Source organism: Clostridium aceticum, assembly GCF_001042715.1.
Taxonomy (GTDB): Bacteria; Bacillota; Clostridia; order Peptostreptococcales; family Natronincolaceae; genus Andreesenella; species Andreesenella acetica.
Genome location: NZ_CP009687.1, coordinates 3,689,147 through 3,746,817, shown reverse-complemented (window position 1 = coordinate 3,746,817; position 57,671 = coordinate 3,689,147). Strand labels below are relative to the sequence as shown.

Annotated in this window: 45 protein-coding genes, 9 tRNA genes, 3 rRNA genes, 1 pseudogene and 1 riboswitch (1 of these 59 cut by a window edge); of the genes and pseudogenes, 47 read left to right on the top strand and 11 right to left on the bottom strand. The window is 37.2% G+C overall.

Features of this window, described 5'->3' with window-relative positions; genetic code table 11:
* Nucleotides 1-1,106: the 3' portion of a LysM peptidoglycan-binding domain-containing protein gene (locus tag CACET_RS19645; RefSeq protein WP_052661328.1), read on the top strand. Its footprint begins 127 nt before the window's first position; the window shows 1,106 of its 1,233 coding nt (coding positions 128-1,233); the start codon falls outside the window, past its left edge; the stop codon is at nt 1,104-1,106.
* 42 nt (nt 1,107-1,148) lie between these two features.
* Here CACET_RS19645 and CACET_RS17195 read toward each other — a convergent pair whose 3' ends face one another.
* Complete coding sequence (locus CACET_RS17195; protein WP_044824378.1) at nt 1,149-2,330, bottom strand: FprA family A-type flavoprotein; 1,182 nt, start codon at nt 2,328-2,330, stop codon at nt 1,149-1,151.
* Nucleotides 2,331-2,546: 216 nt separating this feature from the next.
* On the opposite strand from CACET_RS17195, the gene CACET_RS17190 reads away from it, so the two are divergent.
* The 4 genes from CACET_RS17190 (at nt 2,547) to CACET_RS17175 (ending at nt 6,276) form a co-directional block, all read left to right on the top strand.
* Nucleotides 2,547-2,741 carry an H-type small acid-soluble spore protein gene (locus CACET_RS17190; RefSeq protein WP_044824377.1) on the top strand — a complete coding sequence of 65 codons (195 nt, stop codon included), beginning with the start codon at nt 2,547-2,549 and terminating at the stop codon, nt 2,739-2,741.
* A gap of 216 nt (nt 2,742-2,957) precedes the next feature.
* Entirely contained in the window at nt 2,958-3,317 is a 360-nt protein-coding gene (locus tag CACET_RS17185) for an ArsR/SmtB family transcription factor (protein WP_044824376.1), read from the top strand.
* A 43-nt stretch (nt 3,318-3,360) separates the two neighbouring features.
* Nucleotides 3,361-5,514, top strand: coding sequence for a heavy metal translocating P-type ATPase (locus tag CACET_RS17180; RefSeq protein ID WP_144414800.1), 2,154 nt, complete (start codon nt 3,361-3,363; stop codon nt 5,512-5,514).
* Nucleotides 5,515-5,730: 216 nt separating this feature from the next.
* A complete protein-coding gene (locus CACET_RS17175; protein WP_044824375.1) occupies nt 5,731-6,276 on the top strand; it encodes a peroxiredoxin in 546 nt (181 codons plus the stop codon).
* A gap of 58 nt (nt 6,277-6,334) precedes the next feature.
* On the opposite strand, the gene CACET_RS17170 is transcribed toward CACET_RS17175, so the two are convergent.
* Entirely contained in the window at nt 6,335-6,931 is a 597-nt protein-coding gene (locus CACET_RS17170) for a flavodoxin family protein (RefSeq protein WP_044824374.1), read from the bottom strand.
* Between the two features lie 214 nt (nt 6,932-7,145).
* On the opposite strand from CACET_RS17170, the gene CACET_RS17165 reads away from it, so the two are divergent.
* Entirely contained in the window at nt 7,146-7,889 is a 744-nt protein-coding gene (locus tag CACET_RS17165) for a TIGR03943 family putative permease subunit (protein ID WP_044824373.1), read from the top strand.
* Between the two features lie 131 nt (nt 7,890-8,020).
* Here CACET_RS17165 and CACET_RS17160 read toward each other — a convergent pair whose 3' ends face one another.
* The 3 genes from CACET_RS17160 to ytaF form a co-directional block, all read right to left on the bottom strand.
* Nucleotides 8,021-9,301 (bottom strand): putative manganese transporter, encoded by a 1,281-nt coding sequence (locus CACET_RS17160; RefSeq protein WP_044824372.1) that lies wholly within the window; start codon nt 9,299-9,301, stop codon nt 8,021-8,023.
* Nucleotides 9,302-9,366: 65 nt separating this feature from the next.
* A complete protein-coding gene (locus CACET_RS17155; protein WP_044824371.1) occupies nt 9,367-9,732 on the bottom strand; it encodes a DUF1622 domain-containing protein in 366 nt (121 codons plus the stop codon).
* A 253-nt stretch (nt 9,733-9,985) separates the two neighbouring features.
* On the bottom strand, nt 9,986-10,624 hold the full coding sequence (ytaF, locus tag CACET_RS17150; RefSeq protein ID WP_044824370.1) for a sporulation membrane protein YtaF: 639 nt from the start codon (nt 10,622-10,624) through the stop codon (nt 9,986-9,988).
* Between the two features lie 143 nt (nt 10,625-10,767).
* Nucleotides 10,768-10,894, top strand: a riboswitch (FMN riboswitch).
* Between the two features lie 299 nt (nt 10,895-11,193).
* On the opposite strand from ytaF, the gene ribD reads away from it, so the two are divergent.
* The 20 genes from ribD to CACET_RS17050 all read left to right on the top strand — a co-directional run bounded on the left by ribD (nt 11,194) and on the right by CACET_RS17050 (nt 25,479).
* Nucleotides 11,194-12,291, top strand: coding sequence for a bifunctional diaminohydroxyphosphoribosylaminopyrimidine deaminase/5-amino-6-(5-phosphoribosylamino)uracil reductase RibD (gene ribD / locus CACET_RS17145; protein WP_044824369.1), 1,098 nt, complete (start codon nt 11,194-11,196; stop codon nt 12,289-12,291).
* A gap of 5 nt (nt 12,292-12,296) precedes the next feature.
* The gene (gene ribE, locus CACET_RS17140; protein WP_044824368.1) at nt 12,297-12,950 is read left to right on the top strand and encodes a riboflavin synthase; all 654 of its coding nucleotides are present in this window, start codon (nt 12,297-12,299) and stop codon (nt 12,948-12,950) included.
* Between the two features lie 15 nt (nt 12,951-12,965).
* A complete protein-coding gene (locus CACET_RS17135) occupies nt 12,966-14,180 on the top strand; it encodes a bifunctional 3,4-dihydroxy-2-butanone-4-phosphate synthase/GTP cyclohydrolase II (RefSeq protein WP_044824367.1) in 1,215 nt (404 codons plus the stop codon).
* Between the two features lie 3 nt (nt 14,181-14,183).
* A complete protein-coding gene (ribH, locus tag CACET_RS17130) occupies nt 14,184-14,648 on the top strand; it encodes a 6,7-dimethyl-8-ribityllumazine synthase (RefSeq protein WP_044824366.1) in 465 nt (154 codons plus the stop codon).
* A 327-nt stretch (nt 14,649-14,975) separates the two neighbouring features.
* Entirely contained in the window at nt 14,976-16,289 is a 1,314-nt protein-coding gene (locus tag CACET_RS17125; protein WP_082058159.1) for a DUF1576 domain-containing protein, read from the top strand.
* A 3-nt stretch (nt 16,290-16,292) separates the two neighbouring features.
* The gene (locus CACET_RS17120) at nt 16,293-16,637 is read left to right on the top strand and encodes a hypothetical protein (RefSeq protein WP_044824365.1); all 345 of its coding nucleotides are present in this window, start codon (nt 16,293-16,295) and stop codon (nt 16,635-16,637) included.
* A 623-nt stretch (nt 16,638-17,260) separates the two neighbouring features.
* Nucleotides 17,261-18,788: ribosomal RNA gene (locus CACET_RS17115) — 16S ribosomal RNA — on the top strand.
* 129 nt (nt 18,789-18,917) lie between these two features.
* Nucleotides 18,918-21,854: ribosomal RNA gene (locus CACET_RS17110) — 23S ribosomal RNA — on the top strand.
* Between the two features lie 49 nt (nt 21,855-21,903).
* Nucleotides 21,904-22,020, top strand: a 5S ribosomal RNA gene (gene rrf, locus CACET_RS17105).
* The 16S, 23S and 5S rRNA genes sit together here with 9 tRNA genes alongside, the layout of an rRNA operon.
* A gap of 6 nt (nt 22,021-22,026) precedes the next feature.
* Nucleotides 22,027-22,101 (top strand) — tRNA-Asn (locus tag CACET_RS17100).
* A 9-nt stretch (nt 22,102-22,110) separates the two neighbouring features.
* A tRNA-Leu gene (locus tag CACET_RS17095) sits at nt 22,111-22,199 on the top strand.
* A gap of 13 nt (nt 22,200-22,212) precedes the next feature.
* Nucleotides 22,213-22,288, top strand: a tRNA-Met gene (locus tag CACET_RS17090).
* Nucleotides 22,289-22,292: 4 nt separating this feature from the next.
* Nucleotides 22,293-22,367: transfer RNA gene (locus CACET_RS17085), tRNA-Glu, on the top strand.
* 6 nt (nt 22,368-22,373) lie between these two features.
* Nucleotides 22,374-22,449, top strand: a tRNA-Val gene (locus CACET_RS17080).
* Between the two features lie 14 nt (nt 22,450-22,463).
* A tRNA-Asp gene (locus CACET_RS17075) sits at nt 22,464-22,540 on the top strand.
* Nucleotides 22,541-22,561: 21 nt separating this feature from the next.
* Nucleotides 22,562-22,638, top strand: a tRNA-Thr gene (locus CACET_RS17070).
* Between the two features lie 15 nt (nt 22,639-22,653).
* A tRNA-Tyr gene (locus CACET_RS17065) sits at nt 22,654-22,738 on the top strand.
* Nucleotides 22,739-22,755: 17 nt separating this feature from the next.
* Nucleotides 22,756-22,838: transfer RNA gene (locus CACET_RS17060), tRNA-Leu, on the top strand.
* 149 nt (nt 22,839-22,987) lie between these two features.
* Nucleotides 22,988-24,391 (top strand): aspartate aminotransferase family protein, encoded by a 1,404-nt coding sequence (locus tag CACET_RS17055; RefSeq protein ID WP_044826449.1) that lies wholly within the window; start codon nt 22,988-22,990, stop codon nt 24,389-24,391.
* A gap of 5 nt (nt 24,392-24,396) precedes the next feature.
* Entirely contained in the window at nt 24,397-25,479 is a 1,083-nt protein-coding gene (locus tag CACET_RS17050; RefSeq protein WP_044826450.1) for a shikimate dehydrogenase, read from the top strand.
* A 39-nt stretch (nt 25,480-25,518) separates the two neighbouring features.
* Here the strand turns inward: CACET_RS17050 and CACET_RS17045 are convergent, their stop codons facing one another.
* Together CACET_RS17045 and CACET_RS17040 are read right to left on the bottom strand one after the other, a co-directional pair.
* Entirely contained in the window at nt 25,519-26,754 is a 1,236-nt protein-coding gene (locus CACET_RS17045; RefSeq protein WP_044826451.1) for an argininosuccinate synthase, read from the bottom strand.
* 138 nt (nt 26,755-26,892) lie between these two features.
* Nucleotides 26,893-27,594, bottom strand: a complete 702-nt coding sequence (locus tag CACET_RS17040; protein WP_044826452.1) for a BON domain-containing protein — start codon at nt 27,592-27,594, stop codon at nt 26,893-26,895.
* A 427-nt stretch (nt 27,595-28,021) separates the two neighbouring features.
* On the opposite strand from CACET_RS17040, the gene cdaA reads away from it, so the two are divergent.
* The 18 genes from cdaA (at nt 28,022) to CACET_RS16950 (ending at nt 46,868) form a co-directional block, all read left to right on the top strand.
* On the top strand, nt 28,022-28,846 hold the full coding sequence (gene cdaA / locus CACET_RS17035) for a diadenylate cyclase CdaA (protein ID WP_044826453.1): 825 nt from the start codon (nt 28,022-28,024) through the stop codon (nt 28,844-28,846).
* Nucleotides 28,843-30,069 (top strand): CdaR family protein, encoded by a 1,227-nt coding sequence (locus CACET_RS17030; protein WP_044826454.1) that lies wholly within the window; start codon nt 28,843-28,845, stop codon nt 30,067-30,069. The genes cdaA and CACET_RS17030 overlap by 4 nt, the downstream gene beginning before the upstream one ends.
* A gap of 69 nt (nt 30,070-30,138) precedes the next feature.
* Nucleotides 30,139-31,854, top strand: a complete 1,716-nt coding sequence (locus tag CACET_RS17025; protein WP_052661597.1) for a sigma-54 interaction domain-containing protein — start codon at nt 30,139-30,141, stop codon at nt 31,852-31,854.
* 258 nt (nt 31,855-32,112) lie between these two features.
* The gene (gene buk, locus CACET_RS17020; RefSeq protein ID WP_044826456.1) at nt 32,113-33,201 is read left to right on the top strand and encodes a butyrate kinase; all 1,089 of its coding nucleotides are present in this window, start codon (nt 32,113-32,115) and stop codon (nt 33,199-33,201) included.
* Nucleotides 33,194-34,102, top strand: a complete 909-nt coding sequence (locus CACET_RS17015; protein WP_044826457.1) for a phosphate butyryltransferase — start codon at nt 33,194-33,196, stop codon at nt 34,100-34,102. Before buk (CACET_RS17020) ends, CACET_RS17015 begins: the two co-directional genes overlap by 8 nt.
* A 19-nt stretch (nt 34,103-34,121) precedes the next feature.
* A complete protein-coding gene (gene buk / locus CACET_RS17010; protein WP_044826458.1) occupies nt 34,122-35,198 on the top strand; it encodes a butyrate kinase in 1,077 nt (358 codons plus the stop codon).
* Between the two features lie 50 nt (nt 35,199-35,248).
* The gene (locus CACET_RS17005; RefSeq protein ID WP_082058325.1) at nt 35,249-35,920 is read left to right on the top strand and encodes a nucleotide-binding protein; all 672 of its coding nucleotides are present in this window, start codon (nt 35,249-35,251) and stop codon (nt 35,918-35,920) included.
* A gap of 28 nt (nt 35,921-35,948) precedes the next feature.
* Nucleotides 35,949-36,173, top strand: coding sequence for a 4Fe-4S dicluster domain-containing protein (locus CACET_RS17000; RefSeq protein ID WP_044826459.1), 225 nt, complete (start codon nt 35,949-35,951; stop codon nt 36,171-36,173).
* A 27-nt stretch (nt 36,174-36,200) separates the two neighbouring features.
* A complete protein-coding gene (locus tag CACET_RS16995) occupies nt 36,201-37,265 on the top strand; it encodes a 3-methyl-2-oxobutanoate dehydrogenase subunit VorB (RefSeq protein ID WP_044826460.1) in 1,065 nt (354 codons plus the stop codon).
* A complete protein-coding gene (locus CACET_RS16990) occupies nt 37,265-38,011 on the top strand; it encodes a thiamine pyrophosphate-dependent enzyme (protein ID WP_044826461.1) in 747 nt (248 codons plus the stop codon). The genes CACET_RS16995 and CACET_RS16990 overlap by 1 nt, the downstream gene beginning before the upstream one ends.
* Nucleotide 38,012: 1 nt before the next feature.
* Nucleotides 38,013-38,558, top strand: coding sequence for a 2-oxoacid:acceptor oxidoreductase family protein (locus tag CACET_RS16985; protein ID WP_044826462.1), 546 nt, complete (start codon nt 38,013-38,015; stop codon nt 38,556-38,558).
* A gap of 132 nt (nt 38,559-38,690) precedes the next feature.
* Nucleotides 38,691-39,218 (top strand): DUF8052 family protein, encoded by a 528-nt coding sequence (locus CACET_RS16980; protein ID WP_044826463.1) that lies wholly within the window; start codon nt 38,691-38,693, stop codon nt 39,216-39,218.
* Nucleotides 39,219-39,220: 2 nt separating this feature from the next.
* The gene (locus tag CACET_RS16975; protein ID WP_044826464.1) at nt 39,221-40,840 is read left to right on the top strand and encodes a carbon starvation CstA family protein; all 1,620 of its coding nucleotides are present in this window, start codon (nt 39,221-39,223) and stop codon (nt 40,838-40,840) included.
* A 175-nt stretch (nt 40,841-41,015) separates the two neighbouring features.
* Nucleotides 41,016-42,362 carry a phosphoglucosamine mutase gene (glmM, locus tag CACET_RS16970; RefSeq protein WP_044826465.1) on the top strand — a complete coding sequence of 449 codons (1,347 nt, stop codon included), beginning with the start codon at nt 41,016-41,018 and terminating at the stop codon, nt 42,360-42,362.
* Nucleotides 42,363-42,771: 409 nt separating this feature from the next.
* A complete protein-coding gene (gene glmS / locus CACET_RS16965; protein WP_044826466.1) occupies nt 42,772-44,598 on the top strand; it encodes a glutamine--fructose-6-phosphate transaminase (isomerizing) in 1,827 nt (608 codons plus the stop codon).
* Between the two features lie 246 nt (nt 44,599-44,844).
* Nucleotides 44,845-45,429: a lysozyme inhibitor LprI family protein gene (locus CACET_RS16960; RefSeq protein ID WP_242849919.1), complete on the top strand. Its 585-nt coding sequence runs from the start codon at nt 44,845-44,847 to the stop codon at nt 45,427-45,429.
* Between the two features lie 330 nt (nt 45,430-45,759).
* Complete coding sequence (locus tag CACET_RS16955) at nt 45,760-46,209, top strand: universal stress protein (protein WP_044826468.1); 450 nt, start codon at nt 45,760-45,762, stop codon at nt 46,207-46,209.
* A 422-nt stretch (nt 46,210-46,631) separates the two neighbouring features.
* Complete coding sequence (locus tag CACET_RS16950; protein ID WP_044826469.1) at nt 46,632-46,868, top strand: hypothetical protein; 237 nt, start codon at nt 46,632-46,634, stop codon at nt 46,866-46,868.
* Nucleotides 46,869-47,044: 176 nt separating this feature from the next.
* On the opposite strand, the gene CACET_RS16945 is transcribed toward CACET_RS16950, so the two are convergent.
* The 3 genes from CACET_RS16945 to CACET_RS16935 all read right to left on the bottom strand — a co-directional run bounded on the left by CACET_RS16945 (nt 47,045) and on the right by CACET_RS16935 (nt 50,998).
* Entirely contained in the window at nt 47,045-48,451 is a 1,407-nt protein-coding gene (locus tag CACET_RS16945) for a carbon starvation CstA family protein (RefSeq protein ID WP_044826470.1), read from the bottom strand.
* Between the two features lie 116 nt (nt 48,452-48,567).
* Nucleotides 48,568-49,290 (bottom strand): LytR/AlgR family response regulator transcription factor, encoded by a 723-nt coding sequence (locus CACET_RS16940; protein WP_044826471.1) that lies wholly within the window; start codon nt 49,288-49,290, stop codon nt 48,568-48,570.
* A gap of 13 nt (nt 49,291-49,303) precedes the next feature.
* Nucleotides 49,304-50,998: a sensor histidine kinase gene (locus CACET_RS16935; protein ID WP_044826472.1), complete on the bottom strand. Its 1,695-nt coding sequence runs from the start codon at nt 50,996-50,998 to the stop codon at nt 49,304-49,306.
* Between the two features lie 722 nt (nt 50,999-51,720).
* Between CACET_RS16935 and CACET_RS16930 the strand changes: the two genes are divergently transcribed.
* Entirely contained in the window at nt 51,721-53,736 is a 2,016-nt protein-coding gene (locus CACET_RS16930; protein ID WP_052661323.1) for an EAL domain-containing protein, read from the top strand.
* 22 nt (nt 53,737-53,758) lie between these two features.
* On the opposite strand, the pseudogene CACET_RS21395 reads toward CACET_RS16930, so the two are convergent.
* Nucleotides 53,759-53,938: pseudogene (locus CACET_RS21395) on the bottom strand (ABC transporter ATP-binding protein); the annotation flags it as partial.
* Nucleotides 53,939-54,390: 452 nt separating this feature from the next.
* On the opposite strand from CACET_RS21395, the gene CACET_RS21195 reads away from it, so the two are divergent.
* Together CACET_RS21195 and CACET_RS16920 are read left to right on the top strand one after the other, a co-directional pair.
* Nucleotides 54,391-56,094 (top strand): hypothetical protein, encoded by a 1,704-nt coding sequence (locus CACET_RS21195; protein ID WP_082139071.1) that lies wholly within the window; start codon nt 54,391-54,393, stop codon nt 56,092-56,094.
* A 385-nt stretch (nt 56,095-56,479) separates the two neighbouring features.
* A complete protein-coding gene (locus tag CACET_RS16920; protein ID WP_044824328.1) occupies nt 56,480-57,550 on the top strand; it encodes a tetratricopeptide repeat-containing glycosyltransferase family 2 protein in 1,071 nt (356 codons plus the stop codon).
* Nucleotides 57,551-57,671 lie beyond the last annotated feature (121 nt).

Genomic DNA, 57,671 nt, shown 5'->3' with positions numbered 1-57,671 from the left:
ATGGAATTACTGTGGAAGAATTAATACAGAAAAATGGCTATCTAAGAAATCCTAATCAGATTTCTGTAGGACAAGTGTTGATTGTGCCCAAAAAAGAGATGCAAAATGCATACATTGTGCAACAAGGAGATACCTTATATAGGATATCACAGAAACTAGGTGTGTCTATGGAGGCGATTGCACAGGAAAATGGTCTAGGGGATTGGAATAGAATTTTTCCAGGAGAAAAACTACAGATTCCGTCACAAGGCAGCAATGTAATGACTAATTTATCAGAAGAGGTTTATGTTGTGCAAAGAGGAGATACCCTATATAGAATAGCTCAAACACTAGGTGTATCTATGGCTGAACTAGCTGAAGCCAACGGTTTGGAAAATTGGAATATGTTGTACGTGGGACAAAGCTTAAAGGTGCCTAAAACAACTCCGCAGCCAGAGCCAGATTTTCAACATTCCACAGCTCAACTAGCTAGAACTTATCCAGAGACCTTTTACTTGAGAGGGTCTGCCAGTACCAATAAAATAGCTTTAACTTTTGATGATGGCCCAAATGAAAAGTATACGAATCAAGTACTACAGGTGCTAAAGCAGCATAATGTTCCAGCTACTTTTTTTGTATTGGGAAGCAAAGTTGAAAAACACCCAGAAATATTAAGACGTATGGTTTCAGAGGGTCACGTAGTTGGCAATCATACATGGATTCATCCAGACCTTCGAAGAGTAACCGAAAACCGTTTAGCAACTGAGATGCAGACAACAGAGGATATCATTTATCAGACCATCGGTTTGAGAACAGCCTTAATGCGTCCACCCTATGGAGCAGTTGCTCCTCAGGTCATAGAAGGATTAAGGGATTTAGATTATAAAGTAATTAACTGGTCTGTTGATTCAGTAGACTGGAGAGATCAAAACATAGATAAAATATTGATCAATACCCTTCCAGATGTAAGGCAAGGTGGCATTTTACTTTTTCATGATGCTGGAGGGGATGGAGAAAGCCGTGCTGCAACAGTGGCAGTACTACCTGAATTGATTCACACACTAAGAGCTCAAGGTTATGAATTTGTAACGGTAGATAAACTGCTGAATCTCCCTGCATATAAATAATGCTTTAAGAAAGCCGCTATCCTTTGATAGGGCTTTCTTTTTTTAAATCTTTTCAGCAAAGTTCTTACCCAACTCAAAGCATTGTTGTAGGGTTTCTTCAGAGGGCGTGAATTTCTTACTTAGGGGTTCAAAAGGCAGTTTAAAGGCCATTTGTTTTAATAGTGCATGGGCCATGTTTAAGCCTTCGCCACTCCATCCATAGGAGCCGAAAACCCCTGCTACTTTACCCATATTGGCCATAGGATCAATAAGAGATAAAAGATCCCACATAGGTTTTACCATGGTCTTATTAATCGTAGGAGAACCTAAAAGAATACCTTTTGATGTATTGACAAAATAATGAATTTTCTCGATACTTTCTTTTTCAGCATCAATGAAGGCTACGTTGACTCCTGCTGCTTCTAAGCCCTCTTTGATTTTTTCGGCCATAATTTCGGTGTTTCTGTAGGCTGAAAGATAAAAAACAGCAACTTGTTTTTGATTTCTTGTTTTCATATCCTCGGTAGACCAGTCTACATATTTTTTTATCACTACCTGTGGATTTTCACTTAAAATAGGACCATGAGAGGTAAGGATCGTATCAATAGATAAATCTCTTATTTTCCCATAAGCATTTAAAACGTGCTGGGCAAAAGGTTCCATAATACACTTATAATAATGTTGTAGAGCATCATTATATTCTGCTTTGTGAATAGTATTAGGGTCGATGGCGGCATAATGTGAACCAAAACAATCACAGGAAAATAAAATGTTATCAGAGGCACTATAGGTAAACATTGTATCAGACCAATGCAAGAAGGGAGCAGTAATAAAGGTTAATTTTCTGCTACCGATGTCTAATACCTCCCCATCTTTTATCACATGACATTTAAACTCTTTGTTAATTTGTTCTTGAAGAAAGATACTGGCTGCTTTTGTACAAAAAACTTCTACATGGGGGTTTATTTCTAAAATATATTTTAAACTGCCGGCATGATCAGGTTCTGTATGTTGAATAACAACATAATCGATTTCTTCAATATTTGTTAAGGTTTTGAGTTTTTCTAAATACTCCTTTTTAAAATTGGCCTTTACAGTATCGATTAAAACCTTTTTTTCATCATCAATAAAGTAAGCGTTATATGTGGAACCGTAAGGGGTTTTCATGATAATGTCGAAGGTTTCTAAATCTGGATCAAGTACGCCTGACCAGTAAACTTTATTTTTAATTTCAAAAACATCCATTCTATGTACCTCCTAAAATATTCACTTAAAGTATGATCTTTAAAAAATACTCATGATAATTCCTATATGCGTCATGCTATTAGTTTGCCTTAAAACTTATTAGGATATTTAAAAACTTTTGAAATTTTTAAGAACTCTATGAAAAAATAGATGTCATAAAGAAAAGAACAATGAGGCACAATAGTAGCAATGAATAAAAAAAAGGAGTGATAAGCTTTGAATTTTAAAAGAGCACAGGAGATCGTAAAATCTCCTAGCCATATTGAGGTACTGCATCAAGGCAGATCTGTATGGATTACAGGGCTAGATGCACAAAACCAAACTGCAGAAATTCAAGAAGGCATTGACATTGCTGCAGATAAAATGGAAGTACCTGTAGATGAATTAATAGAAAATGGCACAATGAAGTAGGTGGATTTTAAAAACCCAGTATTCTTACGTATTTCTATATGCGTTGTGTTTGCTGGGTTTTCTTGTGCATGGAATCTAAAAAATGTAGAACACTTTAAAAAGTGTTCTATTTTTAAAGATTTATTTTAAATAGCTATTGACTTGATATAAAAATATTGATAAAGTAATAACAAAGGAACATATGAACACATATTCATATGTAATAGGGGGAGTGAAATGAAAAAAGATATCGAAATCTGTGAAGTTCAATGTATTCATGAAGAGGATGTAAAGCAAGTAAAAGAAAAAATGTTGGAAGATACTGTGTTAAATGATATGGCAGAATTTTTCAAAGTGTTTGGAGATGTTACTAGAATAAAAATTCTTTCTGCTTTATTTCAAAAGGAAATGTGTGTATGTGATATTGCAGCAGTATTAGATATGAACCAATCCGCTATATCTCATCAATTAAGACTATTAAAGAGCAGGAGATTAGTAAAATTTAGACGGGAGGGAAAAGTGATCTATTATTCCTTAGACGATGCACATATTAAAAAGATTTTCAATGAAGGTTTGCATCACATACAACACAGCTAAGTACAGAATAAAGTAGTTTGCTTAATTTAAGGGGGACAAGATAATGGAAAATTTACAGGCAGTAAAAATGGCGTTGTCAGTAAAACGGGACACCTTTATGGTAAAGGGTCTAGACTGCCCCAGTTGCGCTGGTAAGGTTGAAAAAAGAGTTTTACAAATAGAAGGGGTTCAAGAAGCTATTTTGAATTTTTCTACTTCGAAATTGTATGTAAAGCATCAAGAACAGCAGAATGAGATACTACAAGCCATCAAAGAAACAGGGCATGAAGGGACACTGTTGGAAGGTAGAAGACAAAATACAAAAAAAGGTCAAGAAACCTTATGGTATCAGAACAAAAGGACATTATTAACCTTTATTTCAGGAATTTTTACTTTAGTAGGCTTAATCCTGTCCCTTGCAGTTGGCAATAAGGATGCCTCTATTCCCTTTTTTGCTTTAGCTATGGTTACAGGAGGATATCACATTGCTAAAAGTGGACTTTATGCAGTAAAATCCTTGAGCCTAGATATGAATTTTCTTATGTTAGTGGCAGCTATTGGAGCAGCTTTTCTAGGGGAATGGAGTGAAGGTGCTGCAGTGGTGTTTCTATTTTCTATAGGAAATACCCTACAGGTGTACACTATGGATAAGACTAGAAGGGCCATCTCGCAGCTGATGGAGTTAGCACCAAATGAAGCATTATTAAAGACCTCAAGTGGAGAAGTTACTGTGCCTGTAGAAGAACTATCTATAGGGGATATTGTTATTATAAAGCCAGGTGAAAGAATACCAATTGATGGTACTGTAAACCAGGGGTATTCCTTCGTGAATCAAGCACCTATTACAGGGGAATCCATTCCTGTAGAAAAAATGATGGGAAGTGAAGTTTTTGCTGGAACCATCAATCAACAAGGGTTACTGGAAATTAAAGTGACAAAACTAGTGGAGGATACTACGCTGTCTAAAATCATGAATATGGTAGAGGAAGCTCAAGCGGAAAAGGCACCTTCTCAACAATTTGTTGATAAATTTGCCAAGTACTATACACCTATTGTAGTGCTTTTAGCTGTTGCCATTGCTTTTATCCCTCCACTAATAGGGGGAGGAGATTTTGCTCCATGGATTAAGAAGGCATTGATTTTATTAGTAATTTCTTGTCCCTGTGCTCTTGTTATTTCCACACCAGTTTCTATTGTATCGGCTATTGGTAATGCTTCAAAACAAGGGATTCTTATCAAGGGAGGCATCCATTTAGAAGAGGCGGGAAGAATTAAGGCTATAGCTTTTGATAAAACAGGTACATTAACCCTTGGAAGGCCTTCTGTAATAGACGTAGAAATCCTAAGGGAAAAAGAAGGGGAAGTACCTTTAAGAATTGCTGCTACCTTAGAAAAAGCCTCAGAACATCCTATAGGTAGAGCGATTGTGAAAAAGGCCAGATACAAAGGGATTGTACCGGATGTCTCTTTGGAAGATTTCCAAGCTATAATAGGTCAAGGGGTTAAGGGAAGGGTTCAAGGTAAAAACTATTATTTAGGAAACCCTCGTTTATTCCAAGAAAACAAAATAAGTTTAGAGGCAGCTCAAGGGAAGATAGAAGACTACCAAAAAGAAGGTAAAACTGTCGTATTGTTGGGGGATGATACAGATATTATTTGTATCATTACCGTAGCAGACGAAATTCGAGACATGAGTAAGACCGCTATTGAAGGCTTAAAAGAAGCAGGAATTGAAAGTACTATTATGCTTACAGGAGATCATCATACTACTGCAAAAACGGTAGCAGAAGCCATAGGGATACAAGAATTTAAAAGTGAACTATTACCTGAGAATAAGTTAGAGGCGGTAAAAGAGCTGATTCAGAAGTATGATAAAGTAGCTATGGTAGGAGATGGTATAAATGATACTCCAGCCTTAGCAACAGCTTCGGTAGGAATTGCTATGGGGGCGGCAGGAACAGATGCTGCACTAGAAACCGCAGATATCGCTTTAATGGGGGATGACCTCAATAAGCTGGCTTATGTAGTCATGCTAAGCCGTAAAACCTTAAAAATTATTACGCAAAATATTATTTTTTCTATTGTAGTGAAAGCGCTTTTTTTAATCTTAACCTTTATGGGAAGAGCTAATCTATGGATGGCAGTTTTTGCTGATACAGGAGCCTCTATCATTGTTATACTAAACGGAATGAGACTATTGAAAAACAAGTCCATATAGTAGGGTCAAAGAGATGTATTCTTTCAGTGGAAGAATATATCTCTTTTTATTTATGAATCTATGGACAAAGGACTATTGATATTTAATTTCATATAAAAAATATTATCAAATTTAAGCTTTAGGTGTTTTAAAACATTTTTTTGGGAAATATATAAATTGAGAAGCAAAAGAATAAAAATTCAAGTGAAGAACTTATTAGGTATAGGAGGTATTCTAATGGCGGAAAGATTAGTAGGTGTACAAGCACCTTATTTTGAAATGAAAACTGTGGATGGAGAAGGAAAAGAGTTTGGGAAAGTAACACTGGATCAATATACAGGTAAGTGGTTAGTGATGTTTTTCTATCCTCTAGACTTCACCTTTGTTTGCCCTACAGAAATTACAGGATTTAGCAAAAAAATTGAAGGCTTTAAGAAATTGAATGCTGAAGTTTTGGGTGTAAGCACAGACAGTGAACACTCCCATAAAGCTTGGATTAATACAGTGCAGGAACAAGGTGGACTAGGAAAACTAGCTTTTCCACTGGCATCTGATATGACACAAAAAGTAGCCAGAGATTATGGGGTGCTAATTGAAGAAGAAGGTATTGCTTTAAGAGGGTTATTTATTATTGATCCTGAAGGGATTTTGAGATATTCAGTAGTGCATGATCTAAATGTTGGAAGAAGCGTAGATGAAACCTTAAGAGTTTTACAAGCCCTACAATCTGGAGGATTATGTCCTATTGATTGGGAGCCAGGGGATGAACATCTAGAAGTATAAATAAAAGAGCAAGAGGTCGTAGCTAGTACCCCTCTTGCTTTTGTTTTGCCTAAATAAACTATAATGTAGCAGCTTTTTCTATTAATTTAGCCCCTAAGGCGTAAGCCTCCTGTAGCATTTTTTCATCCTCCATAATAGGTTGCTGGTCTACATTAGGTACGAAGAGATTTCCTTCATGACTTGTGTTAATAGACTTAAAGAAAAGCTCCATAACTGGTAGGGTGGCATCAAAAAGATGGGGTTCATCAGGCATACCAGCGGTACAAATAAAGTAGCCTAAACGAGACTTTTCTTTGTTAATTAAAGAATCATTTAATATGTATTTGCTGGACCATATCGCTTGGTTTCGATCAATGATAGCTTTTAGCTGAGAACTAACACTGCAGAAGTATAAAGGAGAAGAGATGATAACAATATCAGCTTCATCAAATTTGGTGTAAAGGCTATTCATATCATCCTTTATTACACATCCTTTTTTTCTTCCGCATCCTTCACAGGCTGTGCAGGATGCTATCTGCATTTTATTTGCATAGAGTTTTTCTATAGATGCGGAAACCTCTTTGTAGTCTGCAATCCCTTTTAGCATATGTTCTACTAGTGTATCATTATTTTTCCCTTTTCTAGGACTACCTACAATTGCCAAAACTTTTAACATCGTATCCCTCCTAAATTTATAGTGGTTTAAAGTAGTTACTATACTTTTTGGTATGATACTATTTTATCATGAAAAAATATGAATCTATAGAATTTTTTAATGTCAGCAGGAATTATGCAGCAAAGTTGCGAAAGAATACAGTATATATCTTTTTCTATAACAATATGTATATAGAAAGATAAATAAAATAAATGCATAAAAGAGAGGCTAAAAAATGAAAAAGATAAATATTAAAGGTTTAATAGAATTTCTTATACTATTTGGCTTTACCTGCTTCATGTATTATCTACTAAGCACGGATAAAATTGCACATTATGTTCCTTCTACAATGATAAAGCATGTTGTTTTTTATTTATTTATATTGGCGATGTTAACAACAGCTCAGATAAAAAAAGTATTTGCTCAGAAAGACAAAATAAAGCTTGGCTATAGTATTGCTGTTATTCCTGTTTTGTTGATTTTTACCATAGGGAATCAAAGCATAGACAATGATTTTTCACAAAAAAACCATGTAGATATTGGTTATGGAGAAGTCTATCAACAAAACTTTGAAAACCAAACAACAAATTATCTTCTCCCACAAGGAAAGATTTCTATAGAAACATCAAACTATATAGAAACACTAACACAAATTTTTTATTATCTAGATCAACATCATGGAAGAGAGATTGAATTCGAAGGCTTCATTCATGATAAAGCACATTACGGGGAACATCAATTTATTGTGGCTAGGAAGGTAGTGACTTGTTGCATTGATGATGCAGAAACCTTAGGTTTACTCTGTTACTGGGATAAGGAAGCGGAACTTAAAAAGGATACTTGGGTAAAGGTAAAAGGGGTATTACAGTCTACTAATTACTATGATGAAGCAGTAGATAAGAACTTAACTCTTCCTATAGTTATTGTAGAGGAACTAATAGAAACTGAAGCACTAGATAATCCTTACATATATAATTAGTTTCATGAAAAAGGTACAAAGAAGAGGATTGAGCAACCATACATATATTCTTATACGTATGGTTGCTGTTTTTTGTACTTTGAATCTGCGAATCTGCTGATTTTTGAATATTTATAGTTTGTTGAGCGTCTTTAATGAAAAAGAGCCCAAAGAGCCGTATTGATTTCAAACCAATAGAGAATAAGTCCAAAAATAAGTGCTGGAATCGTGGTAATAATGGTGGCCCAAACGGCAGAGGGGCGATCAATAGCGATTAAAGGCAGCAATGCATCTCCATCTTGAGAAATAGCATTGGCGAAGAGGGCTGCAAAAGGAATTAGACCTCTAGTGAATAATGCCACAAATATAATTTGAGGACCACAGCCTGGAATAAGGCCAATAGCTGCTCCTATAAAAACTGATAAAATGCCAGTGGCTAGTAAAGTAGTTTCAATCAAATTTTCCCCAACCGCATAATCTCCTCCACCAATAGCCAGTACTAAAAGTTCATAGGCTAAAAATCCAACAAACACCCAGGTTACAACAAAAGCAGTATCCTGTGCATTGTGAATAATCGTTTCTTTTAAGGACATAATCTTTAGTTCTGTTTCTTCATGGGTATCATCCCCCAAAAACTTTTTACTCATCAACATCATAGTAATTGAAAAAATAGTTCCTAAGATGCCTATTACTAGTCCTAAATTAGGAATAAACAATTCATTTATATCCACTTGCCATAGCAAAGCTATACTAAAGGGCAGAGCGACAGACAGTAAAAGCCAGTAAAGATAGAAGCTATTATGGGTAAATTTATAACCTAGTGTATCATGATTTTGATGCCCCTTTAACTTATGGTGTAGCAATAAGTCGATTTCATCACCTTCTATGTGACCTATATGTTCAATAAAATCAGTTTTGCATCCTGACATACGTTGACACTCATAGTGTAAAAGGGCATGATCCACATCTTGATGAGATTTGTCAACCTCTTCTTTACTCTTTTTCCTTGCCTTATACTTGGACAAGATATTAGATCCTATATCTGTAGTATCTACAATATAACCAGTAATAATTGCAACGAGAAAAGATAAAAAGCTAACCACAATATATGCTGTAGGGTGACTAGCAATCAATACAAAGGCAGAGTCTCCCATTGTGGCTACCAAAGTAGCCACAACTGTTCCAAAGGTTACTGCCTCTTTAAAAAATAGCGGCATAACAAAAATAGCACCACCACAACCAGGTGTCAGGCCTAATAAAGCACCTAATACAGGCTGCCACTTTTTAGATCTTTCTATAGAGCCAATAAAATCTCCAGCCTTTTTATAGTTGATATAACCAAACAACAATAGGACAAAACCTACAAAAACACCTACTTCTAAAAAAGCAGCTTCAGCACTATCTAAAATAAGCTCCAAAATTACTTCAAGCAATAAAACCACCTCCTGTTTTCACTTGTGCTTTTTATACCCTCCTTATGGAAAATATAACAACAAGATTATTTTCGCCTTTGCTGGCGGACATAATCTTTAATTTCTTCCTCTTGATGGATTTCGGAGGTAATCTCCCAGTGAATAACGAAGGTTAAAACGACTCTTAAAATTATTATCATTCCTAACACTTTGATTTCATCCATGGTGCGAACCAAGATGGTTCTTAAGATCTCTCCTCCTAATTTAAATTCAAGACCCAGTGCTAAACCTTTGGCTATTTCAATTTTGATGCAGGTATCGTTGAATTTTAACCTTTCGCCTATGTACTTTATAAATCCTCTTACAGCTGAATAAGTAATGATGAATATCCCTATCAACTCTAGCGTATATATAACATAAGTAACAATTTCGTGAATATAGTGCTCGAACATAATATACCATGCCTCCTATAATAAACTTTAAGCAAATGTTTACTTTGACCTCAAGTTATAGATGTGTGCTTCTAAAGTTAAACTTTAATATACACGGTCTACGGTTTCACCAAAGCATGGGCTGTAAATGTAGCCCTTAATATATTAAAATTTGGAGGTACATATCTATAAAGAATTACATGTATAGTATGTCCCATATTTGACATAGAAATAGAAAAACCCCATTAATAAGATAATGGGATTTTGATAAACTTTATGATAATAATCGAGTTAAGCCTAAGATCACTAATATAAAACCTGGTATAAAAGATGTTTTTTCCTTTAAACGAGAAGCTATATAGTTTTTACCTACAAATATACCTGACAGTAGAAAAACTAAATTCATTATAGCTACTAAAAATAAGGTAAATACAATGATAGAAACAGAGGAAAGAGAAACTGCAATGCCTATAGCTAAAGAATCGATAGCTAAAGCTATTCCTAATAAAACCGCTTCCTTTGTATCAATTATTCCAGAGATGTCTAAGTCGGCTTTTGAAGGATCCCGTAATATATTAATAGCGATTCCTAAGGAATTAATACTGATGACGGCAATAGAAGTTGGCTGGGGAAGCTTTTCTTTAGGGTACTTATAATTTAGCCAACTTTGAGTAATGAACCAAAGACCAATGATAACCAAAATTCCTGCTCCTATTAACTCAGTAACAAAGGCAGGTACTAGCTGTGTTAAAAGATTTCCCATAAAAAACCCAAAGCTCAAAAGAATTACTGATATACAATCCAGTATAATTAAAGAGCGTAAAGGGACTTTAATATTTTTAATACCATAAGCAATACCTACGCTTAAACTATCCATGCTAATGGCTATTGCAATTAAAAGACCTTCTATCATCAAATCCCTCCTTAAATACATAGCCTTTTAATCATTTTATGTAAATGGAAATCAGTGGTGACAAAATTTTAGTGATAAAGTATGCTCTTAAGACTTGTAAGGGATTTCAAGATGTGATATTATAACGTTAAAAATAATATCGTTTATACTTTCAGGGCAGGGTGAAATTCCCGACCGGCGGTAACGTTTTATACGAAGCCCGCGAGCCTTTTTGGCTGATCTGGTGAAACTCCAGAGCCGACAGTACAGTCTGGATGAGAGAAAGTAATTTTAATTGTAATATCAATATACAATTCTCGTTTAATATCATTAGCGTCAAGTTAAACCATAATTTGTCATCTTGAGGGAAGCAAAGCGGAGTCGAAGGATGACGTTTGGAGAGAATTTTGGTAATAACTGTGTTAAGTTAACGTCTATGATTTATGTATATTAATATTACAATTAAAACAATAGTGAAAAATGCCCTAAGTATCATCTTAGGGCATTTTGCTTTTTTGTAATTTGTATTTGTTTTACTTTGTATAGGATTATAGTTTCTTACAGATTATAAGAAAAATGGAGGTGACGTTATGGATCAACAATATATGCAGCAGGCTCTTAACTTAGCGAAACTAGGCTGGGGAAAAACTAGACCTAATCCTTTAGTAGGCGCAGTAATTACAAAAAATGGTGAAGTTATAGCAGAAGGTTATCATCATTATTATGGTGGAGATCATGCAGAAGTAGATGCATTAAAGAAAATAAACTTTTCAGCTGAAGGAGCCACCATGTATGTTAATCTAGAGCCTTGTTCACATTATGGTAAAACGCCTCCTTGTGTTGAAGCTATCATTAAAAGCAAAATTAAAAAAGTGGTAGTTGCATTAGAAGATCCTAATCCTAAGGTAGCAGGCAATGGAATAAAAATTCTAAAAAATCATGGCATAGAAGTTGTTGTAGGAATTTTACAGGAAGAGGCTATCAAATTAAACGAAATATTTATTAAATATATCCTCACACAACAACCTTTTTGTATATTAAAGACCGCTATGACATTAGATGGGAAGATAGCAAGTCATCAGGGAGACTCTAAATGGATTACATCAGAAGATGCAAGAGAGCATGTTCATCATATAAGAGATCGAGTAGCTGGAATTATGGTAGGAATTTCTACTGTTTTAAAGGACAACCCTCAACTAAACACAAGAATTGCTAATAGGGAAGTCAGTCACCCTATAAGAATTATTGTAGATAGCACATTAAGAATACCTATTGATACAAATGTGATAAAAACTTCAAGTGATTATCCAACAATCGTAGCTACTACAGAAAAGGCATCCAAAGCAAAGATCCATCAACTACAGGATTTAGGGGTAGAGGTGCTAGTAGTGGGTCAGGAGGAAGGGAAAGTTAACCTTAAAGATTTAATGGTAAAGTTAGGAGAAAAAAAAGTTGACAGTATTCTTTTGGAGGGGGGAGGAACCTTAAATTATGCTGCACTTGAAAGTGATATTGTGGACAAGGTACTATGTTTTATTGCTCCAAAAATTATAGGTGGAAAGAATGCGATTACTTCTGTAGAAGGTGAGGGAAAGCACTTAATAAAAGATGCTTTTACAGTGGAGAATTTGTCTATTCATAAATTCCGCAAAGATATATTAATCGAAGGTTATGTTAGAAAGGGATGAAGTAGATGTTTACAGGTATTGTTGAAGAAATTGGTAAAATTAGAGCTCTACATAAAAGTGAAGATGGAGCCAGTATTGTTATAGAAGGAAAAAAAGTGCTTCAGGATGTAAAACTAGGAGATAGTATAGCTACCAATGGAGTATGTTTGACTGTAAATTACTTTGACAGTATCAGTTTTCGTGTAGACGTTATGGCAGAAACAATGAGACGAAGCAATTTAGGGGCCTTGCAAGTGGGGAGTCCAGTGAATTTAGAAAGGGCTCTTGCTATAGGAGATCGGCTAGGCGGCCACCTTGTTAGTGGACATATTGATGGGGTAGGGAGAATTAGCCACTATGAAAGAGAAGGCAACGCTATATGGGTGACGATTGATACTGATAAAGATTTGTTAAAATATATTATTTTAAAGGGTTCCATTGCAATAGATGGTACAAGTCTTACAGTAGCTTATGTGGAGGATCGTTGCTTTAAGGTTTCTATTATACCTCATACTCGAGATGAAACCATATTGGTTGATAAAGCTATAGGAGAAACGGTAAACCTTGAGTGCGATATGATTGGGAAGTATATAGAGAGACTTATGACCTTTGGAGAGAGTAGAAGAGAAAAAAAGGATATTTCTTTGGACTTTTTAGCTGAACATGGATTTATTAGATAAAGGAGGATATAGAAAATGCAATTTCAATTTAATACGATAGAAGAGGCATTAGAAGATATAAGAAACGGTAAAATGATTGTGGTAGTAGATGATGAAGATAGAGAAAACGAAGGGGATTTAGTGGCAGCAGCTGAGCTTACTACATCAGAAACTATTAATTTCATGGCAAAGTATGGTAGAGGATTAATTTGTTTACCTATGTTGGAAGAAAAACTAATTAGCTTACAATTACCCCAGATGGTTCAAAACAACACTGATGCTCATGGAACCGCCTTTACGATTTCTATAGACGCAGTAGAAACTACAACAGGAATTTCTGCTCAGGAGAGGGCGATGACAGTCCAAAGAGCCGTAGCTTCCGATGCAAAACCTGAAGATTTCAAAAAACCAGGGCATATCTTCCCGCTGGCAGCTAAGAAAGGTGGTGTATTAGCTAGGACTGGTCATACAGAGGCAGCCGTGGATCTAGCCAAATTAGCTGGATTAAAACCATCAGGAGTTATTTGTGAAATAATGAATGAAGATGGTAGTATGGCTAGAGTTCCAGAACTTATGGAATTTGTAGAAAAGCATAATATGAAAATCATTACTATTGCTGATTTAGTTGCTTATAGAAGAAAAAATGAGGAACTGATAAAAAGAGTTACTGAAGCAAATATGCCAACGAAGCATGGAGACTTCAAAATCATTGGCTACGAAAACAGTATGAATAAAGAGCATCATATAGCTTTAGTAAAAGGTGATGTTTCAGGAGATGAGCCTATATTAGTAAGAGTACACTCAGAGTGTTTAACAGGAGACGCCTTCAGTTCTTTGCGTTGTGACTGTGGAGAACAATTTGCAATGGCTATGGCAAAAATTAATGAAGCCGGTAAAGGTGTACTATTGTACATGCGTCAAGAGGGAAGGGGGATTGGCTTAATAAATAAGTTAAAGGCCTATGAATTGCAGGATCAAGGGTATGATACAGTGGAAGCAAATCTTGCCCTTGGTTTTCCAGAGGACATGAGGGAGTATGGCATAGGGGCCCAAATTTTAAAAGATATAGGTGTTAAGAAAATCAAATTGATGACCAATAACCCCAGAAAGCTAGTTGGACTATCTGGTTATGACTTAGAAATTGTAGAAAGAGTTCCTATCCAAATGAACCATAATGAAAGAAATGCTTATTACCTCAAAACAAAACAGGAAAAGTTAGGACATTTATTAAAAATCAAGGAGGAAGAATAGAAAATGAAAACCTTTGAAGGAAAACTTACCAGCAAAGATTTGAAATTTGGCATTGTTATTGGCAGATTTAATGAATTTATAGGAAGCAAGTTATTGGATGGTGCTTTAGATGCTATAAGAAGGCACGGAGGAGAAGAGGAAAATATAAGTATTTGCTGGGTGCCAGGGGCTTTTGAGATTCCATTAGCCGCAAAGAAAATGGCAAAGTCCCAAAACTATGATGCAGTTATTTGCCTTGGTGCTGTTATTAGGGGAGCGACACCTCACTTTGACTTTGTAGCCAATGAAGTAGCTAAAGGAGTAGCTCATGTGGGGTTAGAACTAGAGGTTCCTATTATATTCGGTGTACTGACAACAGATACGATAGAACAGGCCATAGAAAGAGCCGGAACAAAAGCTGGTAATAAAGGATTTGAGGCAGCAGTAACGGCTATTGAAATGGTTAACTTATTTAAAACTATAGACTAGTGCATAAAGGGGTGCTGAGCTTGTCTTAAGCACCTCTTCTACCATTTTACAACAATCGACTATATTTAGTTGAATTTCTTGCAACAATAACATATAATAGTATTGACAAATATATAACCATTTTTATGCAATTATTCTAATTAATCTGAATCTTTACTTGTAAGCAATATTAAAGTAGACACTACAGTGGATATTACAGTAGTAAAGGTAGAATACTTATCAGAATATAGGTGATTTCGATAAGTATTGCAGAAAACGTTTCGAAAGGAATTGTTAAAAAAAAGACAAGCGAAAGAAGTTTATAATCGGAAAGAAGGGGGAAGAATTATGGACAAATCAGTAGAACTGAAAGTTCAGACAAATGAGGGAAATAGTCAGGGGATGGCAGCTCAGAAGGCAGTAGTTGATGAAAAAGTTAAATATGGCGTGGTGAGCATCTATGCAGTTCTAGTTTTATTATCGGCTTTTGCTTTTAACAGCCCTTATGAAATTATTACGGGCATGAGAAGTATCATAGTAGCACCTAGTATACTAGTCACGGATTATATGGCAGTCGGCAATATAGGAGCCGCTTTGTTTAATGCTGGGCTACTAATGATTATAGCAATTGCTATTGCTAAATTTAATGAAGTTAATATGAATGGTCCTGTTATTGCAGCGATTCTAACAATAGGGGGATTCGCCCTTTTTGGTAAGAATATCTACAATATTTGGGCAATATTTCTAGGCGTTTATTTACATGCTGTTGTGAAAAAAGAAAAGTTTAGTAAATTTATTTTGATGGCTTTCTTTGGTACTGCTCTAGGACCACTGATTAGTCAAGCTACCTTCGGTTTTGGCTTTTCTCCAGTAAAAGCAGTAGTGCTTGCTAATGTTGTTGGAGTGATAGCAGGATATGTATTGCCTCCACTAGGCACTCACTTTGTTAAATTCCATCAAGGTTTTAACCTTTATAATATTGGGTTTACCGCAGGTATAATAGGTACTTTCTTTATGGCTATATTTAGAGCCTTTGGCCTTCAGAATGAAAGTACTTTGATTGTACTACAAGGATACAATAATGTTTTTGGGGTTTACTTGATTGTGTTATTTGGATCTATGACATTAGTAGGCTTGCTATTTAACAACAAAACTTTTCAGGGATATAAAAAGTTAACTGCACAATCAGGAAGAGCAGTAGCGGACTTTGTTTCTTCTGACGGATTTGGTGTAACGCTTATCAATATGGGTATAATAGGAGTAATGACAACACTGTATGTAATTTTGGTAAAAGGAGAGCTAAATGGTCCGACTATTGGCGGGGTGTTTACTGTAGTTGGATTTGGTGCCTTTGGTAAGCATGCTAAAAATATATTGCCTATATTAATAGGGGTATACCTGTTTTCTCTACTTAACATATGGGATGCAAATGCTACTGGAGCGTTACTGGCAGCTTTGTTTGGAACTACTTTAGCACCTATAGCAGGACAGTTTGGTTGGATAAGTGGAATTATTGCTGGATTTTTACACATGGCAATGGTAATGAATGTTGGTTACCTGCACGGTGGAATGAATCTATATAATAATGGATTTGCTGGAGGAATCGTAGCAGCAGCTCTTGTACCAGTGCTAGAGTCATTTAAAAGCAACAAGGAGGAATAGTCTTTGTCCAATGACAAGATGAGAGCAATAAAAATTGTAGATGAATTGATGTGTTTTTTCTTTAATATTGATATAACAAAATTAAAGATAGATTTTGATTATGAAGAAAAAAGTCAAATAAAAGTAAGTCTACAGGGGGATTGCTCTAACCCACCTAAAGAAAAACTACAAGAACTAGAGGAAATATTAAACGCTCCTCGCCAAGATGTGCTAGAAGATTACTACTGGGAGTTGGTGGGAGAGAATGATAACTACGATGAATTGACATTACTAGGAGCTTTAGTTGATGGTGGGGATATTAAGTACAATAATAATAAATTAAGGATAACTGTCTATAGAAAAAACTAAGCCTAAGCTTTACGGACTGACAGAAAAAGACCCTTGAAGAAATACTTCAAAGGGTCTTTTTTATAATCAAATAGGAAATTATAAACTTTATAATATTGTAGATAAATTATAATTTCTGTTATTGGTTTCAACAAAGTCATCTTTTAAATCTTCCTAAGAAAGACTTTGTTCTATCAGTAGACTTTGATCTGCTTATCAATACTCATCAATAACGAGTGCTTTAATAGTGTCAAATCTAGTTCGTTAATAAAACCTTCAAAACTTTGCTTAGACATATTGACAGGGAAGTAGTTGCATGATATATTATTATTCCGCTATTAAAAAAGCGGTGTTCCACAAAAAATAAGATAAAGTAAGATGATTTTTTAAAAACCATTGACAAGTATTAAGAAATCTGATATAGTAGTAAAAGTCGCCGCTACCGAAGGGGCGACGGGATAGAAGAAAGTTCGACACAGAAGAAAAAGAAATTAAAAAAAGTGTTGACATAATATAGCGAAGTATGATATAGTAGTTAAGTCGCCGAATGAGGGTGGCAGAAAAAAAGGTCTTTGAAAATTAAACAGTATAGATATTAAGCCAGCAAAATACATCTATCAATTAATGATAGAACCCAGATATTTTTTATTAAGAGTTTGATCCTGGCTCAGGATGAACGCTGGCGGCGTGCCTAACACATGCAAGTCGAGCGAACCGATTTATCAGAAGCCTTCGGGTGGAAGATAATGAGGTTAGCGGCGGACGGGTGAGTAACGCGTGGGTAACCTACCTTGTACAGGGGGATAACAGTCGGAAACGATTGCTAATACCGCATAAAGCTATTCTAAGGCATCTTAGAATAGCCAAAGATTTATTGGTACAAGATGGGCCCGCGTCTGATTAGCTAGTTGGTGGGGTAAAGGCCTACCAAGGCGACGATCAGTAGCCGACCTGAGAGGGTGACCGGCCACACTGGAACTGAGACACGGTCCAGACTCCTACGGGAGGCAGCAGTGGGGGATATTGCACAATGGGGGAAACCCTGATGCAGCGACGCCGCGTGAGCGATGAAGGCCTTCGGGTCGTAAAGCTCTGTTTCGAGGGAAGATAATGACGGTACCTCGGGAGGAAGCCCCGGCTAACTACGTGCCAGCAGCCGCGGTAATACGTAGGGGGCAAGCGTTATCCGGAATCACTGGGCGTAAAGGGTGCGTAGGCGGCCAATAAAGTCTAGGGTGAAAGGCTACGGCTCAACCGTAGTAAGCCTTAGAAACTTATTGGCTTGAGTGCAGGAGAGGAGAGTGGAATTCCTAGTGTAGCGGTGAAATGCGTAGATATTAGGAGGAACACCAGTGGCGAAGGCGACTCTCTGGACTGTAACTGACGCTGAGGCACGAAAGCGTGGGGAGCGAACAGGATTAGATACCCTGGTAGTCCACGCCGTAAACGATGAGTGCTAGGTGTTGGGGGTCAAACCTCAGTGCCGCAGCTAACGCATTAAGCACTCCGCCTGGGGAGTACGCACGCAAGTGTGAAACTCAAAGGAATTGACGGGGACCCGCACAAGCAGCGGAGCATGTGGTTTAATTCGAAGCAACGCGAAGAACCTTACCTGGACTTGACATCCTTTTGACCGCTTTTTAACAGAAGTTTTCCCTTCGGGGACAGAAGTGACAGGTGGTGCATGGTTGTCGTCAGCTCGTGTCGTGAGATGTTGGGTTAAGTCCCGCAACGAGCGCAACCCTTGTCTTTAGTTGCCAGCATTTCGGATGGGCACTCTAGAGAGACTGCCGGGGATAACTCGGAGGAAGGTGGGGATGACGTCAAATCATCATGCCCCTTATGTTCAGGGCTACACACGTGCTACAATGGCCGATACAAAGGGCAGCGAAGGAGTAATCTGGAGCGAATCTCATAAAGTCGGTCTCAGTTCGGATTGTGGGCTGAAACTCGCCCACATGAAGTCGGAGTTGCTAGTAATCGCGAATCAGAATGTCGCGGTGAATGCGTTCCCGGGTCTTGTACACACCGCCCGTCACACCACGGGAGTCGGAAGCGCCCGAAGCCAGCTGCTCAACCGTAAGGGGAGAGCTGTCGAAGGTGAAGCCGATGACTGGGGTGAAGTCGTAACAAGGTAGCCGTATCGGAAGGTGCGGCTGGATCACCTCCTTTCTAAGGAGAAATGGCAATACTATACTGTTTAATTTTGAGGGACCTCTTTTAATAAGGTCTTTTCAAATTGTTCTTTGAAAACTAAACAATGATATGAGAAAAGAAACAAAGCTAAAGTAATTCATCAAAGGTCAAGTTATTAAGGGCAAAGGGTGGATGCCTTGGCACTAGGAGCCGAAGAAGGACGTGGTAAGCTGCGAAAAGCTACGGGAAGCTGCAAGCAAGCATTGATCCGTAGATGTCCGAATGGGGAAACCCACTTGGGGTAATGTCCAAGTATCTATTACTGAATTCATAGGTAATAGAAGGTAGACCGGGGGAACTGAAACATCTAAGTACCCCGAGGAAGAGAAAGAAAAATCGATTCCCTCAGTAGCGGCGAGCGAAAGGGGAAGAGCCCAAACCAAGAACTTAAGTTTTTGGGGTTGCGGACATTTTCATTAAGAAGATTGGTAAGTGTAGTTGAAGAGAGTTGGAAAACTCCACCGTAGAGGGTAAAAGTCCCGTAAGCGAAACACTGAAGAACTTTGAGAATGATCCAGAGTACCACGGGACACGTGAAACCCTGTGGGAAGCAGGGGGGACCACCCCCCAAGGCTAAATACTACCTAGTGACCGATAGCGTATAGTACCGTGAGGGAAAGGTGAAAAGAACCCCGGAAGGGGAGTGAAAAAGAACCTGAAACCTTTTGCCTACAAGCTGTGGAAGCGCTATATATGCGTGACCGCGTACTTTTTGTAGAACGGGCCAACGAGTTATGGTATGTAGCAAGGTTAAGTACTTCAGGTACGGAGCCGAAGGGAAACCGAGTCTTAATAGGGCGATTAGTTACATGCTATAGACCCGAAACCGTGCGATCTACCCATGGGCAGGATGAAGCGGAAGTAAAATTTCGTGGAGGTCCGAACCAGTTGACGTTGAAAAGTCATTGGATGACCTGTGGGTAGCGGAGAAATTCCAATCGAGCTCGGAGATAGCTGGTTCTCGCCGAAATAGCTTTAGGGCTAGCCTTGAAATGAGAGTGACGGAGGTAGAGCACTGAATGGTCTAGGGGCCTTCACCGGTTACCAAAACCTATCAAACTCCGAATGCCGTTAACTTATTTTCAGGAGTCAGACTACGAGTGATAAGATCCGTGGTCAAGAGGGAAAGAACCCAGATCATCAGCTAAGGTCCCAAAGTATACGTTAAGTGGGAAAGGATGTGGAGTTGCACAGACAACCAGGATGTTGGCTTAGAAGCAGCCACTCATTTAAAGAGTGCGTAATAGCTCACTGGTCGAGTGATTCTGCGCCGAAAATGTCCGGGGCTCAAACGTATCACCGAAGCTATGGGAATAGAAATATTCGGTAGGCGAGCATTCTATGTGGGTTGAAGCTATACCGTAAGGAGTAGTGGACTGCATAGAAGAGAGAATGTTGGCATGAGTAACGAGAGGTAGGTGAGAATCCTACCCGTCGAAAACCTAAGGTTTCCTGAGGAAGGTTCGTCCGCTCAGGGTTAGTCGGGACCTAAGCCGAGGCAGAAATGCGTAGGCGATGGACAACAGGTTGAGATTCCTGTACCACCTAGAATCGTTTGAGAGATGGGGTGACACAGAAGGATAGGTTGAGCCCACCGTTGGTTGAGTGGGTCTAAGCCAGTAGGGAGCTAAGACAGGCAAATCCGTTTTAGCATAATCCTGAGAGGTGATGGGGAGCGAAAAACAAGTAGCGAAGCAACTGATTCCACACTGTCGAGAAAAGCCTCTATTGAGAAACTAGGTGCCCGTACCGCAAACCGACACAGGTAGGTGAGGAGAGAATCCTAAGACGAGCGGGAGAACCATTGTTAAGGAACTCGGCAAAATGACCCCGTAACTTCGGGAGAAGGGGTGCCGAAGGGTGTGAAGGCTATACGCTGTAAGCACACTTCGGTCGCAGAGAACAGGCCCAAGCGACTGTTTAGCAAAAACATAGGTCTCTGCAAAGTCGAAAGACGACGTATAGGGGCTGACGCCTGCCCGGTGCTGGAAGGTTAAGGGGAAGTGTTAGGGTAACCGAAGCACAGAACTTAAGCCCCAGTAAACGGCGGCCGTAACTATAACGGTCCTAAGGTAGCGAAATTCCTTGTCGGGTAAGTTCCGACCCGCACGAAAGGCGTAACGATTTGGGCGCTGTCTCAACAATGGACCCGGTGAAATTGTAATACCAGTGAAGATGCTGGTTACCTGCGACAGGACGGAAAGACCCCGTGGAGCTTTACTGCAGCTTGACATTGGATTTTGGTACTAGATGTACAGGATAGGTGGGAGACTGAGAACCTAGGACGCCAGTCTTGGAGGAGTCGATGTTGGGATACCACTCTTGTAGTACTGAAGTTCTAACCATGAACCATGATCTGGTTTTGGGACACTGTCAGGCGGGCAGTTTGACTGGGGCGGTCGCCTCCTAAAAAGTAACGGAGGCGCTCAAAGGTTCCCTCAGCACGGTCGGAAATCGTGCAAAGAGTGCAAAGGCATAAGGGAGCTTGATTGCGAGACCAACAAGTCGAGCAAGGACGAAAGTCGGACTTAGTGATCCGGTGGTACCGAGTGGAAGGGCCATCGCTCAACGGATAAAAGCTACCCCGGGGATAACAGGCTTATCTCCCCCAAGAGTCCACATCGACGGGGAGGTTTGGCACCTCGATGTCGGCTCATCACATCCTGGGGCTGAAGTAGGTCCCAAGGGTTGGGCTGTTCGCCCATTAAAGTGGTACGCGAGCTGGGTTCAGAACGTCGTGAGACAGTTCGGTCCCTATCCGTCGCAGGCGTAGGAAATTTGAGAGGAGCTGTCCTTAGTACGAGAGGACCGGGATGGACGTACCGCTGGTGTACCAGTTGTCTTGCCAAAGGCACCGCTGGGTAGCTATGTACGGAAGGGATAAGTGCTGAAGGCATCTAAGCACGAAGCCCCCCTCAAGATAAGATTTCCCATCACGCAAGTGAGTAAGACCCCAGAAAGACTATCTGGTAGATAGGTCGGAGGTGTAAGTGCAGTAATGTATTAAGCTGACCGATACTAATAGGTCGAGGACTTGACCAAAAACAACTCATACATTGTTTAGTTTTGAGGGAACAAACCTTCAAAAGAATATCGTGACAATAGCGAAGGGGTCACACCTGTTCCCATACCGAACACAGCAGTTAAGCCCTTCAGCGCTGATGGTACTTGGCGGGAAGCTGCCTGGGAGAGTAGGTCGTTGCGATATAGAAGTTCCAGAGTAGCTCAATGGTGGAGCACCCGGCTGTTAACCGGTAGGTTGGAGGTTCGAGTCCTCTCTCTGGAGCCAAAACAAAATGCCGAAGTGGCGGAACTGGCAGACGCACAGGACTTAAAATCCTGCGGTCCTTCAAGATCGTACCGGTTCGATTCCGGTCTTCGGCACCACTATGAAAAATATCGCGGGGTAGAGCAGTTGGTAGCTCGTCGGGCTCATAACCCGGAGGCCACAGGTTCAAGTCCTGTCCCCGCAACCATTTTGGCCCCTTGGTCAAGCGGTTAAGACACCGCCCTTTCACGGCGGTAACAGGGGTTCGATTCCCCTAGGGGTCACCAAAAAATGGGCGCATAGCTCAGCTGGGAGAGCACCTGCCTTACAAGCAGGGGGTCACAGGTTCAAGTCCTGTTGCGCCCACCATTTAAAAACAATGCGGCCTGGTAGTTCAGTTGGTTAGAATGCCAGCCTGTCACGCTGGAGGTCGAGGGTTCGAGTCCCTTCCAGGTCGCCATAAATATTACTAAAAAAACATGCTGGTGTAGCTCAGTTGGCCAGAGCAGCTGATTTGTAATCAGCAGGTCGCGGGTTCGAATCCCATCACCAGCTCCATTAACTAGAAATACTGGAGGGGTTCCCGAGTGGCCAAAGGGGGCAGACTGTAAATCTGTTGTCAACGACTTCGAAGGTTCGAATCCTTCTCCCTCCACCATAATATATATCACACATGCGGGTGTGGCGGAATTGGCAGACGCACTAGACTTAGGATCTAGCGGGCGACCGTGGGGGTTCAAGTCCCTCCACCCGCACCATACTTTTAAAAAGACAATGATCAAACGATCATTGTCTTTTTTTTTATGGGTATAAGCTGACTATAATATGGAAAAAATTATAATCTAGACAAGATTTATACATATAGTTCCAATGATCTTTGTAGGGAGTGATTAATATAGAAGACTTTATGAGTATGGAAACAAAAAAATTAACATCATTTGAAGAAGCACTTTTATTAAAAAGTGAAGAGGCAAATGCAGATTATAGGGAGTATGCAAACCCACAGCTAGCAAATCTTTTAAATTTATTAGGCATAAACAAACATTTTATTAAGGCTAAGAATACAACAGTATGGGATGATCAAGGTGACATGTATATAGACTTCCTAGGTGCTTATGGAGCCTTAAACATAGGCCATAATAATGATGCAGTTGTCAATAAAATTCAAAAAGTTATACAAAGACCTAACTTACTGCAAACATCTATTAACCCTATTGCCACTGTATTAGCAAAAAACTTAGCAATAGTCACTCCAGGTAATCTAAAACATACGTTCTTTTGTAATAGTGGTGCTGAGGCTGTAGAGGGAGCATTAAAATTAGCTAAAATTGCTACAAAAAAGTCGAGAATTGTTTATTGCGAAGGTTCTTTTCACGGTAAATCAATGGGAGCCCTTTCTGTAACAGGTAGAAATAAATATAAAAAGTTTTTTGGCCCTTTAGTACCCCTTGCTGAAGAAGTACCTTATGGGGACATAGACACTTTAGAAGATATACTTAAAAAATATAATGATATTGCTGCTTTTATAGTAGAGCCTGTACAAGGTGAAGGGGGTATTATTCTTCCTCCACAAGGTTATTTAAAAAGAGCAAGTCAATTGTGTAAACAGTATAACGTGCTATTAATAGCAGATGAAGTGCAAACTGGCTTTGGAAGGACAGGATACTGGTTTGCTTGTGATGAGGAAAATGTGCATCCAGATATACTATGCATGGCTAAGTCTTTAGGAGGAGGGGTTATGCCTATTGGTGCCTATATTACCTCAGAAGAAATATGGAGTAAAGCCTACGGTACTTTAGAAAAATGTTTGTTACATACATCTACTTTTGGAGGAAATACGTGGGCATGTGCTGCCGGCATAGCAACAATTGAATACATATACGATAGTCATCTAGTTGAAGAAACACAAAGAAAGGGTAAGTACTTTTTAGAAAAGCTATATGATCTGAAGGAAAAATATCCATTACTCAAGGCAGTAAGAGGAAAAGGATTAATGATTGGATTAGAGTTTCAATCTATAAAGGATCATTATCTCTTAAGCAAATTTGTGAAGGGCAAGACAGCAGAAATGTTGGAAGAATATACAGGTGGTCTAATTGCTACAGAGTTATTGAATAACTACAAAATTATTACAGCTTATACTTTAAATAATCCTAATGTTATACGCGTTGAACCACCTTTGACTATATCTTATGAAGAAATTGATGTGTTTATAAGAGGATTGGAAGATATCCTTGCTAAGTATAAGGGAATGACAGGATTGGCAATAAATAATTTTAAGAGCATCTTTCAATCCGCTTTAAGGAGATAGAAATTATGGAAAATTTTGCGTTTTTAATACATCCAATCGAAATAGATGATATTTATCGAAAATATGAAGGTTTAAAATATCTACCAAAAAATTTAGTGGAAAAAATAATTGCTAAAGTACCACCTTTAAATGTTTCTCAAATTACTGATTTAAAAAGTACTTATGGTGAGGCTGAAGGATGGTTCATAGGTGTTCCATTAACAACTAAAATGATGATACAACTAGATGAAGAAAAAGTGATAAACAAGATCATTCATGCGGGAAATGTTGCAGAAAAGCTAGGAGCAAAAATCTTAGGACTAGGTGCTTATACATCTGTGGTAGGAGATGGAGGTATAACTGTAGCTGAGAATCTAAACATCGCTGTAACCAGCGGCAATACCTACACAGTAGCAGCTGCCTTTGAAGCTACAAAGGAAGCATTAAGACTGCTAAGTAGGAAGATTCAAGAGAGCGAGGTTGCAGTTGTAGGTGCAAACGGTTCTATAGGAAGAGTATGCGCTGAATTAGCCTGTAGAGATAGCAAAAAGGTTATTTTGATAGGCAGAGATTTAAGACGATTAGAAGAATTAAAAACAAGTTTTATTAAAAAATATGGAAAAATAAATATCGACTGTAGCACTAGTATTAAAAAAGGTATAGCTACAGCTGATGCTGTTATTACCGTAACCAGTAGTATAGAAGAAGTAATCCCTATAGAAGACATTAAATCAGGAGCTGTAGTTTGTGATGTAGCAAGACCTAGAGATGTTTCTAAAAAAGTGCAGGAAGTAAGAAAAGATGTCTTGGTTATAGAAGGTGGAGTTATAGAAGTGCCTAAAGGAGTAGATTTTAACTTTAACTTTGGTTTCCCAAAAGGTTTATCCTATGCTTGTATGGCTGAAACTATGATATTGGCTTTAGAAAAACGATATGAGAACTTTAGCTTGGGAAGAGATATGGATATAGCTAAAGTAGATGAGATTACAAGGTTAGCCGACAAACATGGTTTCAAAGTAGCAGGGCTTAGAAGCTTTGAGAGGGTTGTTGACCACAAATATATTGAAGAAGTTTTAATGAATGTAGAGAAAGCTCCAGAGGTGAATTAAAAAATAGCGGAGAAAAACCTCCGCTATCATTATATAAAGCTATATAACTTTTTTATCAGTTTTGTTCTTTTGATCTTTATTATGATTCATTAGAGCACGGATTGTTAGAGGTAAAGCAAATAAGTTAATGAAGCCTTCAGCATCTTGTTGATTGTAAACATCATCTTCTCCAAAAGTAGCGAAGTCTTCGCTATAGAGAGAGTAAGGTGATGTAGATGCTACAGCTGAACAACTACCCTTAAATAACTTTAATTTAACAGCTCCAGTAACACATTGTTGTGTACTATCTACAAATTGATCTAACGCTTCCTTTAAAGGTGTAAACCAAAGACCATCATAAACTAATTGTGCATATTTTTCAGAAACGCTCTTTTTAAAGCTCATAGTTGCTCTATCAAGTGTTAACTTTTCTAATGTTTTATGTGCTTCAAATAATAATGTACCGCCTGGGGTTTCGTATACACCACGAGACTTCATGCCTACAAGTCTGTTTTCAACAATATCAATAATACCCACACCATGAGCTCCAGCAACTTCATTTAATACAGTAAGAAGTTCAATAGGACTATACTTTACGCCATCTACTGCAACTGGAATACCAGTTTCAAACTGAATTTCTACATAAGCAGGAGTGTCTGGTGCATTTTCAGGAGAAACTGACAGCTTATAAATGCTATCATCATGCTGATTCCAAGGATCTTCTAAATTCCCGCCCTCATGACTGATATGCCATATATTGTTATCACGACTATAGATGTCTTTTTTAGTAACAGGAATAGGAATATCATTTTTTAGAGCATATTCAATACAATCTTCTCTAGACTTTAAATCCCAAATACGCCAAGGTGCAATAAGTTTAATATATGGATTCAATGCTTTAACGGAAGCCTCGAAACGTACTTGGTCGTTACCTTTCCCTGTAGCTCCATGAGCAATAGCCACAGCTCCTTCGTTTTCAGCAATTTCTACTAACTTTTTAGCCATTAAAGGTCTTGCAAAAGAAGTACCTAATAAGTAATCATCTTCATAAACAGCTCCTGCCTTAAGGGTAGGATAAATATAATCAGTAATAAACTCTTCAGTCACATCTAATACATAAGACTTAATTGCTCCAGTAGATAAAGCTTTTTGTTGAATAGCGTCAAAATCTTCTTCTTGACCAACATTTATACAAACAGCAATTACCTCATATTGGTAAGTGTTTTCTAACCATTTTAAAATAACAGATGTATCTAAACCACCAGAATATGCTAAAACAACTTTTTCTTTTTCCATAGAATAACCCCTCCATAAAATCAATTCTTATAGATATAATTATAAGCAATAATGAATAAATATGCAAGGCTTTTTTTTATAAATATACAAAAAATAAAGCTGAGGAATAAAAACTTCCCCAGCTAATTAGTAATAGGATTATTTTCTAAGTTGAATATTGTTTCTTACTTTGATCACACCTTCTATACCGGTGGCAATCTCTTTTGCTAACTCGATATTTTGGTGAGTGTCCAATGTTCCTGATAAGGTAACTTGACCATCAGAGACCCTTCTAGTAATATCTCTATAATCTAAAGGAGAATTGCTATACTCTTGAAGAATTTTATTGCTGATGGCATCATCACTATGCTTTCTATAGCTAGTAATATTAATGTTGTTTACAACATCTTTTACACCTCGAACTTCTCTAGCTACCTTCATAGCAGTATGACAGTCTTTTAAAGTGCCTACATGGCCCATAAGACTAACGACACCTCTTTCTACCTTGGCACCTATACCTACTGTTTTGTCACTGGCATGATTAAGATGATTTATTACCTCTTTTTCAATATGTTTATCAGTAATGTTACTATCCATAGCTATCGTAATTTTATTTTCCACTTTTCTTACACCTGGTATTTTTAAGGCCGTATCTTCAGCAAACTTTTTTTCTGCTAATACGTCCACCATACCAGACATATGCACATAACCATCTTTACAAAACACATTGATATCCATTGCACTTTCTTCCATCTTTTCTTCCAATTGATCTTTTATATAATCTACTATTAATTGATCTTTTGTGGGGACCTTATCATCAATAATTACATTTTTACGCTTATTATTTCCACTATTTGACATATTGATCTCCCTCTCTATATGGTTTATGTTTAGTTTATCTAAAATTATTGAAAATATGTTTTAAAACTTAATAAAAACACAAAGAGAACATGTAAAAAATTACTTTTTTGACTATAATATCAATAAGGGCTGTCCTTGTGTTGATGGTCCTTATATTTTTCTAGTAAATAGAATTTATATAGGCTATAGATATAATGAGAAATTTTAATGCATCAAAAGTAGGATTTTAGTAAAAACCATTCAAAAAACTATGCAAAAATTTTATAATATAAAGAAGAAAAGAAGCCGACAAAAAATACATAAGACAAAGAGAAAATAAATATAATTTCCTATGGATAATAAAGAAGGGATTTTCCTTTGTGATATGGAAATATAAATTATTGAAGAATTATCAAAAAATTGAAGAAGGAATCAAGAGGTGTTGGGGATGCAAGACTTAATAGAGATATTCAGAAATATTGGTATGCGGGATATAGCCGACATGGCTATCGTAGCCTTTGTATTTTACAAACTATATATGCTCATAAGGGAAACAAGAGCTGAACAACTTATAAAAGGTATTGTGGTGCTTCTTTTAGCAACTCAATTAAGTGAATGGTTACAACTTCATGCTATAAACTGGATACTAAGAAACACCATGACGGTAGGACTAATTGCTCTATTAATTGTGTTCCAACCAGAAATGAGGAGAGCCTTAGAATACATAGGTAGGACAAAATTCCTTACAAAGTCCATTGTAGATATTGAATATGAAGAGATTAATATGATGGCGGAGGAAATTGTAGAAGCAACAGGATCTTTATCAAGGCAGAAAATTGGTGCACTTTTAGTTTTAGAAAAAGAAACAGGACTAAACGAAGTAGTAGAAACCGGGACACGGATTAATGGGAAAATTTCTAGAGGACTATTAATTAATATATTTATGCCAAATACACCATTACATGATGGTGCAGTTGTTATTAGAAGAAGTGAAGTATTGGCAGCAGGCTGTTTCTTACCTTTAACGGAAAGTAATTATCTTAGTAAAGATTTAGGGACTAGACATAGGGCTGGTTTAGGGATTACAGAACGTTCAGATGCCATTGTGGTCATCGTATCAGAAGAAACCGGGGCCATCTCTATAGCTGAAAATGGAGAATTAACAAGGTTTTTAGACGCCAACACCCTCAGAAAGATATTGATCAACAGCTTTAGGCCTACTGAAAACAAACAATGGCAATTTTTAAAGCTAAAATGGAGGCATAAGAGATGAATATTTTCAAACGTAAAAATTTAATGGCTAAAATCATTTCCATTCTTTTTGCCTTGACCATATGGATTTATGTAATGAGTGAAATAAATCCTAGGATAACTAGAGATGAACAAAATATTCCAGTAGAGTTTGTCAATGCTGAGGAAATGAGGCAAAATGGTTTAGTTGTAAAGGGTGATACGGATTATACGATAAGAGTACGTATTACTGGAAGAAGAGATGAAGTTTATCGGATTGCTAGAGGTCAAATTAAAGCAACAGCAGATTTATTGGGCTATAGAGCAGGTGTGAATAATATACCGGTGGAAATCACAATACCTGGAGAAGTCGAGGTAGATTATAATCCTAAGTTCATTAGAGTAGATCTGGAGGAAATTGTGAGCAAACAAAAACCCGTTAATGTTACCGTTGAAGGAACACCCCGGAGTGGATATGTATTAGGAAGTGTAGCTTATGAACCTAGGGTAGTGTGGGTAGAAGGGCCCGAAAGCTTAGTAAACTCAGTAGAAGTAGCAGAATCCTCCGTAAAGTTATCAGAAGAGTTTCAGAATGTACACTCGCAGTTCCCTTTACGCCCTTTAAATAGCAGAGGAGAAGAGGTGCAGGGTGTGAATATTAGCCCTGCTCATGTAGACATAACATTACCTATTGATCAATTAAAAACCGTTGAAGTTACTTCGGTTGTTGAGACTACAGCAGCAGAAGGCTATGAGATCAGCAATATTTCCATTAATCCTAATAGAATCACCATACGAGGACAACAAGAAATCATAGATGCAATTGAAACGATTGAAACAGAAAGAATAACGATTAACAATATTACAGAAAACATAACTAGAACTGTGGCCTTAAGGCTACCAGAGGGTGTAGCAGCCGTTGACCCTACAGAGGTAAGCATGACTGTAAGTGTAGAAGAAATAAAAGAAGTGGTTATTCAGATACCTAGAGAACAAATTAATTTTACTAATCTTAGGGAAGGATTAACTTTAGATACAAGTGATGTTCCTGAAATACTGCAAGTAAAAATTTTAGGTAATGAAACTTTAGCTCAGTCTATTAATAGAGAAGATATAAATATTATAGTAGATATGGAGGGTTTAGATGAAAATGAGTATACTATAGAACCTATAGTAGAATTACCTTTCTTAATCCAGAGGAGAGCTAGAAGGGTAGAATTAGTTCCCAACACTGTTAATATAAAGGTTATTTCACAAAATGATTAGTGATTACTTTGTGTTGTCATTTAGAAAAGTCCCTAAGGGACTTTTCTTTTCTTAAGAAAGGTGATGGTAATGAAAAAAGAGGAACTAGATATTATCCTAAAAAGTACGAATGATGCAGTGATCCTAGTAAATCCTATAGGGAGAATTACTTTATTTAATGCAGCAGCAGAAAAAATTACAGGTTTTTCAGAAAAAGAGGTAATAGGAAAGCTTATAGAAGAAGTGATTACCAGCACTAGGTTAACTTATGTTTTGAAATCAGGAGAAGCAGAACTCAACCAGAGACAGTTATTAGGGAATACCACTATTATCACTAGTCGAATGCCGGTAAAGGATGAGGAAGGCAGAGTAATAGCAGCGGTAGCTATTTTTAGAGATATAACCGAAGTGATAGACTTAACCCATCAGATCTACAAACTAAAAGAGATGCAAAGTCTTTTGGAGGGGATTTTTCACTCTACTCAAGATGCCATTTCAGTATGTGATGAGAAGGGTATTGGTGTTCTTATTAACCCTGCATATACAAGAGTAACAGGGTTTACAGAAAAAGATATTTTAGGAAAACCTGTGACTACTGATATAGCTGAGGGAGAGAGTATGCATCTTCAGGTATTGAAGACAAAGCAACCCATAAAAAATGCTAGACTAAAAATAGGGCCACAAAAAAAAGATGTATTGGTACATGCAGCACCTATTATTGTAGATGGAGAACTAAAGGGCAGTGTAGGGGTGCTGCATGACTTGTCGGAAATAAAGAAGTTGAATGACGAATTAACCACAGCTAAGCAGATTATCCGAAAACTGGAAGCAAAGTACTTATTTGAAGATATTATTGCTGAAGATGAGGGTATGTTAGAAGCTTTACAGAAAGCAAAACAAGCAGCAGTAACACCAGCTACAGTACTTTTAAGAGGGGAAAGCGGTACAGGAAAAGAGCTTTTTGCCCATGCTATTCACAATTTATCTCAAAGAAGATACAATCAATTTGTACGGGTGAACTGTCCTGCTATTAGTGAGAGCCTATTTGAAAGCGAGGTTTTTGGTTATGAGGAAGGAGCCTTTACAGGAGCAAGAAAAGGAGGGAAAAGAGGACTGTTTGAAGAAGCACATGGCGGCACCATCTTTTTAGACGAGGTAACAGAAATCCCTATAAGTATACAAGCCAAGCTTTTAAGAGTGCTACAGGAAAAAGAAGTTGTTAGAGTAGGCAGTACAAAACCAATTAGTATAGATGTTAGAGTAATAGCCGCCACCAATATAGCATTGGAGGAGGCTGTTAAGAGAGGTAAGTTCCGAGAAGATCTATACTATAGGCTCAATGTAATTCCTATAGAAATTCCACCTCTTAGAAAAAGAAAAAAGGATTTGTATCCGTTAGTAGTACACTTAATTAATAAATATAATCAAGAATATGGAAGAAAAGTAGAAGATATATCTAGTGAGGCTTTAAAAAGCCTAGAGGAATATGACTGGCCTGGAAATATCAGGGAGTTGCACAATTATATAGGAAGAACTTTTATTAACATGAAATATTCAGAGGAAATTATAGAAGAAGAGCATCTACCAAAGTTTATTCACAGGGACCTAAACTTCTTAATAAACAAGAAGGAGTACGAAGTAAAGGAAGAGAGCATAAGTCTAAAGGAAATGGTAGAAAAAGTAGAGAAAGAATATATTAAAGAAGTTTTAAAGAAACATGGTGGCAATAGAACAATAGCATCACAGGAACTTAAAGTTTCTCTTCGCAATCTCTATTATAAAATTGAAAAATATCAAATTGATTAAATATGAAAAAAGTTGCACAGTACTGTGCAACTTTTTTCATGCAAGAAATTGCATAAGCAGCGTTGTAAAAAATATATTAAGGGACTAAAAAAAATTAGTACAAGTTACAAAATTGGAATTTCAATAGATAAAAAATATTATAAAAAAAGTATAAATTGGCATAGGTTTTGCAAATGAATAGAGTAGAGGAAAGTATCGTTTTAGAATAGGATCAAATACATATTTTAAAAAAGGAAAAAGTATGAGGGGTGGAAAGCATTGAGAGAATATATATTGGCTATAAATCCTGGGTCAACTTCTACAAAGGTTGCTTTGTTTAAAGAAGAAGAAAATATATCTGAGAAGAGTTTAAATCATCCTATAGAGGAGTTAGGTAAATATACAACAATAACAGATCAATATATGCTACGAAAAAATATGATTTTAGAATGGTTGAAGGAAATAAATATTCATACAAGCAAGCTATTAGCAGTGGTAGGCAGAGGCGGGCTTTTGCGTCCAATACCCGGCGGCACCTATAAAGTAACAGAAGAAATGGTGAAGGATTTAAACGATAGTATTCAAGGGGAACATGCTTCAAATCTTGGGGGAATTATTGCAAAAGCAATAGCTGACCTAGAAAAAATAGACGCTTACATTGTAGACCCTGTTGCAGTAGATGAGTTTGAAGATATTGCTAGGATCTCTGGAATACCTGAAATTCCAAGACGTTCTTTAGGGCATGCTCTAAATATAAAAGCAGTAGGTCATAGAGTAGCTGCTGATCTAAATAAAAATTTTCATGAAGTAAACTTAATCGTGGCCCATTTAGGTGGAGGCATTTCTGTTGCACCAGTGAAAAAGGGAAAATTGGTGGATTATAATAACGCCAATGAAATGGGTCCTTTTTCTCCAGAGAGGACAGGCGGACTTCCTACTGGTGACTTAGCTAAACTATGTTTCTCTGGTAAATATACTTATAAAGAAATTAAAGGAAAGCTGAGGGGAAAAGGAGGCTTAACAGCTTATCTTTCAACCAACAATGCTATTAAAGTAGAAAAAAGAATAGAAGAGGGCGACCAAAGGGCAAAATTAATATATGACGCTATGTGCTATCAGATTGCTAAAGAAATTGGTGGGATGGCTACTGTTTTAAATGGCAAAATTGATGCTATTGTTTTGACAGGAGGTATCGCTCACTCCAGCTATGTAACCAGCAGTGTGGCCCAACGAGTAAGTTTTATTGCTCCTGTGATGATTTATGCAGGAGAAGACGAGATGAAGGCTTTAAACGAAGGGGTTTTGAGAGTAACAAGGAAACAAGAAAATTACAAGATCTATGAGGAAGAGGTGTTAGCCTATGATTAAAAGCTTTGATGATGTAATGAAAATAGCAAAAGAACGTGGTCCTAAAATCATATCAGTAGCCTGTGCACAAGACCCAGAAGTATTGATTGCAGTAAATCAAGCAAAAAAAGAAGGCATCGCTGATAGTATTTTAGTGGGGGATAAAGAAGAGATAAAAAAGATTGCTATAGAAGAAAAGATTGATTTAAGTCAATTTGAAATGATAGATATAAAAGATGTCACTGAAGCTTCTAAGAAAGCTGTACAGTTGGTTTCAACCGGTAAAGCCGATATGGTAATGAAGGGCCTAGTGGACACTTCTATTATTTTAAGTGCTACACTAGATGCAGAAGTTGGTTTAAGAACAGGAAATGTACTGAGTCATGTTGCTATCTTCGATGTGAAGGGCTATGATAGATTGTTTTTAGTAACGGATGCAGCTATGAACATTTCTCCTGATTTAAAAGTTAAAAAACAAATTATAGAAAATGCAGTTCAAGTAGCCCATGCTTTAGATATAACTGAGCCAAAGGTGGCGGTGATCTGTGCAAAAGAAAAGCCAACCCCTAAGATGCCAGATACAATGGATGCAGTAGCCCTACAAGAAATGAATCAAAAAGGTGAGATAAAAGGATGTATTGTAGGAGGTCCCTTTGGTTTAGATAATGCGGTATCAATAGAAGCAGCTAAAATTAAGGGAATTCACCATCCTGTAGCAGGATATGCAGATATATTATTGGCTCCAGATATCGAAGCTGGAAATGTATTATATAAGTCTCTTGTATTTCTTGCAGGTGCTAAAAATGCTGGTGTTATTGTAGGTGCTAAAGCCCCTGTCATATTAACATCAAGGGCAGACAGTCATGAGGCAAAAATATACTCTATTGCTTTAGGAGTATTATGTACAGCCAAAATATTTTAGGCGAAAGGTGTGAAGTAACATGAGTGAAGTTTATAGAGTATTAGCGATCAACCCTGGTTCCACATCAACAAAAATTGCTATATTTGATAATGAAAAACCTGTATTTGAAGAGGTATTAAGACATTCAACTGGTGAGTTGAGTAAATACGATACAATTTTTGATCAATATGAATTTAGGAAAAATATTATTCTTGAAACCTTAAACGAAAAGGGAATCAACATTACAAAGCTTTCAGCAGTAGTAGGAAGAGGTGGGCTATTAAAACCTATGGCTGGTGGTACCTATAGGGTAGAGGAAACAATGTTGAAGGACTTAAAAAAAGGAATACTGGGGCAACATGCCTCAAATTTAGGCGGCGTATTGGCTTATGAGATTGCATCTCAGTTAAATATTCCTCCATTTATTGTAGATCCTGTGGTGGTAGATGAGATGCAGGAGATAGCAAGAATTTCCGGCATGCCAGAAATAGAAAGAAAAAGTATCTTTCATGCTTTAAACCAAAAAGCAGTAGCTAGAAGAGCTGCCAAGGATAAGGGTGGTAAGTATGAGGATTTTAACTTTATTGTAGCTCATTTAGGCGGTGGGATTTCTGTAGGTTGCCATGAAAAAGGCAAAGTAATCGATGTCAATAATGGTCTAGATGGTGACGGTCCCTTCTCACCAGAAAGAACAGGAGGACTTCCCACAGGAGATTTTGCTAAATTGTGTTTTTCCGGTAAGTACACCTATGAGGAGATCAAAAAGAAAAATGTAGGTCAAGGCGGTTTAGTGGCTTACTTAGGCACAAATGACGGTAGGGAAGTAGGAAAAATGATAGAAGCGGGAGACCAAAAAGCAGAGTTGGTTTATAAGGCAATGGCTTATCAGGTAGCCAAAGAAATTGGTGCCGCTGCTGCTGTGCTGATGGGAAAAGTAGATGCCATAATTTTAACTGGGGGCATTGCCTATGATAAAGTTTTTACAGGTTGGATTCAAGAAAAAGTTTCTTTTATCTCAGAGGCTTTGGTATACCCTGGAGAAGATGAAATGATTGCCTTAACAGAGGGAGCATTGAGGGTATTAAGGAAAGAAGAAGAAGCCAAACAGTATCAATAGCTATAAATAAGTACAAAATTTAAGGTGTATGAAATTAGGTGATAAATATTATGTTAAATGATCATAGAGTTCGAATTATCATCGGCCATTATGGCAGTGGAAAAACAGAGTTTGCCGTAAATTATGCTATAAATTTAGCCAAAGCAAATAAAAAGGTTGCACTGGCAGACTTAGATATTGTTAATCCATATTTTCGTAGCAGAGAAAAAGAAAATATGTTAAAAGAGTATGGCATCAAGGTGATTGCCAGCTATATCAAAGGCTCTGGATCAGACTTGCCTGCCGTTACAGGAGATGTATTAGGACCTCTACAGGATAAAAGCTATGATGTGGTACTAGATGTAGGTGGAGATGCGGTGGGAGCCCGTGCTTTAGGTAGATATAAGGAATATTGGGATGAAAAAGACTATGATATGTTTTGTGTAGTGAATGCCAATCGTCCACAAACATCAGAATTAGAGGGGGTCTTGGAACATATCGATGCTATTGAAAAGACTTCTGGAGCTAAAGTGACTGGACTTATAAACAATACCCACCTTTTAAGATATACCACTGTAGAGGAGATTCTTAAAGGTCAGGAACTTTGTGAAAAAGCAGCCAAAACTCTAGGGATTCCTATTAAATATATTACTGTACTTCGTGAGGTAGCTGAAAAACTTCCGCCAACATTAGAGGGAAAAATTATGCCGATTGAAATGATTATGAGAGAAGATTGGATGTAAGCTTATCTATAGATGAGGAGGTAAACCAATGGCAAAAGCAAAAGGAAAAGTAAGCTTTAATGAAGATCGTTGCAAGGGCTGCGAGCTATGTACAACTGCATGTCCTGTTAAAATCATTAAAATGGATAAAAAGAGGATCAATGTAAAAGGATATCATCCAGCAACAGTGGATGAAATGGATAAATGTATCGGATGTGCCAACTGTGCCAATATGTGTCCAGACTTAGTCATCCAGGTGGAACGAGAAGGATAAAGGGATCAATTGTGAGGAGGGAAATCAATGACTAGAATATTAATGAAGGGAAACGAAGCAATAGGTGCAGCTGCTATCAAAGCAGGATGTAGATATTTCTTTGGTTATCCAATTACGCCACAAAATGAGTTGCCGGAGTTTATGTCAAGAGAACTACCTAAGGTAAATGGAGTGTATGTCCAGGCAGAATCAGAAGTAGCCGCTATTAATATGGTGTATGGTGCAGCAGGAACTGGTGCCAGAGTAATGACTTCATCTTCTTCCCCAGGTATTGCTTTAAAACAAGAGGGAATTACCTATATAGCTGGTGCTGAATTACCCTGTGTAATTGTAAATATCAGTAGAGGAGGTCCTGGACTAGGGGGCATCCAACCATCACAAGCCGATTATTTTCAATCCACAAGAGGCGGTGGAAATGGCGACTATAGACTACTGGTTTACGCTCCAGCTAGCCTTCAGGAGGCAGTAGACTTAGTCATAGAAGCCTTTGACGCAGCAGATTACTACAGGAACCCAGTAATGGTGATAGGTGACGGCATGATTGGGCAAATGATGGAACCAGTAGAGTTTAAAGAAACTGCTACAAAAAGAGAACTTCCACAAAAGGATTGGGCTACAACTGGTACAGAGGGAAAAAGACAGCCAAATATTATCAACTCACTAGCCTTAGATCCCGAAAGCTTAGAGAAACATAATATCAAATTAAATAAAAAGTATAAAGAAATGGAAGAAAAAGAAGTAAAATACGAAATGTATAAAATAGAGGAAGCTGAAGTAGTGATGGTGGCTTACGGTACGACAGCAAGAATTGCTAAAAACGCTATCGATGCACTAGAAAAAGAAGGGATTAAAGCAGGGTTAATCAGACCTATCACCCTATGGCCCTTCCCCTATAAAGCTTTTAAAGAAATTTCCAATACAACGAAGATATTGTTAAGTGTAGAAATGAGTATGGGACAGATGATCGATGATGTTAAAATAGCCAATGAAGGAAGGCTTCCTGTAGAGTTTTATGGTAGATCAGGTGGAATGATTCCTACACCGGAGGCAATAGCAGCCAAAGTAAAGGATCTTTTAGGGGGTGCAAAGTAATGGCTATTGTATTTGAAAAGACGAAAGGCTTGACAGATAAGCAGTTTCATTATTGTCCAGGATGTACCCACGGTGTTATTCATAGATTGGTGGCGGAAGTATTAGAAGAGTTAGATGTAGTAGGAAAAACCATCGGGGTAGCACCGGTAGGCTGTTCAGTTCTAGCTTATGATTATTTTAACTGTGATATGCACGAAGCTTCTCATGGCAGAGCACCTGCAGTAGCCACAGGAATAAAAAGAGTATTGCCAGAGCATGTGGTATTCACCTATCAAGGAGACGGAGACTTAGCTTCCATTGGTACAGCTGAAATCATTCATGCTGCCCATAGAGCTGAGAAGTTCACCACAATATTTGTAAACAATGCAATATATGGTATGACAGGTGGACAAATGGCACCTACCACCTTAATTGGACAAAGAACCACAACTTCTCCAGAAGGTAGAAACAAAGAACTAACTGGTATGCCCTTAAGAATGTCAGAAATGTTTGCAACCATTGATGGGGCTGTGTTTGTAGAAAGAGTTTCTGTCCACAACGTAGCACATATTAGAAAAGCTAAAAAAGCTATAAAGAAGGCCTTTGAAATTCAATTGGAAGGCAAAGGATTTGGGATTGTTGAAGTATTATCTACTTGTCCTACCAACTGGGGTATTACGCCAGTGGCATCTTTAAAATGGTTGGAAGAAAATATGATTCCTTATTATCCACTAGGAAACTTCCGTACACCAGAGGAGGGGAAATAATATGGCAACAGAAAAGATTATTATGGCAGGTTTTGGTGGTCAAGGGGTAATGTCTATGGGTCAGCTCTTAACCTATTCAGGTATGATTGAAGACAAACAAGTATCCTGGCTGCCCTCCTATGGACCAGAAATGAGAGGCGGTACAGCCAATTGTTCTGTAATCGTTTCAGATGGATTAATTGGATCTCCTATTATTACGGAAGATGCTACAGCGGTAATTGCAATGAATTTACCTTCTTTAGTAAAGTTTGAAAAGAACCTAAGGACTGGAGGTAAATTGCTCATTAATAGTTCTCTAATAGAAAAAAAGGCAGAGAGAGAGGATGTAGAAGCATACTATATACCTGCTAACGAAATTGCCAACGAAATAGGGAACCTAAGAGTAGCAAATATGGTAATGCTAGGTGCTTATTTGGAGCTAACCAAAGTGGTATCTGTAGAATCTATAATAGAAGCATTTAAAAAAGTATATGGAGCTGACAAAGAACATTTAATCACCTTTAATAAAGAAGCTCTCCATCGTGGAGCAGCAGCAGTAAGAAGATAGAAAGTACCCTTGTGGTACTTTTTTTTTGTAAGTTTCCGCATAATTTAAAGAAAAGCACACATGATTAGTGTTTTTTTCCAATATATATATAAGAGGAATGATAAGTATTTTAAAAATTAAAGGGTGAAAAAAATGAAAGCACAAAGATACGTAGAAGGTATAGAGGAAAAACTTTCCAAATTTTTTAATATAGAAAAGGCTTATCTTTATAACGAGATTGAGTTTGATTTATTTGCTAAGTCCTTCATTAGAAATGAAAGATATATTGCCAGCAAAAAAATAAAGATTTATAGCTTTGAAAACAGCGAACTGTATTTTGTTAAAAGATGTGAAGTGCTGAATGAAGAAAATTTTCTACAGTTAATAAATACCTTTAGAAATGCATCGGAGGAGCTGGTAAATCCTCATTCTGAACATATGTCCACAATCATTACTGGCATTGTTATAGTCGAGAGAGAACTAAGTGAAGAACTGAGAAAAAACATTGAAAAGTTTAAGTTTAACCGCAGCTTCGCCTTTGGTTTTAAAGGCTGGACATATACTAGGTTAGTGGCAGCTGACCTTAGCAAGGGGGAAGTAATAACAAATAGAAGGGGGAGAGAGGTAAAAGATATTATCAGATTCCTTAAGTGTAAGAGGATAGCTGGGAAGGGAGGATGATTATGAACGCTTTGGTAGTAGTTCTTATTTCGATTGTAATATTTTTTATTGCCTATGTTACGTATGGAGGATGGCTGGCAAAACAGTGGGGGGTTGATGATGGGCGGAAAACACCTGCCCATACAAAGGGTGACGGTGTTGATTATGTCCCTGCAAAATCTCCAGTATTATTGGGGCATCACTTTGCCTCTATTGCAGGTGCAGGACCTATCGTGGGACCTATAACTGCGGCTATGTTTGGTTGGGTACCGGTATTACTATGGATTATCATAGGAAGTATTTTCTTTGGTGGCGTACAAGACTTTGGTTCTTTATTGGCTTCTATTCGACATAATGGAAAGTCTATAGGAGAAGTTATTGAGATTAACATGGGTAAGAAAGGTAAAAAGCTCTTTGCTATATTTGCATGGTTAACTTTATTATTAGTAGTGGCAGCCTTTGCTAATATCGTTGCAAATACATTTGTAAGTGTTCCTGAAGCAGCAACAGCATCTGTGCTATTTATTCTCTTAGCGATTGTATTTGGTTTTGCTGTTTATAGAAAAGGTGTTTCCTTAGGTGTAGGAAGTGTTGTTGGCGTTATTTTATTGTTTGTATGTATAGCATTAGGAAACATGTTCCCTATAGAATTAAGTAGAAATACTTGGATTGCTATTTTGTTAGGTTATATTTTTATAGCTTCTGTAACACCTGTTTGGATTTTACTACAGCCCAGGGATTATTTGAACTCATACTTATTATATATCATGATGGCAGGGGCAGTAGTAGGATTAATTATAACAAGACCAACTCTTGAATTAGCTCCAGTAACTGGATTTAGTGTTGGAGGACAATGGATGTTTCCAATGTTATTTGTAACAGTAGCCTGCGGTGCGATCTCAGGATTCCACTCGTTGGTTGGTTCTGGAACTTCTGCAAAGCAGTTAGACAAAGAAAGTGATGCTAAGATTGTGGGATACGGTGGGATGTTGATTGAGGGAGTATTAGCAGTAATCGCTATTATCACAGCTGCTTACATTGGTCAAGATAAACTTGCAGCACTATTAAGTAATGGCGGCCCAGTAAATGTTTTTTCTGATGGCATTGGGACCTTTATGACCAGCTTCGGCATCTCCTTTACAGTAGGGAAATCCTTTGTAGCATTGGCGGTATCAGCCTTTGCACTAACCAGCTTAGATACTGGAACAAGGCTGGGACGATTTATTCTACAAGAATTTTTCTATGAAGAAGGAGCCACAAGCCAACATCCATTAACCAATATGTACACAGCTACAGCATTAACCGTAGTAGTTGGAGGATTACTAGCGATCACCAGTTGGGCGAAAATCTGGCCTGTCTTTGGTTCTGCAAATCAATTACTAGCGGCTCTTGCACTGATGGCAGTGGCAGTATGGTTGAAAAAAATCGGTAGAAATTACAAGATGTTTATTATTCCAATGATTTTTATGTTTGCTGTAACATTATTGGCATTAATAATGCTGATTAAAACAAACCTTGGACCAGAAGGAAGCCTAATATTAGTGATATTCCCAGTATTACTATTCATATTAGCCATTATATTGGCTTATCAAGGATATCATATTATGAAAAAAACTGATGCAGGAAAGACAACAAAGATATAAATAAATACCAACGTTAAAGCCATTAGTGGATCTACTAATGGCTTTAACGTTAACTGCAAAATCATAAGAAATTGTAAGGATAACTTACCCCAACAATATTATATTTGTTTTGTTGAGTTTATACTATAGATATGTTAGAATATATGGGATACCCAGATAGAAGGGAGCAGAATCTATGGGGAAATTATTTGGAACAGACGGTGTCAGAGGAATTGCCAATAGAGAATTAACGCCAGAACTAGCTTACCAGCTGGGAAGGGTAGGAGCATATGTTCTTTTAAAAGAAAAAACACAAGGAAAAGTTGTTATAGGAAAAGATACTAGAAAATCGGGAGATCTATTGGAAGCAGCCATGACAGCAGGCTTCTTATCCATGGGTATAGATGTAGTGACGCTGGGGGTTATACCTACACCAGCTGTAGCTTATTTAACAAGGCACCTACAAGCCGATTGTGGGGTAGTGATCTCAGCATCTCATAATCCTGCAGAATATAATGGAATAAAGTTTTTTAATCATCAAGGATACAAACTTCCAGATGAAGTAGAGGAAGAAATAGAAGCTTATATACTTAATCATAGAGAGGTAGAGCCTCGTCCAGAAGGCAGTGCCGTAGGAAGGTATACAGCTTTAGAAAACCCTACAGGATTATATACAGACTATCTGAAAACTACTGTTAGATATGATTTTAAAGGGCTTAAGATTGCCATTGATGTTGCTAATGGTGCAGCATATAAAGCAGCTCCTAGAATTCTTCAGGAACTAGGGGCAGAGGTGTATGTTATAAATAACGAACCAGACGGTATGAATATTAACTTAAATTGTGGTTCAACACATCCAGAAGTATTACAGCAATTTGTGAGGGAAACAAAGGCAGATATTGGTATAGCTTTTGATGGAGATGCAGATCGACTAATTGCAGTAGACGAAAAGTGTCAAATTATAGATGGCGACCATATAATGAATGTATGTGGATGTAATCTTAAAAAACATAATAAACTAAATAAAAATACTATTGTAGCTACAGTGATGAGTAATATTGGGTTAGATATAGCTATGCGACAACAGGGATGTGAAATTGTAAAAACAAAGGTAGGAGATCGGTATGTCCTAGAAGAAATGATAGGTAAAGGCTATTCTTTAGGAGGAGAGCAATCAGGACATATTATTTTCTTAGAGCACAACACTACTGGTGATGGACTTTTATCAGCCTTACAGTTGATCGCAACCATGAAGGAGGAAGCAAAGAAAATATCAGAGCTATCAGCTATGATGACTTCTTATCCTCAAGTATTGGTGAATGCTAAAGTAAAAAACGAAAACAAAGAAGCTTATACGCAGGACGAAGTAATTATGACAGAGATAAGCAAAATTGAAGAAGTGATGAATGGCCAGGGTAGGGTATTGATTCGTCCGTCAGGAACAGAGCCTTTGGTAAGGGTAATGTTGGAGGGGAAAAATCAAGAGGAACTAAACACTCTAGCTACGGGATTGGCAAACTTAATAGAAACAAGACTAAGCTAAGATACCTTGGGATTAGCGGCGAAGCTAATCCCAAGTAATTCATAGATGAAGGAGGTATGCGAATGGGCAAGAACTTTAAAAACTAAAACAAAAGCGCCTGGACTGAAACTTAAAAAAGTTTTAGTTGACGAGGGACAGGGTTAATCGAGATATCGGCGGGTGCCCTGCGGTGATTCACCATCGATAGCGGATCTACAAAATTATCAAGTGATTGATAATACAAAAGGATCTAAGTGAAAAAGTCTGTAAAATTTTTTATGAGATTTTTAGAGGCTTAGTTCTTTATGGCCTTTTTTTGGTTTAAGATATAAATAAGATAATCGTTTAAATTGGATAAATGTTGTTTCTTTTGAAAAAAATAAGTATGCTATAAATTCTTTATAATAAAGAATTGGAAGGAGAATATACCATGTGTGGAATTGTTGGATATATAGGTAAAAAAGAAGCTGCGCCTATTTTAGTAGATGGATTAGAAAAATTAGAATATAGAGGATATGATTCGGCTGGTATAGCGGTTTATGCTGATCAAGATATCGTTGTTAGAAAATACAAAGGAAGACTAAGTGTATTGGAAGAGCATTTAAATAATGAAAGTATAGCAGGTACTTTAGGTATTGGGCATACTAGATGGGCAACTCATGGAGAGCCAAATGATGTGAATGCTCATCCTCATACCAATTATGCGGGGGATATTGCCGTGGTGCATAATGGTATCATAGAAAACTATATGAAGCTAAAGGAATGGTTGGCTACGCAAGGAAAGGTATTTGTTTCTGAAACCGATACAGAGGTGATCGCTCATCTAGTAGACTACTACTACAAAGAAGATTTAGTAGAAGCGGTGCAGAAAGCCGTAAGTAGAATGGAAGGTGCCTATGCTATTGGAGTTATCAGTAGAAAAAATCCTGAAAAACTGGTGGCAGTCAGAAAAGATAGTCCACTAGTTGTAGGAATCGGCGAAGGTGAAAACTTTATAGCATCTGATATTCCTGCTTTACTAAAATACACAAGAAATGTCTATTTCTTAAACGATGGTGAAATGGCTATTTTGAGTGAAAATAGTATTGAGATATTAAATGAGCTTGGAGAAAAAGTTGAAAGAGAAGTATTTGAAGTAACCTGGGATATAGAGTCGGCGGAAAAGGGAGGCTATCAACACTTCATGATTAAAGAAATTCATGAACAGCCAAAGGCCCTTAAAGAAACCCTATCTCCAAGAATAAACAAGGATAATGATATTGTATTAGACGATATTAAGCTAACAGAGGAAGATTTAGAAAAAATTAATAAAGTTGTAATTGTAGCTTGTGGTACTGCTTATCATGCAGGTTTGGTAGGAAGATTTGCTATAGAAAAATTTGCTAAAATTCCTGTAGAAACCGATGTAGCATCAGAGTTTAGGTATAGAGATCCCTTTGTAGATGACAAAACCTTGTTTATTGCTGTAAGTCAATCAGGAGAAACAGCAGATACCTTAGCTGCTCTAAGGGAAGCAAAAGAAAAAGGTGCTAGAGTATTAGCAGTAACCAATGTAGTAGGCAGTAGAATCTCTAGGGAAGCAGATGATGTTTTCTATACATGGGCGGGGCCAGAAATTGCTGTAGCTTCTACAAAGGCCTATACTACACAGTTGGTGGCTATGTATTTAATTGCTTTAAGTATGGGGCTAAAAAAAGGTACAATGACTAGAGAAAAATATGATCAAATATTAAATGAGCTTAAAACCTTCCCAGAAAAAGTGGAAAAACTTTTGCAGAATCAACAACTATTACAGGAACTGGCGGATAAGCAATTTAATAACCAAAATGTATTCTACATTGGTAGAGGCATTGATGACCATGTTGGTAGAGAAGGATCATTAAAATTAAAAGAAATCTCTTATATTCATTCCGAAGCCATAGCTGCAGGAGAATTAAAACATGGAACCATTGCTTTAATCGAAGATGGAACCTTGGTAGTAGCTCTAGCTACACAAGACCATTTATATGACAAAATGCTTTCTAACATCAAAGAAGTGAAGGCAAGAGGTGCTTATGTAATAGCGGTAGCGAAAGAGGGAAATACAGAAATAGAAAAATCAGCAGACATTGCTATCTACATCCCAAACACTTTGGATGAATTAACTCCTGTTTTATCAGTAATTCCTCTGCAAATACTGGCATACTATATTGCTGTAGCTAGAGGTTGTGATGTTGATAAGCCAAAAAATTTAGCTAAGTCGGTTACTGTGGAGTAAAGGCTAATAAAAGATAATAAAAATTTTGTAGATTTGGAAAAAAGTTAAACCGTTTGGCGTCGAATTATAATAAAGACTGGTGAATAAGAATAAAGATTAGTGAAAGCCCAGAGGACTTGGCAGGAGAAAGTGGTGCCAGGCCATGCTGGGCTTTCCTTTTTTAGCAAACTTTACGATGAATTTACAGGAAGTAGTGGAATAAGATGAGAAATTTTGATAATATTAAGTAATAAAACAAAAAATATAATGGAGGGGATAACTCTGATGCTAACTCAAAAAAAAGTAGTAATTTTGCTCATAATATTATCAATATTTACATTAGTAGCATGTACAAATGGTAATGAAGAAAATCAAAGACCAGTAGGTGTAACAGAGGAAAATCAGCTAGTAGAAAATAATTTAGATCAAGATGATACTACAGATGAGGAGAATTATACAGCGATTAATGTAACAAAAATAGAGGGAAGAAGACAAGAATTTCTAGAAAAATTAGATAACATTCAAAAAGAACTTGATGCTTTACCGGAAAAGAGTGATTCAGATGCCGGCGTAACAAGTGCTATGAGAAGTTATTATGGAAAATCCTATGATATGTACGATGAAGCATTAAATGAGATATATGCAATACTAAAAGAAGAATTATCGCCAGAAACAATGAAAAATTTACAAACTGAACAAATTAAATGGATAAAGCAAAAAGAAGATGATGCCGATAAAGCAGCAGCAGAATTTCAGGGTGGAACATTTGAATTTGTTGCATATAACGTGGTTTTATATGAATCAACGAAGGCAAGATGTTATGAATTAGTTAACGAATATATGACAGATTAAAAAACAGATAAGTATTAAACATAACCTACTAATGACAACTTTCGAATCAAAGTAAAGACTGGTAAAAAATAATAACGACTAGTGAAAGCCCAGAGGGCCTTAGCAGGAGAAAGTGCTGCCAGGTCCCTCTGGGCTTTTTGTTATGTGGAGTACAATTATAACCGACTTAAGAGAAGGTGATTGAATTTTTAATATACTATTTAATACAAACTATGTTTACTTATTATTGTGTGAGGGTAAATGATTAATATCATTACTAGTGGAAAGAGTTTATTTTAATTCTAAAATGATAGAGTAGAACAAATAATTTAAAAGAGGGGAGTAGTTAATATGAAAATTTTAGTTTGTACCGACGGGTCGAAAGAAAGTATAAAAGCAATAGAAGAAACAGCCAAAATCGCTAGTGGTTGCAATATTAATGAGGTCTCCGTAATTCATGTTTATGATACCAAATTTCTTTTGACACCTTGGGGTGAAGGATATTATCCTACTAAAGAGGACATGGATGAACTCAAAAAGAGAGAAGAGAAGTTTAAAGAGAACAGTAAAAAAAATTTATTAGAAGCTGAAAAAATCTTTGAAGCAAAAAATATAAAGATACAGGCCATTTTAAAAGAAGGCCATCCTGCTGAAACTATTGTTAAGGTTGCTTCGGAGGGAGAATTTGACATGGTTGTGCTAGGTAGAAGAGGGATGAGTGGTCTTAAAAAACTATTCTTAGGTAGTGTAAGTAATGCTGTATTACAGGAAATTAATACTAGTGTACTTATAGTGAAATAACAAACCCGAAATCCATTGATTATTGTGAGACAATTCTGTATGCAGACTGCAACAGAATTGTCACCCTGAGCGTAGTGAATGGGTCTTAAAGGTCTAAAACACTTTTACGCAGTTTGACGTTTTACTTGCTATGAATCTCATATTCTATGTATTAAAAGTATTAAAAGATTGAAGATGAGTAATAAATAGGCAGCAGCAAGAAATCACCTATTGGGTAAAATTACCTAATAGGTGATTTTTATATCCCGTTTATTTAAAACGGCTATGGTCTTTGTTTTGTTTTTCTTCTTTTTACTAAACTTATTAGGTATATGCATTTCATTGTGGTTAATGCTATAATTAGGTCATTGATTTACTATCGTTTGATGTATAATCTAAAAACACTTTTAAAAATGTTTATTATTAGGAAGGGGAAAACATAAATGTGGGTTAGAAGTCAAAATAAAAAAGTTCTCGGGAATTATGAATTGTTTGCGATTCCAACAACCATTGGTTCTAAAAAAACGCATATACAGGGAATAAGAGGCAATAGTGGATTTTTTGAGTCCAATACAGATACTTTAGGCGAATACCCTTGCTTGGAAGAAGCAATAGAGGAATTAAATAATTTACAAGAGGCTTTAAAAAATAATCCTCATGAAGTTTATGAGATGAAGTAAGAAAGTAATGACATGTGGCAGGGTGAAGGCTATGTGAAGCATAGTAGCTGGATCGTTGAAAATATATTAAATGAAAAAAACCAAAAGGATTGAGTCCTGTGTCTTGCAGGAATCAACCCTTAGTAGCAGTTTATGTTTAACTTTTTAAGACTATATCAAATAGGGAACTTTTATTGTTATGCTGATATTTGTGCTTTATCCGGCAGTTTTTTACCAACCATTAAGAACCCTACTAGTAATGCTAGAGCCACTGATATGCCTATGGGGTATGAAATGCTGGTGGCCAACTTGAGTCCTTCTGGGGCTTGCAGTATATAGGTTACTGAAACTGCTGTCATAAAAGTAGCAGGTATGGTAGCAATCCAGTGCAGTTTATTGTTAACTGCTAGATAAGCTGCAGATGTCCAAAGAACGATCATAGCTAGAGTCTGGTTAGACCAAGCGAAGTATCTCCAAATGATAGTAAAGTCAATTAATGTTAAGCCATAAGCTATTACAAAAAGTGGTGCAGCTAACAAAAGTCTTTTTGCAATTGGTTTCTGCGTAACATTTATAGAGTCGGCAATTGTAAGCCTAGCACTTCTAAAAGCAGTATCACCAGACGTGATAGGTGCTGCAATAACACCTAACATTGCAAGAAAGCCACCAATCGGTCCCATTAATTCTCTAGAAATAGCGTTTACAACAACTGCAGGCGTTCCCGCAGCCAACAATCCTTCAGTACCGCCAAAGAAAGTCATAGCCGCTGCTGCCCAGATTAAAGCAATAACGCCTTCTGCTAGCATTGTACCATAGAATATTCTTCTACCGTATTTTTCATTTGTTACACAACGAGCCATCATCGGTGATTGTGTAGCATGGAAACCACTGATTGCACCACAAGCGATGGTTACGAATAATAGCGGCCAGAGTGGAAGACTATTAGGATGCAGGTTTTGAAGAGTTATTTCTGGAACTTGATATCCTTTGAATAATAACCCACCTGCGATACCAATAGCCATGATAATTAGAGAAGCTCCAAATAGTGGATAAATTTTACCGATTATTTTATCAACAGGTAAAATGGTTGCTAGGAAATAATAGGCAATGATTATAGCTACCCAGATAGAAATGCTAATACCTGTAAGATTAGATAGTAAACCTGCTGGACCAGTCATAAACACTGTTCCTACTAAGATCAATAGTATGACAGAAAAAGCACGCATAAATTGTTTGACACCGTTACCAAGATAAATACCAACAATCTCTGATATACTAGCACCCTTATGACGGATTGAAAGCATACCTGAAAAGAAATCGTGCACACCACCTGCAAATATTGATCCAAATACAATCCATAAAAACGCAGTAGGGCCCCAAAGAGCTCCAGAAATAGCACCAAATATCGGGCCAAGACCTGCAATGTTTAAAAACTGGATTAGGAATATTTTTTTCCAGTCCATTGGTACATAGTCTACGCCATCTTCTTGCTCATTTGCTGGTGTAGCTTTTTCTTGGTTTATACCAAATACTTTTTCAACGAACTTACCATAAATAAAGTAACCTAAGAAAAGTGCAACAATTGATAATAAAAATGAGTACATTATGATATCCCCCTTTTTTAAAATAAAATTTAAGTGATATAGCTAAATTATACTTATTCTTATTTTCTAATTGTTGATATTTAACATGAGTTACATAATAAAGTTCATGAAATGCATTACATGACACCTATTACTTTTTTAAATTCTTGTAAATAACTTCTACTAACAGGAATCTCTTTGTCTTTAAGTCCTATCATTTTTAGAATATAGGTATTGTTAAACCAAGGTATAATTTCTTCTATTTTCTCTAAGTTCACAATATAACTCCTATGGGTACGAATAAAAAGAGAAGGGTCTAGTTTTTCGTAGGTTGTCAGTAATGGTCCTGCATCCGTTAGGGTACCCTTTGTAGTCTCAACAATGACCTTTCTATCATCAACCGTTAGGTATAAAATGTCTTCTGGTGCTACCACCACCATCTTATCACCTTTCCAAAAAGTAAATTTCTTTAGTACTCTTTTGGGCTTGTTATCCTCCGTGATCCTTTTTATAGCTTTATTTACGCTTTGATTCACACGTTCCTGTGAAAATGGTTTGAGCAAGTAGTCGACTGCATTTAAAGAAAATGCCTCTACGGCATATTGATCGTAGGCAGTAGCAAAGATAATAGCAACTTCCCTTGATTTTATAATTTCAGCAAACTCAATACCATTGTCATTGTTTATTTGAATGTCTAAGAAAATAATGTCTATCTGATGGGTATTTAATGCGATGATGGCATCCTCTAGGTTGTCTACATCCTTGATGATCTCCACATCTTTGTTCCTTGACAATAGATACTTTAGTTCCTCACGAGCTGGTGCTTCATCATCCACCAGGAGAGCTTTTAATTTATCCATCTTTTAATCCTCCTTACTCTATAGGTATTCGCAACAGTACTGTTGTTCCTTGTCCAGTTTCTGCACCAATATCTATAGAATATTTATCGCCATACAGATTTTTAAGCCTTTCATTAACATTCGATAGACCTATACCGCAACCTTTTTCTGTACTCTCGTTTAAGGAGCATTTTATACCAACACCGTCGTCTATGATAGCTATATGCATATCCGTTCCTTGTTTTTTAGCACTTATTTTTATGATTCCGCCATTCTTTTTTGGCAATAATCCGTGCTTGATAGCATTTTCTACAAGTGGTTGAAGGATTAACGGTGGCACAAAGCAACTTTCGCCTTCAGAGATATCAAACTCTACATTTAATTTTTCACCGAACCTTGCTTTTTCTATAGCGAGATAAGATTTTACGTGTTCTATCTCTTTGTTAAGGGACACAAGATCGGTTGTTCTTTGTAAGTTTTTTCTAAAGAAGTCACCTAAGTGCACTAATAGTTCTCTAGCACTGTCTGGTTTTGTTCTAATAAAAGAAGCTATAGTGTTTATTGCGTTAAATAAGAAGTGGGGATTAATTTGAGCTTGAAGAGCCCTAAGTTCAGCTTTATTTAAGTCGCTCTTTTGTTTTTCTATATTGCTCAATTCTATCTGAGTGGAAAAAAGTTGCGCTAAGCCACTGGCCAGTTCCATATCTACTGAGGAAATACCATGAGGGGACTTACTAAAGAACACAAGGGATCCGATGGATGTGTCTTTATTTTTTAGTGGAACCATAACAGCAGAACTTAGCTTGCAGTCCTCATGATTACAACCTATATCACATTTTGTGTGCCCTACACTATAGTTTCCAGTTGCAATAGTTTTTTTTGTAAGAAACAACTTTATTTCCATACCAGCTTTGTGATGATCTTCTCCAAGGCCTACAAAACCTAGAACCTTTTCTGTATCAGTTATTGCAACAGCATCAGACTCGTTATACTGATGGATTATTTTTACTGCCCATTGTGCGGATTCATAGTCTAAACCATGGCGAAAATAAGGAAGCGTTTTGTTAGCAATTATAAGAGCTTTTTGAGCTTGTTCAGCAGCAGTTCGTTCTTTTTCACCATATATGTTTTGAATTACCATAATAAATACAGCTATGCCTAAACTATTTAATACTGTCATAGGTATAGCTATAATCTTTACTAACTCCAACGCCTCATGAAAGGGTTTTGCCAAAAGTAGAATCAAGGTCATTTGAGTAAGTTCAGCAATTATTCCTATATAAAAAGCTGATATAGGTTTTATATTTTTTCCATGGGCTCTCCTTTTAATATAACCGCCTATATAACCTCCCATATATCCTTCTATTATGGTGGCTATACCACAGGCAACAGCAGTAAACCCCCCTATGTCAATTGCGTAACGATGCACACCTGCTATTAGACCTGCTCCTAACCCAACTATAGGCCCGCCGATGATACCTCCAGTTACTACGCCAACAACTCTAGCGTTGGCAATTGCTCCTTTAATAGGAAATCCATTATATGTGGCAAGTATACCAAAGAGTCCGAATATAATAATGAGGATAAACTGTCCCTTAAGCCCAATTCTTTCATTGTCTGCAACTAAGATCTTAAAATATCGAACCTTGGTTAATAAAAAAGCTATGAGAACAATTACTCCAAGGTTATTTAAAAGACTTTTAAATATATCGTAAGTGGTTATATCCATACTATTACTCCTATCTTTACTATTAAATAAATAATTATCTTATGCTACTTTGCACTGGCCTTTTTATTAATTTATAACTTGTCTCTAACTTAGGTATCACTGTTATTACTTAGGAATCACTTTTTCATATATTTTGGTATGCCATTATACTTTATTTTATATAGTATATATCATATAATTTCATATGTCTTGTATTTTTCAAATTTTAAGTGCCATTACTCTAACCAGTTACTAAATACAGTGGGATCAAGGATCTAAGTATACAAAAAGGGGAACTATGGTAGATATGCTAGTGTCCGGACTATTTTTAATATAGTTTATAGATGCGTAATTATTGAATAATAATCAGCATATGAAAAAATCGAAGGCAAATTAAAAATAACAACATAAAAATCCAATAATATTTAGCAGATTTGGGTAAATAGAATATTAACTATAGATAATACTAATATTGAAATGAAAAGTCTTTAAAGAAGCTTTGTTAATAAAAGGAGTAGTTTTTTGTGTTCATTAATGTAACAATATAGTTAAAGTGTTAACTATATTGTTACATTCTATGTTATTATAAGATATTTTAATGAAAAATAAAAGATCTAAATAATTTTTTCAGAGGAATAACAAATAGTATTGATTTTTTAAAAGAAATCTTAAAGATTAGCAGTAATATAAATGCATACTGTTGATTCTATAAAAAAGAAATAACATATATAGGATGGTAGATGATGATAATGAACTGTGGTAAAAGAAAAATACTTTACTATACAGAAAGGCTAAAACAAGAAAACCATCATAGTATTCCTATGATGATTACAATGGTATATGGAGTAATAGGAATATTGTGGATACTGTTATCAGACAAACTTTTAAAAGTTATAACTAATGATCCTGTAATTTATAGACAGTTGCAGACCTATAAAGGCTGGCTATACGTTCTTATAACAATGATCTTACTCTATACATTAATCAAAAAAAGAGTAAAACTTATGGAAAGTGCTACTAATGAGACTATAGAAGCGTATATTCAGTTAAGAGAAACCCACCAAGAACTAATAAGCATGAAAAAAGAATTGGAATATCAAAGAAGATTTACTCAAAAAATCATTGACGATGCTCCTGTTATTATAGGAATTTGGGATAAGGATGGAAAAATAGAGAATCTGAATCCTTTTGGGCAAACAACATTTGGATACAAAGAAGCCGAGTTGACAAATAAAAAGTGGTTTAATTTACTGCTTTCACAGGAAAATAAATTAAAAATGCATAATGCATTTGAAAAAATCAGTCAAGGTAGAGAGTTTAAAAACTATGAAAGTCAATTTATATCAAAAGATGGAAGGTCTATAGACATATTATGGAATAGCACCATGTTAAATTATGATGATGGTAGTAATAAAGTTATTTCGGTGGGTATAGATATCACAGAAAGAAAAAAGTATGAAGAAAGTTTTAGATATATTGCTTTTTATGATTCACTCACGGGATTAATCAATAGAATTATGTTCGAAAATGAAATAAGTAAATTAATTAGTTCCAAGTCGGAAAAAAATAAGTTTGCTGTTACATATATAGATATTGATAACTTCAAATATATAAATGATACATTGGGTCACCGAGTAGGAGATGAATTTTTAAAGCATGTAGGAATGCATTTAAATGTTGAAATTAAAGCTCCTAATTTAGTAGCACGATTGGGAGGAGATGAATTTGCCATTGTATTTATGGATATAGAATCAGATCAAATATTGATAGAAAAAATAGAAAAAATAAAGAAAGGTATAGGTAGAACATGGTCTAGTAATAATCATCAGTTTTTTGTTTCTATGAGTATAGGGGTTGTTATGTTTCCTGATCATGGAAATAATACTATCGAACTTCTGAAAAGTGCTGATATAGCTATGTATGCTGCAAAACAAGGAGGGAAAGATAGAGTAGTATTTTATAAGGAAGATATGGAAAAAAATAATTTAGAACATGTACAAATGGCCAACAAACTACAGTTTGGCATAGAAAATGAAGAATTTACGCTTTTTTATCAACCTCAATTTAGGCTTAATACCGGTGAAATAATAGGTATGGAAGCATTAGTTAGATGGATTCACCCTATAGAAGGCTTTATTGCACCAATAGACTTTATTCCATTGGCAGAAGAAACAGGACAAATTTACAGTTTAGAGCGGTGGATCGTAAAAAAGGCTTTGCAGCAAAAGCAGCAGTGGGAGAAAACAGGGTTTGGTCATATTGAACTATCTATTAATTTATCCGGCAAAACAGTAGCGAGTGATGTTGATTTCCACCAGTTAGAAATGCTAGTAACAACTTTCGATGTAGATTACTCAAAGATAATAATTGAAATAACTGAAACAGCAATTATATCTAATATTGAATTGGTAATTGAAAGGTTAAATAGATTGAAAAATAAAGGATTTAAAATCGCCTTAGATGATTTTGGGACAGGCTACTCCTCCCTCACTTATTTAAAAAAACTTCCTATTGATATTATTAAACTAGATAAAAGCTTTATCAACTTAATACCTCAAAACAACATAGATACATTGATAATTAAGCATATTTTATCTTTGGCACATGACTTAAAATATGAAGTAGTTGCTGAAGGAATAGAAACAAAGGAACAACTGGAGTACTTAAAAAAGTATTACTGCAAAAGTGGACAGGGATACTTATTAAGCAAACCTTTATCTCATGAAGAGACTAGTGATTTACTTGATAGACTATTTTGAAAATAATTACGATAGGTCCGTGTTAATTAACGGGCCTATCACTATTTTTAATACTGCCCTTAAAAATAGCAGGAGATTGTGGTAACATAACGACACTTCTTCTTAAATTCATGGAATTTACAGCATTTAAAGATTGATTTTCATAAAATTTTTTTTTGCTATCGTAACTTAGTAGTTTATTTAAGAGTCTTAATAGCGTTGTTTTGCCATTTCCTCCTTACTCATCTTTGATCTCTTTAAATAGTTCATACGCTTTCCTACGGGTTTCTTCTAAGACTTCGTTCCTCAGTAGAGTTATTCTATAAATGTTTTCTTATCTTATCTTCTACAGTTTTTTTATCTTTCCCTGAAAGTCCTTTAGATTCCATACTTACAAAAATTTACTTTAGGTTTTATTAAAACTCTCGAAACTTTAGTTATCAACGCTAAAGTTAGGAACCATTTATATAGCATTTGCATAGTCTACTATTGGGAACTGAGGAAAATACAAATTATGAAAGTCTAGCAAGGATCCCTTGAAAAATCAGCGGCTTTATTTATATAAAGCGAGAGCAGTATTAAATCAAAAGATCAAAGGTATTATTTGTATAATTAATGCACTTTAAAATTGTTGTTATTAAATAACAGTATTCATCAAGGAGGTAGAATCAAATTATGAGTGATCATACACAACACTATTACTCCCATAAATTAGGTGTTATGACATGTTCTGGTGCAGAAAGTCAAACTTATGTTAAACCGCATCCATGCCCACCGCATCCACCATGTAAACCATGCCCACCATGTCCGCCATGTCCGCCTGGACCTCCAGGACCAACAGGACCAACAGGTCCCCAAGGCCCCCAAGGCCCACAAGGCGTACCTGGTCCAGTAGGAGCAACAGGTCCCCAAGGCCCACAAGGCGTACCTGGTCCAGTAGGAGCAACAGGTCCCCAAGGTCCACAAGGCGTACCTGGTCCAGTAGGAGCAACAGGTCCCCAAGGCCCTCAAGGTGTACCCGGAGCAACAGGTCCCCAAGGCCCTCAAGGCGTACCCGGAGCAACAGGTCCCCAAGGCCCTCAAGGCGTACCCGGAGCAACAGGTCCCCAAGGTCCTCAGGGTGTACCCGGAGCAACAGGTCCCCAAGGTCCTCAGGGTGTACCCGGAGCAACAGGTCCCCAAGGCCCTCAAGGTGTACCCGGTCCAGTAGGCCCAACTGGTCCACAAGGTCCAATCGGTCCACAGGGTTCAGCAGGTCCACAAGGCCCAATCGGCCCACAAGGTCCAATAGGTGCACAAGGTCCAATAGGTCCACAAGGCCCAATAGGAGCCACAGGTCCTATCGGCCCCATCGGTCCAACAGGCCCCCAAGGCGTACCTGGTCCAGTAGGCCCAACAGGCCCACAAGGTCCAATCGGTCCCCAAGGTCCAGCAGGTCCCCAAGGTCCAATCGGCCCACAAGGTCCAATCGGTCCACAAGGTCCAATCGGTCCCCAAGGTCCAGTAGGAGCCACGGGCGCAACAGGCCCACAAGGTCCAGTAGGTCCAACAGGTGCAGTAGGTCCAGTAGGAGCCACGGGCGCAACAGGCCCACAAGGTCCAGTAGGTCCAGCAGGTCCAGTAGGTCCAACAGGTGCAGTAGGTCCAGCAGGCCCAGTAGGTCCAACAGGCCCAGTAGGTCCAACAGGTGCAGTAGGTCCAGCAGGCCCAGTAGGTCCAACAGGCCCAGTAGGTCCAACAGGTGCAGTAGGTCCAGCAGGCCCAGTAGGTCCAACAGGCCCAGTAGGTCCAGCAGGCCCAGTAGGTCCAACAGGTGCAGTAGGTCCAGCAGGCCCAGTAGGTCCAACAGGCCCAGTAGGTCCAGCAGGTCCAGTAGGTCCAACAGGCCCAGTAGGTCCAACAGGCCCAGTAGGTCCAGCAGGTCCAGTAGGTCCAGCAGGTCCAGTAGGTCCAACAGGCCCACAAGGATTATCTGAATATGCCTATATCTACAATGTAACTGCTCAAACAGTACCAGTAGAAGCAGATATTGTATTCAGCAATAATGGTGTGGTAAGCGGAAATATCACCCATGTAGCAGGAACTGCTGCAATTATTCTTGGCAGTGCTGGTGACTATTCAGTATGGTTCTATGCGGCAGCTTTGGAGCCAAGTCAGTTTACACTATTCTTAAATGGTGTTCCCGTTCCAGGTGCCACCTATGGTACTGAAGCCGGCACATCACCTAATCCAGGTTGGGTTATTATTACGGCTGCAGCTGGAGATATACTAACAGTACGAAACCATACTAGTGAAGTCCCTGTTATTCTTGAAACATTTGCAGGAGGCACACAAGTTAATACCAATGCCTCAATCTTAATTCAAAAAATAGATAGCTAATGAACAAATAATTGCTAGCACTTCTCTTTCACGGAAGTAGGAGTTCTAGCAATATATAAAAGTATGGCGTAACTTACTACAGGATAAGTTAAAAAAACTATATATTTCAAAATCTATAAGTGATCTTGTATTGAAACATCACAGCAGAATAACATACGTTATCCTGCTGTGATTAATCTATAGATAGAAACAAGAATGATAGATGTGTGGCTAAGAATCTTAATATACACAGCCTAGGGTTTCATCCAATACCAGGATTGCAAATGTGGCCCTTAGTATATTAAAATTCAAGGATAATGCCCCACATTTATACCAGAAGATATCTATAAAAAAAGTAGCACGCTTAACATGATATGATGTTAATAAATTCCGTTGAGGTGATTATATGATTACGATCAGCTTATGTATGATTGTAAAAAATGAGGAGAGTGTTATAGCTAGATGCCTTGATTCGGTTAAGGATCTTGTTGATGAAATTATTATTGTAGATACGGGGTCGACGGATAAGACAAAGGCGATCGTAAAAAAATATACTGACAAAGTACTAGACTTTAAGTGGATTGACGATTTTGCTGCCGCTAGAAACTACTCTTACTCTAAAGCTACAAAGGACTATATTTTATGGTTGGATGCCGATGATGTTATTTTGAAAGAAGACCAGATAAATTTCCTCCAACTAAAGCAGAACCTAAACCCAGATGTAGATGTTGTCATGATGCAGTATAATGCAGACTTTGATGTATATGGCCATCCTACCTTATCCTACTTTAGAGAACGTCTATCAAAAAGAATAAAAAACTATCGTTGGCATGAGCCAGTACACGAATATTTAGAAATAAATGGTAAAATTATAAATTCTGATATTGCTATAACCCATAAGAGAGAAAGCACTTCCAGTTTTGATAGGAATTTATCTATATACGAAAAAGTAATTTCCAAAGGTATTCCTTTAAGCACTAGGGGTCTTTATTACTACGCTAGAGAACTATACTATCATGAAAAATATGATGAGGCAATCATATACTTTACTAAATTTTTAGATACAGAAATGGGATGGGTAGAAGATAATATATGTGCCTGTTATCATCTATCGCTATGTTACCAATATAAAAATGAACGTGCTAATAGGTTAGAATCATTGCTGAAGAGTTTTAAATATGATAATCCAAGAGCAGAAATATGCTGTCAGCTTGGTTATTATTATATGGAAATAGATGATTATGAAAGAGCTATTTTATGGTACACATTAGCTACACAACTAAAAAAACCTACGGATCATTGGGGATTTGTGCTACATGATTTCTGGGACTTTGTACCAAATCTACAGCTTTGTGTCTGTTATGATAAACTTGGAAATCAGCAAGAAGCAATCAAGTATAATAATAAAGCAGCAGAATATAAGCCAGAGGACTCTGCTGTAGTGTATAATAGAAATTACTTTGAATCATTGCAATAGTAAAGATGTATACTAGCAAAGTTAAAAAGGCATCTCTCGATTTTAGAGAGGTGTCTTTATAGTGGGTTGCAAATGTAATACTCAGTATATTAAAATTTAGATTATATGTCTATAGCATTAA

Bases quoted from the DNA above. Each gene is read 5' to 3' on its own strand.
- ribD (WP_044824369.1), top strand. From the start codon at position 11,194: ATGGATCAACAATATATGCAGCAGGCTCTTAACTTAGCGAAACTAGGC.
- CACET_RS16985 (WP_044826462.1), top strand. From the start codon at position 38,013: ATGGCAACAGAAAAGATTATTATGGCAGGTTTTGGTGGTCAAGGGGTA.
- glmS (WP_044826466.1), top strand. From the start codon at position 42,772: ATGTGTGGAATTGTTGGATATATAGGTAAAAAAGAAGCTGCGCCTATT.
- CACET_RS16920 (WP_044824328.1), top strand. From the start codon at position 56,480: ATGATTACGATCAGCTTATGTATGATTGTAAAAAATGAGGAGAGTGTT.
- CACET_RS17050 (WP_044826450.1), top strand. From the start codon at position 24,397: ATGGAAAATTTTGCGTTTTTAATACATCCAATCGAAATAGATGATATT.
- ribH (WP_044824366.1), top strand. From the start codon at position 14,184: ATGAAAACCTTTGAAGGAAAACTTACCAGCAAAGATTTGAAATTTGGC.
- CACET_RS16960 (WP_242849919.1), top strand. From the start codon at position 44,845: ATGGAGGGGATAACTCTGATGCTAACTCAAAAAAAAGTAGTAATTTTG.
- CACET_RS17000 (WP_044826459.1), top strand. From the start codon at position 35,949: ATGGCAAAAGCAAAAGGAAAAGTAAGCTTTAATGAAGATCGTTGCAAG.
- CACET_RS16940 (WP_044826471.1), bottom strand. From the start codon at position 49,290: ATGGATAAATTAAAAGCTCTCCTGGTGGATGATGAAGCACCAGCTCGT.
- CACET_RS17175 (WP_044824375.1), top strand. From the start codon at position 5,731: ATGGCGGAAAGATTAGTAGGTGTACAAGCACCTTATTTTGAAATGAAA.
- CACET_RS16935 (WP_044826472.1), bottom strand. From the start codon at position 50,998: ATGGATATAACCACTTACGATATATTTAAAAGTCTTTTAAATAACCTT.
- CACET_RS16975 (WP_044826464.1), top strand. From the start codon at position 39,221: ATGAACGCTTTGGTAGTAGTTCTTATTTCGATTGTAATATTTTTTATT.
- ytaF (WP_044824370.1), bottom strand. From the start codon at position 10,624: ATGATAGAAGGTCTTTTAATTGCAATAGCCATTAGCATGGATAGTTTA.
- CACET_RS17045 (WP_044826451.1), bottom strand. From the start codon at position 26,754: ATGGAAAAAGAAAAAGTTGTTTTAGCATATTCTGGTGGTTTAGATACA.
- CACET_RS16980 (WP_044826463.1), top strand. From the start codon at position 38,691: ATGAAAGCACAAAGATACGTAGAAGGTATAGAGGAAAAACTTTCCAAA.
- CACET_RS21195 (WP_082139071.1), top strand. From the start codon at position 54,391: ATGAGTGATCATACACAACACTATTACTCCCATAAATTAGGTGTTATG.
- CACET_RS17195 (WP_044824378.1), bottom strand. From the start codon at position 2,330: ATGGATGTTTTTGAAATTAAAAATAAAGTTTACTGGTCAGGCGTACTT.
- CACET_RS16930 (WP_052661323.1), top strand. From the start codon at position 51,721: ATGATAATGAACTGTGGTAAAAGAAAAATACTTTACTATACAGAAAGG.
- CACET_RS16945 (WP_044826470.1), bottom strand. From the start codon at position 48,451: ATGTACTCATTTTTATTATCAATTGTTGCACTTTTCTTAGGTTACTTT.
- CACET_RS17170 (WP_044824374.1), bottom strand. From the start codon at position 6,931: ATGTTAAAAGTTTTGGCAATTGTAGGTAGTCCTAGAAAAGGGAAAAAT.
- buk (WP_044826458.1), top strand. From the start codon at position 34,122: ATGAGTGAAGTTTATAGAGTATTAGCGATCAACCCTGGTTCCACATCA.
- CACET_RS17155 (WP_044824371.1), bottom strand. From the start codon at position 9,732: ATGTTCGAGCACTATATTCACGAAATTGTTACTTATGTTATATATACG.
- CACET_RS16950 (WP_044826469.1), top strand. From the start codon at position 46,632: ATGTGGGTTAGAAGTCAAAATAAAAAAGTTCTCGGGAATTATGAATTG.
- CACET_RS17025 (WP_052661597.1), top strand. From the start codon at position 30,139: ATGAAAAAAGAGGAACTAGATATTATCCTAAAAAGTACGAATGATGCA.
- CACET_RS17180 (WP_144414800.1), top strand. From the start codon at position 3,361: ATGGAAAATTTACAGGCAGTAAAAATGGCGTTGTCAGTAAAACGGGAC.
- ribE (WP_044824368.1), top strand. From the start codon at position 12,297: ATGTTTACAGGTATTGTTGAAGAAATTGGTAAAATTAGAGCTCTACAT.
- CACET_RS16955 (WP_044826468.1), top strand. From the start codon at position 45,760: ATGAAAATTTTAGTTTGTACCGACGGGTCGAAAGAAAGTATAAAAGCA.
- CACET_RS17135 (WP_044824367.1), top strand. From the start codon at position 12,966: ATGCAATTTCAATTTAATACGATAGAAGAGGCATTAGAAGATATAAGA.
- CACET_RS17055 (WP_044826449.1), top strand. From the start codon at position 22,988: ATGAGTATGGAAACAAAAAAATTAACATCATTTGAAGAAGCACTTTTA.
- CACET_RS17015 (WP_044826457.1), top strand. From the start codon at position 33,194: ATGATTAAAAGCTTTGATGATGTAATGAAAATAGCAAAAGAACGTGGT.
- CACET_RS16990 (WP_044826461.1), top strand. From the start codon at position 37,265: ATGGCTATTGTATTTGAAAAGACGAAAGGCTTGACAGATAAGCAGTTT.
- CACET_RS17185 (WP_044824376.1), top strand. From the start codon at position 2,958: ATGAAAAAAGATATCGAAATCTGTGAAGTTCAATGTATTCATGAAGAG.
- glmM (WP_044826465.1), top strand. From the start codon at position 41,016: ATGGGGAAATTATTTGGAACAGACGGTGTCAGAGGAATTGCCAATAGA.
- cdaA (WP_044826453.1), top strand. From the start codon at position 28,022: ATGCAAGACTTAATAGAGATATTCAGAAATATTGGTATGCGGGATATA.
- CACET_RS17125 (WP_082058159.1), top strand. From the start codon at position 14,976: ATGGACAAATCAGTAGAACTGAAAGTTCAGACAAATGAGGGAAATAGT.
- CACET_RS17005 (WP_082058325.1), top strand. From the start codon at position 35,249: ATGTTAAATGATCATAGAGTTCGAATTATCATCGGCCATTATGGCAGT.
- CACET_RS17030 (WP_044826454.1), top strand. From the start codon at position 28,843: ATGAATATTTTCAAACGTAAAAATTTAATGGCTAAAATCATTTCCATT.
- CACET_RS17040 (WP_044826452.1), bottom strand. From the start codon at position 27,594: ATGTCAAATAGTGGAAATAATAAGCGTAAAAATGTAATTATTGATGAT.
- CACET_RS17165 (WP_044824373.1), top strand. From the start codon at position 7,146: ATGAAAAAGATAAATATTAAAGGTTTAATAGAATTTCTTATACTATTT.
- CACET_RS16995 (WP_044826460.1), top strand. From the start codon at position 36,201: ATGACTAGAATATTAATGAAGGGAAACGAAGCAATAGGTGCAGCTGCT.